Raw genomic sequence first — 54,612 nt, forward strand, 5'->3', positions numbered from 1 at the left:
CGCGGCCGCGGCCTGCAGGGTGACGACGCTCAGCGCGTGGCCGACCGAGTCGTGCAGCTCGCGTGCCAGCCGGTTGCGCTCGGCGAGCGTACGGGCGTGCTCCTCGGCGGCGGCCAGGCGTTCGGCCGGGGTGGGGCCGAGCAGGACGGGAGCCAGCCTGGCCAGCAGTTCGCCCGTGCCCGCCGCCCCCGCGACCAGCGCCGCGAGCAGCGCGAGCCCGCCCGCCACCCACGGCACGGTCGGCCATCCCGGTTCGACCGCGGCCCCGAGGATGGGCGTCGCCCGCCCCGCGAACGGCAGCGCGAGCGTGACCAGCGTGAACGGCACGATCGCCAGCGTGCAGCCGCTGACCAGGCCGCCGATCGCCAGGTGCAGGGTGAACCAGGCGGCGGTGCGGCGGCGCTCCTGCCAGGAGCGGCCCGCCTGCCTGGGCGGGGTCTCGACGTGCGCCCCGAGCAGGCCCTGCGCCGCGTTCACCTCGAGCCCGCGCACGGGCAGGAACAGCCCGGTCACGGCCACCACCGGCAACACCGCCACGAACACCCCGATCTGGGCGGGCAGCAGCAGGTTGGCGTTCTGTCCCTGCCACTGGGCCGAGACCAGGACCCCGACCATCATGTACGGCATCAGCAGCGCGCCGCCCAGGATGAGGCACGCCCACCGGCGGGGCAGGTTCCTTCTCACATCCGCGATTATATGTCGATGGTTATTCGCTCTGGGTGGAATGCGCCCTTAGAGAAATGCGCCCCCAGCGAAATAATCGCAGAATTCGCGGCCGCCGGGTCTAGCGTTTTTCCCAGAAATACCCAGCACAGAAAGGCGACCGGTCATGACGGAGACCCAGCGCGCGACCTGGCCTGACCAGCTCAGCCAGCGCCTGCTAAAGGAGCGCATCGTCGTTCTCGGCCAGGAGGTGGACGACGACATTTGCAACCGGCTCTGCGGGGAGCTCCTATTGCTGGCGGCCGAAGACCCCAGGCGCGACATAACGCTTTACATCAATTCGCCGGGCGGGTCCGTGACCGCCGGGATGGCGCTCTACGACATGATGCAGTTCATTCCGTGTGACGTGGCGACGGTGGCGATGGGGTTCGCCGCGTCCATGGGGCAGGTGCTGCTGACGGCGGGGGCGAAGGGCAAGCGTTACGCCCTGCCCAACGCCCGTATCGTCATGCACCAGCCGCTCGGCGGCATCGGCGGTTCGGCCAGCGACATCCAGATCCAGGCCGACAACATGCTCTACACCAAGCGCCGGATGGCCGAGATCATCGCTCACCACACGGGCCAGCCGCTGGAGCGCATCCAGGCCGACTCCGACCGCGACCGCTGGTTCACCGCCCAGGAGGCGCTCGAGTACGGCTTCGTCGACCACATCGCAGAAGGGATGAACTGATATGAGCGGCCGTTACGTGCTGCCCTCGTTCACGGAGCGCACCTCGTACGGCGTCAAGGAGATGACCCCGTACACCAAGCTCTTCGAGGACCGGGTGGTCTTCATCGGCGCACCCATCGACGACGTCGTGGCCAACGACGTGATGGCCCAGCTGCTCACGCTCGAGTCGCTCGATCCCGACCGGGACATCAGCATCTACATCAACTCACCTGGCGGGTCGTTCACGGCGATGACGGCCATCTACGACACGATGCAGTTCGTCCGGCCGGAGATCCACACGGTCTGCATCGGCGAGGCCGCCTCGGCGGCGGCGGTCCTGCTGGCGGCGGGCGCGCCCGGCAAGCGCGCCGCCCTGCCGCACGCCCGCGTCCTGCTGCACGAGCCCCACGCGGAGGGCGGGCGCGGTCAGGGGAGCGACCTGGAGATCCATGCCAGGGAGATCCTGCGGATGCGCGACCAGCAGGAGGAGGTCCTCTCCCGGCACACGGGCCGGGAGATCCTGGAGATCAGGAAGGACATCGAACGTGACCGGATCTTCACGGCGGAGCAGGCACGCACGTACGGGCTGGTGGACGACGTCTACGCCTCCAGAAAGCGCACCCTGACCGCCGCCCGCTGACCCGCCGCCCGGCCCCTGGTTCCCCGAGCCCTTCCCTGGGCCCTTCCCTGGGCCCTTCACCGGAGCCCTCACCCGGACGCTCACGCCCGGGTGAGGGCTCCTCACGCCTGCCTTACGTCAGCACTAGCCGCCGGCGCTCCTGCAGCCACTCCCGCAGGGTGAGCCGTTTACGCCCGAGCGTGCGTTTGTCGACGTTCAGTCGTGTTTCGGTGATCCATGGGAAGGAGGCGGCGAAAACCAGTCAAACTACACCTTGTACACTCTTGGCGTTTCTTGGGGGAAAACGGGGGAGTGGCGTGCCGCTGGAGCAGGTCCTGGTGTTGCTGGTCGCAGCGGCAGGGGCGGGGTGGGTCGACGCCGTCGTGGGCGGCGGCGGGCTGTTGCAGCTTCCCGCCATCATGATGACCGGAATACCGACCGTCGAGGCGATGGCCACCAACAAGCTGTCCTCGGTCTTCGGGACCGCGTCCGCCGCCGTCGCCTACGCCCGCTCGACCAAGGTCGATCGGCAGGTGGCCTTCCCGGGCGCGGGGCTGGCCGTGGTGAGCGCCGGGTTAGGGGCGTGGGCCGCGGCGGCGATCTCGGCCGAGGTGTTGCGGCCCGTCGTCATGGTGGTGCTCCTGGGCGTGGCGGCGTTCGTGACGTTGCGGCCCGCGCTCGGGGCCGTGCCGATGCCTCATCTGCGTACCGACGCCAGGGTGTTCGCCGCCGTGGCGACGGCGGGGGTCGGGATCGCCTTCTACGACGGCCTCGTGGGACCCGGTACGGGAACGTTCCTGATCATCGCCTTCACCACCATCCTGGGGCTCGACTTCGTCTCGGCCTCCGCCTCCGCCAAGATCATCAACGTCGGGACGAACCTCGGGGCGCTGGTGGTGTTCGGGGTCCAGGGGCACCTGAACTGGGCGCTCGGGCTCGGCATGGCCGTGTGCAACGTGGCCGGGGCTCAGCTCGGCGCGCGGATGGCGCTCAAGCGCGGCACCGCCTTCGTGCGGATCATCCTGCTGTGCGTCGTGGTGGCCCTGGTCGCCCGGCTGGGGTGGCAGCAGTTCGGCGGCTGAAGGAAAAGGGGCGCCTCCGTGGCAAGTGGGCGCCCCGGGCATCGCGGCCTGTGCAGGGTCAGGCGAGCAGGGCGCGGACGTAGTCGCCGATCGGCTGGGTGGGGCGGTCGATGAGCTCGCGCAGCGTGCCGGGCGTGTCGGCGAGCCAGCCGCGGGAGATGTTGACGTCCACGTCGGCCATGACCTCGGCGAACGGGGCCGGGAGGCCGGCGCCGGCCAGGACGCCCGCGTACTCGTCCTTCGGCAGGTTCCGGTAGGCGACCTCCTTGCCGGTGACCTTGGAGATCTCGGCGGCCAGGTCGGCGAGGGTCCAGGTGGTGTCGCCGGACAGCTCGTACACCTGGCCGTCGTGGCCCTCGCCGGTCAGCACGGTGGCCGCGGCGGCGGCGTAGTCGGCGCGGGGGGCGGAGGCGATCCGGCCGTCGCCGGCGGCGCCGTACACGGCGCCGAGCTGGGGCGCCGTGGTGATCGACTGCTCGTAGACCTCGTTGTACCAGTTGTTGCGCAGGATCGTGTACGTCACCCCGGACGCCTTGATGTACTCCTCGGTCGCCCGGTGGTCGGCGGCCAGGGCGGCCTCGGTGGTGTCGGCCTTGGGCGCGCTGGTGTAGACGAGCGCGGCCCCGGCCTGCTTCGCCGCGTCCGTGACGGCCGCGTGCTGCCGTGCCCGCTGGGGCTCGAGGCCGGAGATGAGCAGCACCTTGGCGGCGCCCCGCACGGCGGCCTCGAGCGTCTCGGGCCGGTCGTAGTCGGCCTCGCGGACTTCGACGCCGAGGTCGGCGGCCTTCTCCGGGGTGCGCGCGGCGGCGACGATCTCTGCGGCGGGGACCCGCTTCTTGAGCTCCTCGATCACCAGCCGGCCCAGGTGCCCGCTCGCTCCGGTTACCACGATCATGGTTACTCTCCTCAGTACTTTCTGTTGGTTAGTGCTTTCTATCAGAAAGTACACCCAAAGGCGTAAGCTGTCTTCCATGGAGGAGTTCGATGAGCTGGTGGCAGACGTCTTTTCGCGCAGGTGCACCTCGCGCACGGTGCTGGAGACCCTCACCGGCCGCTGGGCGATCCTGGCGCTGGTGGCCCTGCACGAAGGGCCCTACCGCTTCAACGCGTTGCGCCGCCGCGTCGACGGGGTGAGCGAGAAGATGTTGTCCCAGACGCTGCACGCCCTCGAACGCGACGGCATGGTGCTGCGCGTGGCCGAGACCTCGATCCCGCCCCGGGTCGAATACAGCCTCACCGCGCTGGGCCGCGAGGCGGCCGAGCGCCTGATCCCCCTCCTGGAGTGGGTGGAGGAGCGCATGCCCGAGGTCGTCTCCGCCCGGGAGGAGCACGCCTCGCGCTGAGCGTTCAGCGGGAGGCCGTCTCGGCCGTACGGGTGCGCAGCGCTGTGGCGGTCAGGGCGACGAAGGCGGCCAGCACGGCCGGGATGGCCAGCGCCAGGGGCAGGCCGGTCAGTTCGGCCACGGCCCCGATGAACACCGGCCCGGACAGCATGCCCAGGTATCCGATGGAGGCCACCCGCGCCAGCGCCCGGCCCGCGAAGGCGGGATCGCGGTGGCCGGCGGCCGAGAACACCTGCGGCACGATGCACGACAGCCCGGCCCCGAAGCAGCCGAACCCGATCACCCCCGCCGCCGGATGCCCGCCCAGCAGCGCCAGCCCCAGCCCCGCGGCGGCCAGCAGCCCGCAGCAGCGCACCAGCGGCACCGCGCCGAACCTGGCCGCCAGCCGGTCGCCCGCCAGCCGCCCCGCCGTCATCATGACGGAGAACGCGGCATACCCGGCGGCCGCGAGCCCCGGCGAGGCGGCCAGGTCCTCGCGCAGGTAGACCGAGCTCCAGTCGGCCGAGGCGCCCTCGCCCACCAGGCAGCAGAACGCCAGCACGCCGAGGAACACGATCCCCTTGGGCCGCTCGGCCGAGCCTGAGCCGGCGGCAGAGGCCGGGCCATCGGCGGGGGAGGGGAGCGAGCGCAGGGCCCAGCGGGCGGCCCAGATAGCCAGCAGCGCGACCACCACGCCCACCGACACGAACGTGGCCGCGGCCGACAGGTCGAGGTGCGCGAACAGGCTGCCCGCCGTGGCGCCCGCGAACCCGCCGATGCTGTAGACGGCATGGAACGACGACATGATCGGCCGCCCGTAGGCCCGCTCGACCTCCACGGCGTTGGCGTTCATGGCCACGTCGAGGATGCCGTGCACGATCCCGAACACCAGCAGCGCCCCCGCCAGCGCCCACAGGTGCGGAGCATAGGCGGGCGGCACGAGCACGACGCCCTGCAGGAGGGCGGCCGGGATCATGACGCGGCTGCTGCCGAGCCGGTCGACCAGCCGGCCCACCGCGGTCATCCCGGCCATCGCCCCGCCCGCGATGGCCAGCAGCGCGAGGCTGAACTGGCCGTCTCCCAGCCCGAGGTGCTCCTTGACGGCGGGGATGCGGGCCGTCCAGGTGCCCGTGGCCGTGCCGGCCAGGAAGAAGAGCAGGTAGACCGCCGTACGTTCCCGCAGGAGAGCGCGCCCGCCGCCCTGCCGCTTCCCTGGCGCGGGTCTCACACGGCCTCCCTGACCGTCACCCCGGCCGCCACCAGGGCGTCGCGCTCCTCGCCCGGTATGCCGGAGTCCGTCACCACCACGTCCAGCCGCGAGATCGGGCACACCGCGCCGAACGCCGTACGCGCGAACTTGCCGGAGTCGCACGCCACGATCACCCGCCGCGCCGAGGCTATGGCCGCCTGCTTGACCGCCACCTCCGGCAGGTCGTGCGCGGTCAGCCCGTGCTCGGCAGACAACCCGCAGCAGCCGATCACCGCCGTGTCGAACCGCAGCGCCTTCAACGAGCTCTCGGTCAGCGGGCCCATGAAGTTCAGCTCGCCCTGGCGTACCTCGCCGCCGGGCAGCACCAGCCGTACGCGCGGCGCGGAGGCCAGCAGCGACACCGACTGCAGGGCCAGCGGCAGCACGGTCAGGCGGCGGTCGTGCAGGGCGCGGGCCACCTCCAGCGCGGTCGTGCCGCCGTCCAGCACCACCGCCTCCCCGTCGGCGATCAGGCCCGCCACCTCCGCGCCGATGCGCTCCTTGGCCTCCACCGCCTCCCGCTCTCGCACGCCGAACGGCGGCTCCTCGCCGCGCAGCAGCAGCGACAGCGCCCCGCCCCTGACCCGGCGCACCACTCCCTGCTGGGCCAGCTCGTCCAGGTCGCGCCTGATGGTCATCTCCGAGACGCCGTGCTCGGCGGCCAGCTCGGCGACCGAGACGCTGTCGTTGGTGCGCAAGGCGTTCATGATGGCGCGCAAACGTTCCACATGTTCATACAAACACGACATATGTGCGCAATACAATGGGGTGTATGCGTGCCAGCCGCCTGCTCTCGCTCCTCCTGCTCCTGCAGACGCGCGGCCGCATGACCGCGCCGGAGCTGGCCGCGGAGCTTGAGGTGTCGGTCCGCACGGTCTACCGCGACGTCGAGGCGCTGTCGGCGGCCGGCGTGCCCGTCTACGCCGACCGCGGGCCGGCGGGCGGCTACCAGCTGCTCGACGGCTACCGCACCCGCCTGAACGGGCTGACCACGGAGGAGGCCTCGTCGCTGTTCCTGGCCGGGCTGCCCGGGCCGGCGGCCGAGCTGGGGCTGGCCGAGGTGGCGGCCACCGCCGAGCTGAAGCTGCTGGCCGCGCTGCCGCCCGAGCCGCGCTCGCACGCCTCGCGGATGCGCGAGCGGTTCCTGCTGGATGTGCCGAGCTGGTACCGCTCGGCCGACGACGTGCCGCATCTGAGCGAGGTGGCCGAGGCGGTGTGGGACCAGCGGCCGCTGCACATGACGTACCGGCGCTGGGGGCAGCAGGAGATCGACCGGGTGGTGCACCCGTACGGGCTGGTGCTCAAGGGCGGTTCCTGGTACATGGTGGCCGCGCCGCAGGGCGGCAGCCCCCGCACGTACCGGGTGGCGCGGATCCTGACGCTGGAGACGCTGCCCGGCCGGTTCGCCCGGCCCGAGGGGTTCGACCTGGGCGGGTTCTGGCAGGACTACGCCAAGGAGTTCCGCGAGCGCATGTACACCGCCGAGGCCGTCATCAAGGTGGCCCCCGGGCAGGGCGACATGCTGGCGTACACGATGGGCGTCGACGTCGTGGGCGCCGCGCTGGCCGCCGCGGGGGAGCCCGACCAGGAGGGCTGGCTGACGCTCACGGTGCCCATCGAGTCGATCAAGCACGCGCGCTGGCTGCTGCTGCGGATGGGCGCCGACGTCGAGGTGCTCGGGCCGCCGGAGCTGCGGGCGCTGATGTGCGAGGCGGTCGCGGAACTGCACAAGATGTACGGCTGACGCCCTCGCCGCGCGATGTGCGGATAAATGACGCGATATTCGCAGGCGGCTCTGCGAGCATGCGCGCATGTATCTTCTAGCTTTCGTGGGCGCGTGCGTCCTGATCGCCATGGTGCCGGGGGTCAGCACGGCCATCATCCTGCGCCAGACGCTGCGCGCGGGCCGCGGTTCCGGCCTGGCCGCCACCTTGGGCAACGAGACCGGGATCCTGCTGTGGGGGCTGGCCGCCGCGTTCGGCCTGTCGGCGCTGCTGGTGGCCTCGCAACTGGCCTACGACGTCATGCGGGTCGTGGGCGCCGTGGTCCTGGTGGTGATGGGTGCGCAGGCGCTGTGGCAGGCCCGCAAGGGCGCGCCGGAGCCCGAAGGGGCGGTCCGGCCAGGCTGGCGCGGCCCGTACCTGGCGGGCGTCGGGACGTGCCTGGCCAACCCGAAGGCGGCGGTGTTCGCGATGTCGTTCCTGCCGCAGTTCGTCCCGCCGGGGCAGAACGTGCCGCTGACGCTCGTGACGCTGGCCGTGGTGTGGGTGCTGGTGGACCTGCTCTGGTACGGGCTGCTCATCTGGATGGTCGCCAAGGCCAAGGCGTGGCTGGGCAGGCCCGCGGTGCGCCGGCGGCTGGAGCAGATCTCCGGCGTGGTGCTCATCGGGCTGGGCGTGCGTCTGGTGGTGGAGTCGCGATGACGATCTGGCACGCAGAGCGGGGCACGGGCGAGCCCGTGGTGCTGCTGCATTCGTCGGCGGCCGACTCCGGCATGTGGGACGCGCAGGTGGAGGCCCTGTCCGCCCGATTCCGCGTGATCACGGTGGACTTCCGCTGGTACGGGCGCAGCGCGTGCCATGCGGACGGCCCCTACAGCGATGCGGGCGACGTGACCCGGGTGCTGGCGGAGCTGGAGGTGACCCGCGCGGCGCTGGTGGCCTCGTCGGGCGCGTGCCAGGCCGCGCTGGAGCTGGCCGCGGCCGGGCTCGCCGACCGGCTGGTGCTGCTCAACCCGGTCTCCTCGCTGGAGCCCACGGCGGACGTGCGGTCGTATTGGCAGGAGGAGAGGCGGCTGCTGGAGCTGGGAGACGCTCAGGGGGCGGCCGAGCTGAACGCGCGGACGCTGCTCGGACCCGAGGCGTCTGACGCGGCCTGGGACCGGCTGGTGGAGATGCAGCGGCACGCGTTCGAGATCCAGCTGGCCGCCGATCCGGAGCCCGAGCGGGTCGAGGGGGAGGTCTCGGCGGCGAAGATCGACCTTCCCGCGCTCGTGGTGGCGGGCGCGCACGATCTGCCGTACTTCCTGGCCAGCGCCCGGCACCTGGCCGGCGAGCTGCCCCGGGCGCGGCTGGTGGAGCTGGAGTGGGCGGGGCACCTGCCGGCCATGGAGCGTCCCGAGGAGATCAACCGGCTGCTCCTGGATTACCTTTAGTGCATGACGAACGACCTGGCGACCCTCATGAGGCAGGCGCAGGACGACGATCCGCTGCTGGCGCTGCACGCCACCACCGCGCTGCGCCGTGAGATCGAGCGCCTGGAGGCGGTCCAGGTGCGGCGGGCCAGGGTGGCGGGGCTGGCGTGGGCGCAGATCGCCGACGCGATCGGGGTGAGCAAGCAGGCCGTGCACAAGAAGTACGGCCGCCTCTAACCCTTCCACTGGCCGGCGAACCAGCGCAGCGCGATGTTCCAGGAGTAGCCGCGCCGGATGCGCCCGGCCACCTCCGGGGGCAGCGTGTCCAGGCCGCGGTGCTCCAGCAGCACCTCGGTGCCGCCGTCGACCGGGCTGAAGGCCACCTCGATCTCCATCCGGCCGCTGTCGTTGATCAGGTCGGCCCAGACGAGGCGGTGCGGCGGCTCCCAGGCGATGATCTTGCCGGTGTCGACGTGGCCGCCGTCGGACCACAGCTCGCGCAGGTAGCCGTCCTGGAAGCGGATGCCGATCGCGCGGGCGGGGTCGACCCAGCTGTGGCGGCCGCGTACGTACCAGTGGTCGATCTCGTCGGTGAAGATCCGGAACGCGGTCGCCGGATCGACGGGCACGGTGACGCTGGCCTGGACGGAGTTCACCGGCCGCGCTCCACGTGGTCCTTGAACGAGCCGAGCTGCTCGGCCCAGAACGCCTGCACCTGGTCCAGCCAGGCCTGCAGGGCCGCGAAGGGCTCCTGGCACAGCGTGTAGAGGCGCAGCCGGGCGTCGACGCCGCCCGCTTCCGCGCGTACGAGACCGCCCGCCCGCAGCACGCGCAGGTGCCTGCTGAGGGCGGGCGCGCTCATCTGCACGGCCTGGGCCAGCTCGCCGGCCGGTCGGGGTCCTTCGCGCAGCAGGTCGATGACCTTGCGCCGGGTGGGGTCGGCGAGCGCGGCCAGCGTGGCGTCCAGATCATTAACGTTGCTGTTAATTGTTGCCTGCTTCCGTTATGGTGTTAATCCTTAACGATAGCGGCAATTATTGCGGAGGTGCGTACATGAGTGTCGAGCTGGGGTACTACACGCTGTCCGTGGCGGACCTGGAGCGGGCGGCGGCCTTCTACGGGGCGCTGTTCGGCTGGGAGTTCAAGCGCGAGCACGAGACCTACCTGCACGTCACGAACACGGCCGTGCCGATGGGCTTCGTCTCCGACGGCCCCTCCTCGCAACCGAACCTCTACTACCACGTCACCGACATCGACGCGGCCGTCCAGCAGGTGCGGGAGCTGGGCGGCAGCACCGGCGCGGTGTTCGACAGCAAGTCGGGTCGCGGCTGCACCTGCACCGACGACCAGGGAACGCAGATCAGCATCTGGCAGCCCGCGCCGGGCTTCGGCTGATCTCGCCGGCTGGGGGCGTCAAAGGAGCGCGGGCTGGGGGAGGGGCTAGTCGGGGGCCTTGACGGTGGCGATTCCGAGGGTGCTGGTCATCGGCAGCAGCCCGGCCTCGAAGACCGCGCCGAGGACCGGCGAGGCGAGCTGGGCCAGGCGCCCGGCGCGCTCCTCGCCGAGCAGCCGCCACGGCTCGGCGGCCAGCTCGTCGGTCATCCGCTCCACCTGGTCGCGCAGCGCCCGTCCCTGCTCGGTGGCCTGCCCGTCCGGGCCGAGCAGTCCACGCGCGGCCAGCCGTTCCCGGGCGGCGTCCCACTCCTGCTCGCTCCAGCCGCGCCCGTCGAAGTTGGCCACCGGGGCGGCGCCGATCGCGGCGAACGACACCAGCGCCTCGCACCCGTCCAGTCCGGCGGCCAGCAGCGCCGCCAGGTGGCCGTCGCCGCGGTGCTCGCGCAGCACGGTGGCGGCCTGCCACAGCACCAGGTGCGGCTCGTCGGGCCAGGGCAGGTCCAGGTTGGCCGCGGCGAACGGCCGCCCGGACACCGTCACGCTCTCCGCGGCGCGCCTGGCCAGCTCCGCCGCCTCCGCCACGTCCGGCCCGGCCACTTTGTCGCCCAGCAGGTGGCGGTAGGTCCTGTCGACCGCGGTGAGCCGCGCGTCGAGCGCCTTGTTCGGGGAGGCGACCTCCCAGACGGCCGGCACGTGCTCGCCGATCATGCGCGGGCTGAAGCTGTAGTACGCGGCCGTGGCCAGCCGGCTGCCCGCCCGCCCGAGCGGCGCCGTGCGGTAGGCGAAATAGCTCGGCCAGCGGGACTCCACGTCGTAGCCGAGCGCGGCCGCCTCCTCGAACGCCTGCGGCGAGAAGTACAGCACCGCGTGGATCGGCTCGAGCTGGTGCCACATGCGGCGGGCGAGCCTGGACGATGCGCTCACGTCAATCCCTCACTGTCTAGATAAACTATGCCAGTGACGATAGAGGCTTGGCGCATCACTGGTCAATCGCAAATAGACAGTTATGTCGGCAGATGGGTGGAGCTCGCCGTCCTGCTGGTCAACGAGCTGTCCGTGGCCCGGGCTCACGGCCGTCCCGCCGGCCCGCCCGCCGACCGGCGGGCGGCGCTGGAGGAGGCGCTCACCCGCCAGGGCTGGACCCTCGGCCGCGCGCTGACCGGCGCGGACGCCGACCGGCTCGCCGGCGTGGCCGCCGAACTGCACCCGGCGTTCAGCGGCAACGTCGCCACGCTGAACGAGGCCCTGGTGCGTCACGGGGCCGTGCCCAACCTGCACGGTGACCCGCCCGTCCTGGCCTTCCACGCGCCGGGGGCGGACCTGGTGGACGCCTGTGCCGCCGACGCCGCCACGGCCCTGGCCATGGTGATCGGCGTCGGCCAGGGCCGGCGGCTGCGCAGCTGCGAGGCGGACGGGTGCGAGCTGGTCTTCATGGACGTCACCAGGAACGCCTCGCGCAGGTTCTGCGGGCTGTCCTGCCAGAACCGCGCCAAGGCCAGCGCCTACCGCGCCCGCCGCCGCACCTGAGTCACCCTGCCTGGATCACCCTGTAGGTGGACTGGACGACGCCCGCGTCGAACACCTTGGTCGAGACGTGGCCGAGCGGCACGTCGCCGCCGAACGGCCCGAACAGAGGGAGCCCCGTTCCCAGCAGCACGGGGACCGTGGTGATGGTGATCCGGTCGATCAGGCCGGCGCGCAGGAAGGCGCGGATGACCTGGCCGCCGTCGACGTACACGCTCTTGGTGCCGCGCTCTGCCAGGGCGTGCAGCAGCCGGTCGAGGTCGCGGTAGACGGTGACGCGCGGGTCGGGGCCCTGCTCGAGCGTGGTGCTGAGCACGGCCACGTACCGGCCCTCGTGCGGCCAGGGATCGTAGGAGAGTCCGGGCTCGTACGTGCCGCGGCCCATCACCACCGTGTCGATGCCGTCGATGAACTCCTGGTAGCCCAGGTCGCCGCCGGCGGCCTCGCCCCGGCTGGTGAGCCAGTGCAGGTCGCCGTCCTCGCGCGCGATGAACCCGTCGAGGCTCGTACCGATGAACACCGAGCAGCTGAACGGATAGGTCATGTGTGCCTCTCATTTATAAATGTTCGTTCGTTTACAAATATAGCGAGCATGGGCACGGCTTGGCATGCTTTTGTCGGGGACGTCGGTCAGGATGTGTGCCATGGCTTCATGGCAGGAGTTCGAGGGGCAGGCGCCGGAGCTGGCGGGGGCGGCGCGGCGGGTGATGGACACTTGCAAGCACCGGGTGCTGGCGAGCTTGCGCAAGGACGGCTCGCCCCGGGTCAGCGGGATCGAGACCATGTTCAGGGACGGCGAGCTGTGGACGGGGTCGATGCCCCGGGCGGTCAAGGCTCAGGACCTGCGGCGGGATCCGCGCATGGCGATCCACGTCGCCTCCCCGGAGCCCGATGCGGCCGATCCGTCGACGTGGGCGGGCGACGTGAAGCTGGCGGGGCGCGCCGTGGAGGTCACCGATGAGGCGGTGCTGGCGTCGTTCGGGCTGCCCAGCACGGAGTCGCACCTGTTCCGGATCGAGCTGACGGAGGTCGTGTGGACCCGGATCGACGGCGACGAGATCGTCATGACCGCCTGGCGCGAGGGGGTGGGGGTTCGGGAGATCCGGCGTAAGTAATCTACAAAGTAAAGGCGCCCGGTCGAGTTGGAGCATCAGTAAGCCGCATCACTGCCTCGGAGGTCTCCGCGATGGTTTTCCCGAGGCTGGGGACTGTAAGAACAACGGCGTGCGCCGTGAGGTGCTGTGTTTCGAGTGGAGGTGAAAGACCTTCGCCGCCTGTCCGGTTACGACCTCATCTGGCGAGTCGCGTACGACCTCGTTGCGGCACCCTTGATCTCGCAGCGTTATCACGTACATGGTGTGCGGGTCCTCTTGAGCAGTATCGGCCCACAGCTCACCCCGAGTCTCGAAGTGCGTCGTCCTTCTGGTGACCGATCAGGCCGGGACGAGGCGCCGACATGAGGTCAGGCTGCCCAGCCGCGCAGCGCGGCGGGGATCGCCGAGCGGAGCGTGGTCTCGGCCGTGGCGGTGTCGAGGGCCCCGGCCAGTTCGAGAGTCACCAGACCGTGCAGGGTCACCCAGAGTGAGAGCGCGATGGAGGTCGCGTCACCCGAGAGCGCGGAGGCCGACCGAGCGCGGTCTATCGCCTCGATGAGCGGCCTGACGGGATCTGCGGCACCGATGTCGCCGGACGGGTCGAAGCTCTGCACGCCGCCGAACAACACCGTGTAGAGGTGGCGGTGCTCGCGTCCCCATCGCCGGTACGCGACTGCGAGCGCATAGAGGTCGGCGAGGGGGTCATCGGAGGTCGGCACCGCCGACAGTTCCTGGGACAGCCCGGCGACGGCCCTGTCGCGTACTTCGGCGATCAGCCCGTCCTTACCGTCGAACAGCGAGTAGACCGCGGCGGTCGCGGTCCCGGCGGCGGCGGCCAGGGCTCGGATAGTGATCGACTCCCGTGGACGGGTGGCGAACATCTCGGTCGCGGAGTCGATGAGGCGGTCCTTCACGGTGTCGTCGTTCGTTCTCGGCCTTCCCACGACGACCAGCCTAGCCGAGCTGGTAGCGTATCCAAACATCGTTTTGAAACAGCGTTTGGAAAACCTATGTCTCATCCCGTTCCTCTCCGCCTCATCGGCCGCCTGATTCTGGCCCTGCTCGCCGTCGTGGGGCTGGCCGGGCTGTTCCTCGCCCTGATCGTCTTGACGGACGGCGCGCGCTCCGGGCTCGCCGCCTGGCTGACCACCCTCGGAGCCGGAATCATCGCCGCACTGTGGCGCGGCCGCGGTCATACCTGGCGGGGCCGGCTATGGCCCTTCGCACCGGTGATCGCCGCCGCGGTGCTCACGGCGTCGGTCTGCGTCCCCACCGTCCCCACGACCCGGCAGTATCCGCCCGACCTGCCCTTCGTCGCGACGAGACACTGGAGCCTGAGCACGGGAAGCCGGGTCGCGGTCTACCACTATCCCCCCGCCGCCGGCGCCCCCCGCCGTCCCACACCGCTCGTCTACCTCCACGGCGGGCCCGTCCGCTCCATCTCCGTGCTCGACCACCGATTCCTGCGACTCCTGGCCGGACAGGGCTACGACGTGTACGCCTACGAGCAGCCCGGCGGCGGGCGGAGCGACCTGCTGCCCATGGAGCAGTACACAATCTCCAGGTCCGTACGCGACCTCGCCGCCTTCATCGATCGCCTGGACAAGGGCCCGGTCGACGTCCTCGGATTCTCCGCGGGCGCCATCGTGCTCACCCGGGCCCTGGCCACCCCGAACACCGCCGCCCGCGTGCACCGGGCAATCATCGCCGAGCCCGGCCCCATGGACGGCCCCACCGCACTGATCAGCGGACAACAGGGGCGACCGTCCGCGCGCGGCCTCGCCCCGGCCCCAACCGGAGCGCAGGCGACGCGCGTCCCCCGGTACGCCGTCGCGCTCGGCCTCATCCAACTCGGGCTCCTCCCGCCCGACACCGGCCTGATCACGCAGGCCGAAGGCGTCAACGCCGTCAAGGCCGCCGATCTCGGCAGCGACACCGCCTCCGCCTACTGTGCGCGCGACGCCGGCCGCATCCCTGCCGAGGACACCGCGGAGAACTTCTCCTTCAACGCCGCCGCCAGCCTACAGATCCAGCAGACGATCAAAGACTCGCCCTCCATCGCCCCCGGGCTGAGCCGCTCCCGGACCCCCGCAATGCTGATGATCGCCGAATGCTCCTCACAGACACGCCAATGGCAGACCAGCATCCTCGCCGCCGACCCCGCCATCGAGCGAACCCAATACATGCCCGGCGTCGGACACCGCATGTGGAACGGCCTCGACGACAACAACGAGCGCGCCGCTGCCGTCATCACAGCGTTCCTCCAAAGCGAGCCGTCGCCCCTGCCCAATTACCCAACCCGCACCGGCATCTCCGCCTTCCTCCGCGACCACAGGTAAGGCTCGCAGCGGGCCGATGTCATCTCACCGGAGGTCCGCTCACGCCGCAGTAAGGTCGAGCCGGGTCTTCATGTCCAACCGGAACCGGCCGTAGGGGTTTACATGGGCCCAGAACAGCGGGCTGAGCGCGCGCCGATCTTCCTCCGTCAGCTTGCCGCCCCACTGCGGATCTCGCAGCACGGCCTGAAGGAGCTGGGTATTGATGAACACCAGCGAGGACTGCAGCAGGTGCAAGGTGAGCATGGACACCTCGGCGTGCTCACGATCGGCCCCGGTCAGCACGCCGTCACGCCCGTAGAAGATCTTGTCGTTGGCGCTGTTCCAGTTCTCCACGACCTGCAATCCGCTGTTGATCTCCCGGCGTAGCTGCTCATCAGCGAGATAGTCGCAGGCGAAGATCGTACGCACGACCCGGCCGAGTTCCTCCAGGGCCAGGTAGACCGGATGCTTGGGGCCGTTGCCCTTCATGAAACGGCGGTCGTAGCCGAGCCGGGCCCGGCCCGTGTGCGGGCAGATGTCTTTCGCCGCGGGGCGGCGGGCAGGGACCGGCCGCCTCGGATAGGGAGCAGCGGGCCGTGGGTGCGTGCGCTGCCATCGGGGAGGTGTAGCAACTGGGGTAGTAGGTGGGCGGTCCCGCTGTCCGCGGTGGGTGTTGGCGTTGGTGAAGCGAGGGGTAAACAGGAAGGTGTAGGTGGCCGCCGCTACGGTGACCGGGTTGATCGCTTTGGCCAGTTGGATGAAGGTGGAGCCGACTCCCTGCCGCCTGGATTCTGCTGCCGGTCGGCGCCGCCGCCCGCTACCACGCCGCCTACCAGCCGACCCCGGACGCCGCGACCCAGCGCCGCGCCCGCGGATGGGCGGTGCTTGTCACTACCACCAACGTGTGCACTTAGGCTCTCCGCCCTTCTCCTTGGCGCAGGCGCGGAAGACAAGGTTCGGGTTGTTCGGGTCGGTGTAATGGGCCTTCGACTCCGAAGTGTTCGAGGCGGGGAAGGGGCCGCACTGTATCCATCCGTCGCCGCCAGTGCTTGAGACGTCCATCCAAACTAGGTCAGTCTTCATGTAGCCCGCACGAAGCCCTGCCCAACCAGCCTGCCTGCCGTTCAGCCGGCCCGTGTAGAGCGTGACCTGTTTGTGATATCCGTAGGCGATGGTTCCGTGCGTCTGAGTCGCGCTATTCGGCGGCCAGGGCCACGATTTGCAGTTCAGCGGATCAGCGGAGGCAGCAGGCGCTGACGCGAGTGAGGCAGCCATCAACGCCGCAGTGGTTGCGATGCCGATGGTCGTCCGCGAGCGAATTGACATGGAATCTCCTTGGTTCCTTAGCGAAGGTTGAGCGAGGCCGGCGCGGGGCGCACGCAGGAACGCCCGCCGGCCACCGAAAAGGGGGAGGGCCAGGGGCGTTCCCACACCCACCAGACCAGCCGGCTACCCGCCGCCCTTCGGCCAGTATTCGTCGTCGCCGGCGGCGGGGCCTGCGGCCAGGGCGAGCCCTGCCATCGCTGCCGCCGCGGCGGCAGCGATCCGCCTCACATGTTCGATCATCGGAAGGATGCATTCCCTTGCTCGGCGACCCGTCCCGGACAGTTCACAACGCGCCGCCCTCGCCTGTCACCGTGTTCCAGCCTGGGCCGGAACACCCAGTTCACCGCTCTGCACCCGGCCGCCGTCGACCCAGCATTGATCGCTTTGTGATCCGCGCGAGCCAGCATCAGGGGCATGACCGGGGGAATCTTGAGGATCGTTTTCACCGGGGAGGACCTGGTCCGGCTGCGCATCGCCTCGGGCATCGACGAGCTGTGGGAAATGGCGATGAGCCTGCACGTGCTGCAAAAACCCGGCGGCGGCGCGGACATGACCACCTGGCGACTGCAGGCACGCGCCGACCTGGCCGAGACCGGCCTGCTGCAGCCGGTACGCCGGACCCTGCTGCCGCTGATGCCGATCAAGGCATACTTCCCCGACTTCCTGACCCCGCACCACGCCCAGACCGAACCGCAGAACGGCATCGACGTGCTGGCCGACACCCCGCCCTCCCGCGTCCGCCACGAACTCGACCAACTGCGCCGGCACACCGCCCTGCCCGCCACCCTCGACGACCTGGCCCGCGGCAACCAGCGCGCCATCACCGGCCTGGCCGGCCTGACCTCCCGGTACTGCCAGACCGCCTTCGCCCCACACCGCACCACGATGGAGCACGCGCTGGGACGCGAACGCGCCCGCCTCACCCGCCTGCTCACCGACCACGGTGTGGAGGCCACGCTCGCCGCCCTAGGACCCGCCATGCGCTGGCGGCCCCCCGTCCTGGAGGCCGACTACGCCACCGGCCGCTACGAGATCCCGCTGCGCGGCCGCGGCCTGACCCTCATCCCCTCCTACTTCTGCCGCTACACCCCGGTCGCACTCGCCGACCCCAGGCTGCCACCCGTCCTGATCTACCCCGCCCCTCGCCGCGTCCCAACCCACGGCGCCGACACCGGCACCGGCGACGCGCTGCCCGACCTGCTCGGCGCCACCAGAGCCCGCATCCTGCGCTGCATCGCCGCCACCGCAGGCTGCACCACCAGCGAACTCGCCCGCCGGACCGGCACCTCACTCTCCTCGGCCAGCGCCCACGCCCAAGTCCTCCACCGCACCGGGCTGATCACCAGCACCCGCCACGCCAACATGGTCATCCACCAGCTCACCCCCCTGGGCACCGACCTGATCCGCCACCAGACCCCGTCCTGACCCCACACTCGAAGGGACATCTCACGCGAGCGCCACGGTGTTGAGCAGTTCCATCTCACGGGTGGTGAAGCGGGCGTTGCTCAGCCTCGGGTCAGACCGGGCTGCAGGGATCGTTGGCTGGCCATGTCCGGTGCTCGGAGCTGGCGTGATGACGTGCTCTTGCTCGGTGTCTTGCGCGCGGCCCAGGACGGACTCCCAGTACAGTTTGCGAATCTTGGCGGCGTTGTCCACCGTGAAGTGCTGGATCGTCCGGGCCTGGGCGGCGTGTCTGCCTGTGGGAAACGCGGCCAGGTAGATCGGCTCGTCAGCGTTGGTGAGCCCGAGCGCGCCCGCTGCGCCGGCGGCAGCGAGTCCACCTGCTGTCTTCAGGAAGCCGCGACGGTTCGTCCTTTCTAAGTTCATGGACATGCAGAATTACTCCTTCGGTGCTTCAGGGGTTCTAGGAACCAGTGAGATACGGAACGGTGGCGGGGGTGGTCAGCGACCGTGGACTCGCACCTCCTTGATCTCGGCCGGGGCCTCGGGGAACACGAGTTTCACCGTGTGCAGGGCGCGGCCTCGCAGGTCGAAGGACATCCGGCGGTCGGTGGTGCCGGTGGCCACCTCCTCGGCGGCCTGGCCGTCGGAGACCTCCAGCCGGTACGGCACGGCGTCCGGCTCGCCGAGGAGCACTGTGACGGTGTCGACTCGCCATAGGCCCTCGAGGTCGACGCGGATCCAGGCGCCCGGCTGGTTCGTGGCGCTGATCCAGCCTTCGCCGGTGGAGTAGTCGGTGACCAGGTGCGCCGGGCGGTCGGCGGTCGAGCCGCTGCTGAAGACGGGCCGCTTGGCCGACAGCAGGCGTGGGGCGTCGGAGGAGGGAGGGAACGACATCGAAGGCGGGCCGGGGGACAGGCGGCGAGGCTGGCCACGCCACCGTTCCCCGCCGACGGCTTCGATGGTCAGCTCCGCCGGGGCCAGGCCGTCCGCGCTGGCCCGCAGCGTGTTAGGGCCGGCGAAGTAGGAGCGGAACTCGATCGCGCCGACCCCGTCGAGCAGGCCGCGGTTCCCGGGGGACAGGGTGATCGAGGTTCCGGTGGGGAAGATGCCGCCGCCCTCGACGACCTCGATGCGCACCGGGCGCTCGTCGGCGACGACCTGGCCCGACGCGTCGACCAGCTCCACCATGATGTGAGCGTCGTCGGTGCCGTCGGTGGCGATCGTCATGCGGTCCGCGCTCAGCCGCAGGGCGGTCGCGGTGCCCGGGAGCGGCCACGGGGGCGGTTCGACGCCCCGAAGCTCGCTGCGGTACCAGTACCAGGACCGCAGCGGGAGGCGGAAGTAGTCGATGAAGCCCATGCGGCTCATGTCGGGCACGATGCTGCCGTGGTGCATGCCGCACCAGAGCACGATGCCCGACCGCCAGGCGTGCGGGGTTTCGACGCCGTGGGCGTACCGCGGGCCGTACGTGCCGGGGCGCTCCTCGACGACGCTGCCGTACTCGGAGACCAGGTTGGGCCACGGCGGTTTGTGGTAGAGGGATGCCCCGTCGCCGTTGTAGCCAGCCACGTCGCCGAGCTCGTCGAAGCCGCGGCGCTGCGCGCCGCCCACCGCGGCCGGCCGGGTGGGGTCGAGGTCGTGCACGAGCTCGACCAGGCGCCGGGTCAGGTCCTTGGCCTGCGGGATCACCTCGTCGTCGCTGAAGAACACCTCGTTGCCGGTGCTCCAGGCGATGATGCTGGGGTGATTGCGGTTGACGCGGATCATCTCGGTCATCGCGCGAAGGCAGCTGTCCTCGAACTCCGCGCGGTCGGCCTCGTGCGGCGGGTATGCGCTGGCGGCCCAGAACCCTTCGGCGTTCTCTCCGCCGATGCCCCAGAAGCACAGCTCTGACCAGAACAGCACGCCTTGGCGGTCGCACTCTGCGGCGAACTCCTCGTGGTGGGGGTAGTGCGCGCCGCGGATGAAGTTCATGCCGCTCTCGCGGATCAGGGCGACATCGCGGCGGATGCCGCTGTGGGTCGCCGCGTCGCACCACCCGGCTCGATCTTGGTGCACGTTGGCGCCGTGGATCGGCAGGTGCTCACCGTTGAGGAAGAAGCCCCTGTCGGCGGTGAACTCGACGGTGCGCACCCCGAAGGTGGTGACGGCCTGGTCCAGGCAGCGCTCGTCCTGGACCAGGCGCTGCTCCAGCGTGTAGAGGTGTGGTGTGTCGGGATGCCACAGCCGGGCCTGAGGGAGGGTGAGCTCCTGGCGGCACGTGCTCGTGGTTCCGGCCGGCACCGACACGCTCTGGTTCAACCGCAGGACCGGCTCCCCGGCCAGGCGGATTTCGGCGGTCAGGTCGCCCTCGAAGTCCACGTCGCGGTCGTTGACCAGCTCGGTGGCCACCTCGATGACGGCGTCTCCGTCCTGCAGCCGCCGGGTGGTGACGAACGTGCCGTACCAGGCGATGCGTGTGCGCTCGGCCACGATCAGTGCGACGTCGCGGTAGATGCCCCCGTTGAAGGTGTGCTCTCCGGCGCGGGGCGCCAGCCGCGGATTCCATTCGTTGCTGACCCGTACGGCGAGCTGGTTGGCCCCGGCGCGCACGGCGGTGGAGATGTCGATCACGAAGGCCGTGTAGCCGCCGAGGTGCCGGCCCACCTGCCTGCCGTTGATGTACACCTCGGCGTCCTGGAACACGCCCTGGAACTCCAGCGCGAGATGCTTGCCGAGATCCTCGGGACGTACGTCGAGGACCCGCCGGTAGACGCCGCGGCCGACGTAGAAGCCGGTCTCCATGAAATACGGGATGCCGAAGGAGTGCGGCAGCCCGACGTCGTAGAAGTCTTCTTCGTCGAAGTCCTCGCCGACCGCGCCGGCGGGGTCGCCATAGGCGAACTTCCACGCCCTGTTGATGAGCTCCCTGCGACGGATCATGACGCGTCCGTCCCGGCCTTGATGGCGGTCAGGCGCACCTGTGGGGAGACTCGATGCGGGCGACGAGGTGTGGTGGAGGGCAAGGGCACGATGAGCAACTCTCCGAGGGGAATCACATGGAGCGCCGTGAACGTTCACGAATCTATCGTGAACGTTCACGGCATATCCGTGAAGCCTCACCGTAAAGAGCGGGCGCTCATTGTGTCAATGAATGTGCGTCAAGCGGATTCGCGCCACAGCATGCGTGGGCGCACCGTACGCCGCATGGATGGCACCGCGGCGAAGTCTGCGGCGGCCAGCGCGTCGGCGATGTCCAGCGCGTTGCTCACCAGCGCATGACGATCGATGGACATCGTCGTCAACGTCGGATGCACGGCCTCGCCCAGGGTGAGGCCGTCGATGCCGCAGATCCTCACCTGGCCGGGCACGTCGATGCCGAGCGCGTGCGAGGCCTGCACCGCACCGATCGCCATGAGGTCGTTGAAGACCAGCACCGCGTCCACATCGGGATGAGCGCCGACGAGCTGGGCGAACGCCTGGCCGCCCCCGGCCATCGATTCCTCGCCGATGACGACCATGTCCGCCGATCCGGCCCCGGCGAACTCCTCGAAGTACCCACGCCGCGGGGAAGGCACGTAGGTGGGGGAGGTGCGCAGGGAATAGGCGGAATCGATCATGCCGATGCGCCGCGCGCCCTTGCCGCGCAGGGCCGCGATCGCTTCACGCACGCCTTCGCGGATGTCGACTTCGACGGAGTGCATGCCCGGCAGGCTGCTGCTCCGCTCCAGCATCACGAGCGGGATGCCGCGGCTGGCCTTGACGAGGTCGTCGTCGTCCTGAGTGAAGTGCCCGACGAACAGGTCCACCTGGCCTGACAGCATGTCGAGCGCGCTCGCCTCGTCCTCCGTCTCCGTCGAGGCCATCACCACGTGCCAGCCGCGGTCGGCCGCGGTGTTGAGCAGGTCGCCGGCGATCTCGGTGAAGTACGGGTTACGGAAGGAGGCCACTAAATAACCCATCGCACGGGTCTTCTTCCGCACGACCAGGTTGCGGGCGAACCGGCTCGGCCGGTACCCGAGCCGCTGGCAGGCTTCCAGCACGCGCTGCTTGGTCTGTTCGTTGATCTCTCCCATGTCGTTGATGGCCCGGGTCACGGTCTGCCGGGAGACCCCGGCGGCCTGGGCCACGTCGTTGATCGTCACACGTTTCGCCATCGCCGTCCTAGGTTCGTGCCTGAACCGATGGTACTGAGGGAACGGGCACCCAACTTCGGGGAGAGCAAGCACATCCGGCACGTCGTCCGGCTGCGGCTTCTGTGGCGTGAGCCGCCTGAACCCTGACTATTGACAGGAAAACCACCGATGTTTAGGTTGTGTTTCACGCCAGAGTCGTGAACGTTCACGGTACCTGCTTCGTGAACGTTCACGACGTTGGCGCCGCTCCTGCAACCCGCGCCACGGCATCCAGGCGAGGCTGCGCCCCAGCGCTCTCCCTATCCGAGGAGTCGTTTTACCAGGTTACGGGCGAGCGTGTGAATCCTGTCCATCGTCTTCCCATGGGGCGGTAAAACGTTGTCCTCCAGTGAAGCAGACCGTAACGTCTCATCCTTCGAGCCAGGCGCAGGCCGGCTGAAACACCGTGCCAGCTCGGCCAGCAGCGCCCGCTCCCTTTCCCTCGATGGTGATTGGATGTTTCGCCTGGCTCCCAGCCTTCGGGAAATGAGCGACGGCTTCGAGAACCCTGACTTCGACGATTCCGCCTGGTCGGTGCTGCGAGTGCCAGGTTCTTGGCAGATGGCGGGCCTTCGCGACCACGAGGGCAACCTTCTTGATCACGGGCAGGCGCGGTTCGGAAGGCCCGCGTACACCAATCAGATCTACCCGTTCCCGATCGATCCGCCGCACGTCCCGGACGCCAACGCCACGGGCGAGTACCGCCGGACCTTCAAGATGGACAGGCCCGAAGGCGCGGGCTGGGTGTTGCGGTTCGAAGGCAGAAAGTGGTCATCGACATACCCGGCGACACCCCACCCCTGAACGTCGTCGACGAAAACGGCACCAGGGTGCCTCATATCGAGGCTGGCGGAGCGATTCCCGGACGCCTCCGCCTGTCCTGGAACGGCGCGCCCAAACGTCGTTACACGGCCCGCGCCTGAGCGGATCGACGGCCCGATCGGCGCGCCCATCCCTGAACTCACGTGACGATCCACCCCCGAAGGAGCCTTTCCATGACCGACCCGCAAGACACCGGGCTGAGCCGGCGCACATTACTCCAGGCCGCGGGCGCCACCGCAGCCGCGTACTCGTTGACCGGCACGATCACCGGCACCGCGAGAGCGGATGACCGGCCCGAGGTCGCCGACCGGCTGGTGGTGTCCCCCATCCCGGACGGTGTCCCGACCAACGCGAGCTTCTCCGTCAAGGCCCGCACGCCGAACGGCCAGTGGACGCCGGTACCCGTCTACCGCGCCCAGGTGAAGATCGTCAACGAGAAGACGGGTGGCGGGATCGTCAAGAATTCCTCGGTCGCCACCTTCGACTTCAGCGGCACCGTGGAGGTCGCGGTCACCTCGTCCAAGGGCGCCATCGGCAACGCGCGGATACGTCCTCTGTCGTACGGCACCCAGTACGCGGTGGACGGCGACACGGTGAGCTTCACCCTCACCGACCCGCGCAACCTCTCCATCGAGATCGACGGAGAGATCTTCGACAACCTGCAGTTGCACGCCAACCCGATCGAATCGCAGCGGCCCGAGCCCGACGACCCCGACGTCATCTACTTCGGCCCCGGTCTCCACACGGTCAGCGGCGGCGTGGTGACGGTGCCCAGCGGCAAGACGGTCTACCTGGCCGGTGGCGCCGTGGTGAAGGCCCGGGTGGAGTTCAACGGGGTCGAGAACGCCCGGCTGCTCGGCCGGGGCGTGCTGTGGAACTCGGACTACGCCGGCGCCCTCGTGGCCTTCTCCCACAACATCGAGATCGACGGCATCATGGTGCTCAATCCGCGCGCCGGCTACTCCGTCACGGTCGGCCAGTCCAAGCAGGTCGCCATCCGCAACCTCCACCACTACAGCGCCGGCCAGTGGGGCGACGGCATCGACGTGTTCTGCAGCGAGGACGTGCTGATCGAGGGCGTCTACCTGCGGACGTCCGACGACTGCATCGCCATCTACGGCCACCGCTCCAACTACTACGGCGACGTGCGGAACGTCGTCGTCCGCAACTCCACTCTCTGGGCCGACGTCGCCCACCCGGTGAACATCGCCACGCACGGCAACACCGACAAGCCGGAAATCCTCGAGAACCTGGTCTTCAGCGACATCGACATTCTCGACCACCGCGAGCCACAGATCGGTTACCAGGGCTGCTTCTCGCTCAACCCGGGCGACAGCAACCTGCTCCGCAACGTCCGCATCCAGGACGTGCGGGTGGAGGACTTCCGCTGGGGCCAGCTCATCAACATGAAGGTGATGTACAACGCCAAGTACAACACGTCCGTCGGCCGGGGCATCGACGGAGTGTACGTCCGGAACCTGAAGTACGACGGCACCCGCGCCAATATGTCGATCATCGTCGGCTACGACGCCGACCATGCCGTCAAAAACGTCACCTTCCAGAACCTGGCGATCAACGGCACGGTCATCGCCAACACGATGAGGAAGCCTGGCTGGTACCTGGAATCGGACACGGTCCCGATGTTCGTCAACGAGCACGTGCGCAACCTAAGATTCCTGGACGCCGCCGCGCCCGCGGCCACCGTCGCGCCGCAGATCACCAGCCCGGGCGAGGCCACGGCCACCGCCCGGCAGGTCTTCAACCACCTGATCACCGCGACCGCGCTGCCGACGTCGTTCAACGCCGAGGGCCTGCCGAAAGGCCTCACGGTGGACAAGAACACCGGTCTGGTCTCCGGAACTCCGCAGGTCCCCGGCACCTACACGATCACCGTCTCGGCCACGAACAACGTGGGCACGGCGACCAAGCCCCTCACCGTCACCGTCGGACACCCCGCCTGAGGACCGCGGCGAAGCGTTCGACGCGCATCGGCTGGAGCGCCTGTTCGGGTGCGGCGGCACGGGCGGTGGCTCGGTCGTCCAGAAGCCGGCGTGCGGCGTCAGCGTGAGCGCCCACGCGCTCAGGGTGCGGCGCCCGGATAACTGGTCCAGCTCGTCGGCTACCAGCGGGCAGTCTCCCGACCGCAGATCCACGATTGCGGTGTCCATAAGGTGAGCGCTAGTGGACGGAGAAGCCGCCGTCCACGAAGAGGATCTGGCCGGTGACAAAGGCGGAGGCGTCACTGGCCAGGAACACCGCCGCGCCCGCGAAGTCCTCGGGCACGCCGTTGCGGCCGGCCATGTGGCGGGCGGCGAGCGCTTCGACGCGGCCGGGGATGGCCTGGGCGGGCTCGGTGAGCGGGGTCAGCACGAAGCCGGGGATGATCGTGTTGACGCACACGCCGCCGGTCGACCAGGCCTCCGCCTGAGAGCGGGTCAGGCCGAGGACGGCGGCCTTGGCGGTGCCGTACGCGCCGCTGTCGCCGAAGGCGCTGATGGACTGCTGGGAGCCGAGATTGATGATGCGGCCCCAGCCGCGGGCGGCCATCTCCGGGCCGAAGTGCTGGCCGAGGAGGTAGGGGGCGGTGAGGTTGACGGCGATGGTGAGCTCGTAGTCGTCGACGGTGAGCTCGGCCATGGGCTTGCGGATGTTGTTGCCGGCGTCGTTGACGAGGATGTCGATGTCGCCGGCCGTGGCGCACACGCGCTGGATGTCGTCGCGGTCGGCGAGGTCGGCGCTGATCCACGAGGCGGTGACGCCGTGCTCGCGCAGCCGGGTGACGGCCTTGTCGAGCTCGCTCTCCCTGCGGGCCACCACCACGACCTCGGCCCCGGCTCTGCCGATCGCCTCGGCGATGACGTACCCGATGCCGGAGCTTCCGCCAGTCACCAGGGCGCGCCGGCCGTCGAGGGAGAACAGCTCCCGCAGATAGTCAGACATGGTCGAACAAGCTAGCATTCCCGGCTCTGCGGCTCGCCATCTGGGCCGTTTCCTCAAGAGCCGCAAGACCGTCAGCCAATCCGCGCGGGGCGCATCGTGAGCCCGGACTCGGCAAGTTCCATGAGTGAGACGGCCTGTCTGGACGGCGAGGTCAGTGCGAATGAGCCTTCTCGTGAGCCTCTTCGAGAGAAGATCCCGCCAGGAGCGCCGCGACCCCGCTGGTGAAGGTGGAGCACTCGAAGATGTCCTTGTGCGGGCAGGCCAGGCCATGGGCGATGGCGGTGCGTGCCACCTGGGCCTGGGCAATGCGTTGATCCAGCTCGGTGAGTTTGCGTCGGTAGAGCTCCCGCCAGCCGTCGCCGTCCGGCGAACGAGACGCGATGAATGCTTTGATCTCCCGCAAGGTGAAACCGACATCTCGCAGCAAGACGACCACGCCGACCAGCCCGACCGCCGATGGCGGATAACGCCGCTGGCCTGAGACCCGGGCCGGCGCCGGTAGCAGGCCGAGCTCCTCCCAGTAGCGCAGAGCGGAGGTGGCGACGCCCGTGCGGCTCGCCAGCTCACCGATCGTCAACTGCTCATCCATTTGACTTCAAGCATACTTGAAGCCGTTGACTGGCGATCATGCAGACAGCAGGTACATCTCTCAAGCAGCGCGCGCTCAGATACTTGGTGAGCCAGGCGCACCAACCCCGGGGCTTCGTCGGGTGGGCGAACGGCTGGATGTTCGCTCATCGCCCCTCCAACCGGAAGCGCAACATCTGGGCGGTGTCGTTGCTGGACGTGCAGCCCACCGACCGGGTGCTCGAGATCGGCTTCGGTCCCGGCGTCGCCATCGCCGAGTTCGCCCGCCGCGCCACCCGGGGCCACGTCTTCGGCGTCGACCACTCGCAGGCCATGGTCCGGCGGGCCGCCCGCCGCAACGCCGCCGCCGTCCGCGCCCGCCGCGTGCACCTCACGTGCGCCTCCGTGGAGCAGTTGCCGAGCTTCGGAGATCCGCTCGATGCCATCCTCGCCGTCAACTCCGCGGGGTTCTGGCCCGACCCGGTGGAGCGGCTTCGCGAGCTGCGCAGCCTGCTCCGCCCCGCGGGGCGCATTGCGCTCGTCAGCCAGCCCCGCTGCCCCGGCGCCACCCGGGACACCACGGTCCGAGCCGCCCAAGAGCTCCAAGACCTGCTCACCCAGGCCGGCTTCACCCATCTCCGGGTCGAGACCCTCGAGCTCGACCCGCCCGTCGCCTGTGTGCTTGCCAGCAATCCGACCGGCATGCCGTCATGACCGCGGACGACACACCGGCCGGCTTCCGGCACATCGTGCTGCCTGAGCCTGTCAGGCCGTTTCGGCGCTGAGGGTCTGCGCGACGGGCCGCCGGGCCGCCAGGCGTGCCGGTAGGGCGGTGAGTGCCGCTGTTGCCAGGAGGATCGCTAGTGCGGCGGCGAGCATCCAGGCGAAGGGCGGTGCGGCCGTGTTCCTGACGCTGAAGAACCAGCACAAGGCGATGCCCATGGGGATGCCGGCGATGGCGCCGGGCAGGGCGGGCAGGAGCTGGGCGGCGGACAGTCCCGCGGAGATCTGCCCGGGGGTGGCGCCGAGCGTACGTGCGACGGCCATGTTCGCCCTGGCCTCCATGGCGGTGGTCCAGGTGAACGTGATGGTGTTCACGACGGCGAGTGCGATCAGCAGGATGGTGACGGCGAGCATCAGCCGGCGGTCGTGCTCGCCCCGCAGGTTGGGCAGGGCGGAGGAGCCGTCCAGGCCGTAGCCCCGCTCCGGCTGGACGTAGAGCGTCAGCAGGGCGATGATCGCGACCACTGTGGTGGCGGTGGAGCACGCCTGCAGCACGGCGCGGCCCGGCCGGCGGGCGGTCAGCCGCAGCCCGAGCAGAAGCGGTGTGGGCAGCAGCGCGGACAGCGCGGTGAGCCAGGGCCGGTGTCGGGGCTGGTGCGCGGTGGCGGTCAGCGCCGTGACGGTCGCCGTACGCATGGCCCGCAGCGTGGGACGCAGCGAGGACAGCACCGCCACCGCCACGGCGAGTACGGTCGCCGCGGCGACGATGGCGCCGGTGAGACCGGCCGCGTCGCCGATCCGGCTGGCGGTGGGGCTGGCGATGGCGGGCACGGTCAGGCGGGCGATCACCAGCCCCAGCGCGTCGCCGGCCAGCGCCAGCGCCAGGTACTCGGTGAGCAGGACGGTGGCGATCAGAGCGGGGGCGGCGCCGACGGCCTTGAGCAGCCCGGCCCGGCGCGTCTGCTCGACGGCGCGTCCGGCGGCCAGCGCCGCCACTCCGGTGATGGCCAGGAAGCTGAGCAGCCAGCTGCCGACGACCAGGATCGGCTGGCTGTTCCTGAGGATGACCATGTCCTGTTTGGCGGTGAACTGCCAGGAGTGGAAGTTGATCCTGATGGGGGAGACGCGGTGGGCCTCGCGGAAGGCCTCGGTGGCGGCGGGGTCGCGCAGCTTGAGGTCCACGGCCGAGGTAACCGGGAGATCTTGGGACGACGCCAGTGTCCGGGCATCTGATCGGGTCATCCAGGCCAGGCCGGTGTAGTCGCTGGGGCCGCCGCCGGGGCCGATCTGCGCCGCCCAGGGGTAGATGGAGGTGGCCGCGGTCACGGCGATCCCGACGACGGGGTACGGCAGGCCGGCGATGGTGACGTGGTCGCCGACGCTGATGCCGAGCGCGGTGGCGAAGCCGCGTTCGAGGACCGTGCCGCCAGGCCGGACCCAATGACCAGAGGTCACGAGCGGCCGGTTGACCGTGCCGGGCTTGTCGGCGAAGCCGTGCACCACCACGGGGGACGAGGTGGAGTCGCGCGTGGTGAGGTCGGCGTAGACGACGCGATAGGGGCCATGGTGGGCGATCACTTCGGGGTCGTCCGCCAGCGAGGCCAGGGCCGCGGTCACGGCGGGGCCCGTGTCGCCGGACAGTGCCACCACGTCCGGCCCGGCGGTGGCCGCGCGGGTCTGCTCGTACAGCGCGTCGCTCACGCCGCGCAGGGACAGGCCCAATGCCATCGTGGCGGTGGCCACGGCGACCGCGAGCAGGAGCATCGCGGCTTGGACCTGGTGGCGGCGCACGTCAGCCAGCACCAGGCGCACGACGAGCACGATGGAGCCCATGACGTTCAGCCCTCCAGCCCGATCAGCCCGCCGAGCCCGCGCGGGTGGGAGCCGGCCAGCCGGGTGTCGTCGACGAACATCCCGTCGCGCATCGAGATCAGCCGGTCCGCGGTGGCCGCGACCCGCTCGTCGTGGGTGACGATCACGAGCGTCTGTCCCGCCGTACGCAGCTCTTCGAAGATCCTCAGCACGTCGAGGGTCGCCGCGGTGTCGAGGTTGCCGGTCGGCTCGTCGGCCATGACGACCAGCGGGTCGTTGACCAGCGCGCGGGCGACGGCGACCCGCTGTCGCTGCCCTCCCGACAGTTGCGACGGCAGGTGCCGGGCGCGCTCGGCGAGCCCGACCCGTTCCAGCAGCAGCCTCGCGCGCCGCCTGGCCTGGCGGGGCGAGCGCCCGGCCAGCAGCGCGGGCAGCTCCACGTTCTCGGCCGCCGACAACTCCTCCACCAGGTGGAAGGCCTGGAAGATGAATCCCACCGACCGGCGCCGCATGCGCGCCAGAGCTCGCTCGCTCAGCGTGTCGATGCGCCGCCCGGCCACCCACACCTGTCCATCGGTAGGCCGCTCCAGGCCGCCCAGCAGGTGCAGCAGAGTGGATTTCCCGCAGCCGCTTGGCCCCATCACCGCCAGCATCTGTCCCTGGGGCACCTCCAGGTCGACCTCGTCCACCGCGCGGACCCGGCTCTGCCCCTGGCCATGCGTCTTCATCAGGCCGCAGGCCCGGACCACGGCACTTGACACGTTCATCCACCCTCGGCTTCGTGATCGCCCTTGGACCAGGCCCGTTCACAGGCAGCCAGCCAGCGCAGGTCCGCCTGCAACCGCAGCATGACCCCTTCCAGCAGCAGGCCGGCGCCCGATCCCGCCGGCTCGGCCAGCGCCGCCTGCTGCGCCTCACGCAGGCGGCGCAGCAGCTCACGGCGCTGGGCCGCCACGAGTTCGACCGGGTCGGCCAGCCGGGTCGCGTCCGCCGCGACGAGCTTGAGATGGAACTCCGCCAGGTCCGGTTTCGGCCAGCCCACCTCGGCCAGCCAGGCGGTCACCCGTTGCTGCCCGGCCGGTGTCAGCGCGTAGACCTTGCGCTCCGGCCGCTCGGGCAGGCCGGCCGCCGGCTCGCAGACCACGAGGCCGGCTTTTTCCAGCCGGGCCAATGTCACATAGATCTGACCGGGGTTCATCGACTCGCCGAGTGGGCCGAGGCTCTCCTGCAGGCGGGCGCGTAGGTCGTACCCGTGTGAGGGTTCTTTGGCGAGCATCGCCAGCACTGCGTCTTGCACTCCACCTCCCTAACGGTTAGCCAATAGATAGCGGTTAGCCGTAAAAGGTGTCAAACGCTGTACGCCTGGCTCTCGAAGAGCGGGGTGAAGGTGTGCCCGCGACGCCTGCAGACCTGTATGGGACGGTGCGAAGAGGGCGGCTCAATCTCGGGGCAGCATTCGAAGACGCCGATGAGCTGAATCGTTTGCGCGCGGTCTCGCGCGGGGTTAAGCTCGAATGCTCCATTTTAGAAACGAGAGCTCCACACCCCTTCCGGTTAGGAGTATACCAGCCAATGGCTAATCGTCAAGATGGTCTCGCGGAAGCCCTTGACAGGGAACAGAGCACTGTGTCGTGGCTGTACGGCAGGCTCGACGTCGCCAGGGAGCGGGCGCAGGCGGCGCTGCGCGAGGCGTACGCCAGGGCAGGCGGCACCCGTCAGGCGATGGTGGAGCGCGAGGCGATGGCCGCGGCGCAGGCCAGGAGGCTGGCCCAGCTGAACGCGGTCGAGCGCGGCCTGTGCTTCGGCCGCATCGACGACGCATCGGGCGCCGGCACGTACGTCGGCAGGATCGGGCTGCGCGACGAGCAGCACGAGTCGGTCCTGATCGACTGGCGGGCCCCTGCCGCGCGGCCGTTCTACGTGGCCACGGCCACCGATCCGGGCGGGCTGGTGCGCCGCAGGCACCTGCATCTCAAGGACCGCACGGTGGTCGGCATCGACGACGAGGTGTTCGACCTGGAGCGGATGAGCGACGGCGACCGGCGCACGCTCGTGGGCGAGGCGGCGCTGCTGGCGGCGCTGCGGCGGGGCAGGACGGGCCGGATGGGTGACGTGGTGGCCACCATCCAGACCGAGCAGGACCGGGTCATCCGCTCCGCGCTGCAGGGGGCGCTGGTGGTGCAGGGCGGGCCGGGCACCGGCAAGACGGTGGCGGCGCTGCACCGGGCGGCGTACCTGCTCTACACCCACCGTGACACGCTCGAGCGGCGCGGCGTGCTGGTGGTGGGCCCCAACCCGATGTTCCTGCGCTACATCAGCCAGGTGCTGCCGGCGCTGGGGGAGACGCAGGTCGTCATGACCACGGTGGGGGAGATGTTCCCCGGGGTACGGGTGAGCGCGGCCGACACTCCGGCGGCGGCGGTGGTCAAGGGCGACGTCCGGATGGCCGAGGTGGTCGCCCGCGCGCTGGCGCTGCGCCAGGGGGTGCCGCAGGGCGACCTGGTGGTCGAGCTGGACGGGCTGAACCTGCGGGTCCCGCGGGAGACGTGCATGCGGCTGCGTGACCGGGCGCGGGCGGTGCGGCTGCCGCACAACATGTCCCGCAAGCTGTACGTCACCGAGATGCTCAAGGAGCTGGCCAGGGCCGAGGCGCGGGCGCTGGAGGAGTCGCTGCACATCGAGGAGCTGGTCATCGAGGGCGAGCCGGAGCTGTCGCAGCCGCTCGACCTGGAGGGCGACCTGGACGAGCTGGATGTGGAGCTGGCCTCGCAACGGCTGTGGGGCGAGCCGGCGGTGCGGCGGGCGCTGGATGAGTTGTGGCCGGAGCTGACGCCGCAGCGGCTGATCTCGGAGCTGCTGTCGTCGTTCGACACGCTGTGGGCGGTGGCGCCGTCGGGGATGGAGTGGCAGGAGCTGCTGCGCCCTGCGGCGGCCGGGTGGACGGTCGGGGACGTGCCGCTGCTGGACGAGGCGGCCGAACTGCTGGGCGAGGACGACTCCGCCCGCCGGGTGGCGGCGAGAAACGCCGCGCAGGAGCAGGCTTCGCAGGAGCTGTACGCGAAGGAGGTGCTGCAGGTGACAGGGGTGCTTGAGGCAGGCATCTTCGACCGGGCCGACGTGCTGGCCGAGTGGCACGCCGACGACGGGCCGGGCCTGACGACGGCCGACCGGGCGGCGGCGGAGCGGACGTGGGCGTACGGGCATGTGATCGTGGACGAGGCGCAGGAGCTGTCGCCGATGGCCTGGCGGATGATCATGCGGCGGGTGCCGGCGAAGTCGCTGACCGTGGTGGGCGACCTGGCGCAGACGGGGTCGGCGGCGGGCGCGCGCTCGTGGGGTGAGGTGCTTGACCCGCACCTGGCGGGGCGCTGGCGCGAGGAGCGGCTGCTGGTCAACTACCGCACGCCGGTGGAGATCATGGCGGTGGCCGCGGACGTGTTGCGGAGCTTCGCGCCGGACCAGGAGCCGCCGGAGTCGGTACGCGAGGGCGGCACCCGGCCGCGCGCGGTCCGCCTGCCGTTGTCCGGTCTTCCTGACCTGGTGGCGGCGGAACTGGCCGCGATCGGCGAGGGCCGGGTGGGCGTGGTCTCCTCCGACGCCCGCCACGCGGAGGTGTCCGCGCTGCTGCCTGGCGGGGATCTGGACGCGCCGGTGGTGGCGCTGACGGTGGGGCAGGCCAAGGGGCTGGAGTTCGACGCGGTCGTGGTGGTGGATCCGGCGGGCATCCTGGCGCAGTCGCCGATGGGCGGCCAGGACCTGTACGTGGCGGTGACGCGGGCGACGCGGCGGCTGACGGTGATGCACGAGGGGGACCTGCCGGAGGTGCTGTCCCGGCTGGCTACGGAATCTACAATGTAAAGGCGCCGGGGCTGTTCGGCGCCACTTTCTTACTCGTTATAGAGCTTGTCAGCGACAGCGCGCATGGTGCGGCTGATGTGGTCGAGGGAGCGCAGGGTCTCGGTGTCGAGGTGGTCGAGGATGCGGCGGAAGTGCTCGAAGCCGGCGCTCTGCAGCTCCTCGACCAGGGCGGTGCCGGCCGGGGAGAGCTCGATGCGGCGGACGCGGCGGTCGTGGGGGTCCTCGTGGCGGGTGGCCAGGCCGTGCGCGATGAGGCGGTCGACGAGGCCGGTGACGGTGCCGAGGCCGACGCCGAGGTGGTGGGCGAGCTCCTGTCCTGAGGCGGAGCCGTTGAGGGACAGGAGCATGACGACGTGGAGCTGTCGCATGGTGAGGTTGGAGGAGAACAGGGGGGATTGGTGCTGGGCGAACAGTCGTCCCAGGCCACGCTGTGTTTCGCTGATCCGGCGGATCAGGTCTTCGCGTTCGTCGCTCACACTCACCTCTCGCTTCCTGAGAAGGTTATCAGGAAAGCTCAATCTGTCTAAATATTCGTACAAGGCGAAGTGTTAGTCTGGGGCGAACTCTTGGAGGGGACGCCTATGACCGCATTCGCCCGGTTGAGCCTGGTCAACCGCAGCCTTGTGATTTTGGTCGCGGTCGTGCTCAGCGCGTTCGGCGCGTTCACGATTCCGCAGTTGAAACAGCAGTTGCTGCCGTCTTTGAGCTTTCCCGGCGCGTTCGTGGTCGCGTCGTTCCCGGGCGCCTCGCCGGAGATCGTCGAGGACCAGGTCACCAAGCCGATCGAGGACTCCTTCCAGGGGCTGGCCGGGATGGAGCAGATGACCTCGACGTCGAAGGAGGGCCTGGCACAGATCCAGGTGGCCTTCGAGTACGGCACCGACGTCGAGTCGTCGCTGAACAAGATGCAGCAGGCCATCAGCCGGGTCACCCTTCCGGATGGGGTGGATCCGCAGGTGGTGGCGGGCAACACCGACGACATCCCGGTGGTGGTGCTGGCGGTGGGTGACGGCGGTGACGAGCGGGCGATGGCCGACAAGCTGCGCCGGATCGTGGTGCCGGAGCTGCAGGGCGTGGAGGGCGTACGGGAGGCGCAGGTCACGGGCACTCGTGACGAGGTTGTGACGATCGAGCCGGACGCGAAGAAGATGGCGGCGGCGGGGGTGTCGGCGTCGCAGATCCCCGATGTGCTGAAGGCGAACGGCACGCCGATCCCGGCGGGCACGCTGACCTCTGACGGCAAGTCTTTGACGGTGCAGGTGGGTGCGCGGGTCGACTCGGTGGCCAAGCTGAAGGACCTGTATCTGACTCCGGCGCAGCCGGCGGGTGCCACCCAGCAGCCGGGCCAGTCGCAGGCGCGGCCCCCGACCGGGCAGACCGGGCAGACGGCGCGGCCCGCCCAGGGGCAGCCGGGGCAGGCGGCGCTCGCGCAGCAGCAGGTCCAGCCGAAGCCGCTCAAGCCGGTCAAGCTGGGCGACGTCGCGGAGATCAAGCAGGGGCTGGCGGACGCGACGACGATCACCCGTACGGATGGCCGGTCGAGTCTGGGTGTGTCGGTGACGATGGTGCCGGACGGCAACGCGGTGTCGATCTCGCATGAAATCCGCGCGAAGTTGCCGGACCTGACCAAGGCGCTGGGCGACGGCTCGGACACGGCGGTGTCGGTGGTGTTCGACCAGGCGCCGTATGTGGAGGAGTCGATCCGGAGCCTGACGACCGAGGGCCTGCTGGGGCTGGCGTTCGCGGTGCTGGTCATCTTGGTGTTCCTGCTGTCGGTGCGTTCGACGCTGGTGACGGCGGTGTCGATCCCGTTGTCGGTGGTGATCGCGTTGATCGCGTTGTGGGCGGGTGACTATTCGCTGAACATGCTGACGCTGGGCGCGCTGACGATCGCGGTGGGCCGGGTGGTGGACGACTCGATCGTGGTGCTGGAGAACATCAAGCGGCATCTCGGCTATGGCGAGGCCAGGTTGCAGGCGATCCTGGCGGCGGTGCGTGAGGTGTCGGGTGCGGTGACGGCCTCGACGTTGACGACGGTGGCGGTGTTCGCGCCGATCGCGATCGTGGGCGGCATGGTGGGTGAGCTGTTCGGCCCGTTCTCGGTGACGGTGGCGGTGGCTTTGCTGGCTTCGCTGGTGGTGTCGCTGACGGTGGTGCCGGTGTTGGCGTACTGGTTCTTGAAGACGCCGGAGCTGACGCCGGAGCAGGCGCGCAAGCAGCGTGAGGAGGCCGAGGCCAAGGAGTTGCGCTCGCCGTTGCAGCGGGCCTATCTGCCGGTGCTGCGGTTCGCGACGCGGTTCAAGCTGACGACGGTGCTGATCGGGGTGGCGGTGTTCGTGGCCACGCTGGGGCTGGCGGGCAGCTTGCAGACGAACTTCCTGGATTCCTCGGGTCAGAACACGATCTCCTTGTCGCAGAAGATGCCGGTCGGCGCGGATCTGGCGACGACCGACAAGGCCGCCCAGAAGGTGGAGGGCGTGCTGAAGGGCGCCGATGGCGTGGAGACGTACCAGGTGAACGTGGGTGGCGGCAACGCCATGCAGGGTGGTGCGGTCGGTGGTGGCGCGGATCGGGCGTCGTACTCGGTGACGATCAAGGAGGGGGCCGATGCGGACAAGGTGCAGCAGGAGCTGACCCGGCGGATCGATGAGTTGTCGGGTGTCGGCGAGGTCACGGTGGGCGGCGCCGGTGGGGGCGGGTTCTCCTCCGACACGATTGACGTGGTCGTGCAGGCGCCCGACGCTGAGACGCTGCGCGCGGCGGCTGACACGGTCAAGGCCGCGATGGGTGAGGTGTCGGGGCTGCGTGATGTGTCGTCCAACCTGGAGGCCAGCGCGCCGCGGGTCGAGGTTGTGGTGGATCGGGAGGAGGCGGCCGAGCAGGGGCTGAGTGAGGCGCAGGTGGGGCAGGCGGTGGCGCAGGCGTTCCGCGGTGCGCCGCTGGGCCAGATCACCTTGGACGGCCGTGTCAGCGATCTGGTGTTGCGTGGCGCGGACGCGCCGGACGACATCAAGGCGGTCGAGGATCTGAAGCTGGCGACGGCGGGTGGTCTGGTGAAGCTGTCGTCGGTGGCGGACGTGCGGGAGGTGGCTGGGCCGACGCAGGTGACGCGGATCGATGGTGAGCGTTCGGCGACGGTGTCGGGCAAGGTGGCCGACGCGGGGAACCTGGGTAGTGTGACGCAGTCGCTGACGGCGAAGCTGGACGGGGTGGCGCTGGCTTCGGGCGCCACCTATGAGATCGGTGGCGCGTCGGCGGACCAGGCGGATGCGTTCTCCGATCTGGGGATGGCGATGCTGGCGGCGATCGCGATCGTCTTCCTGATCATGGTGGCGACGTTCCGCAGTTTCGTGCAGCCGCTGATCTTGCTGGTGTCGATTCCGTTCGCGGCGACGGGTGCGATCGGGCTGCTGGTGGCGACCGACACGGCGATGGGTGTGCCGGCGCTGATCGGCATGCTGATGCTGATCGGGATCGTGGTGACGAACGCGATCGTGCTGATCGACTTGATCAACCAGTATCGCGAGCAGGGCATGGGTGTGGTGGAGGCGGTCATCGAGGGTGGCCGGCGCAGGTTGCGGCCGATCTTGATGACGGCGGTGGCCACGATCTGCGCGCTGACGCCGATGGCGCTGGGGGTGACCGGTTCGGGCGGGTTCATTTCGCAGCCGCTGGCGATCGTGGTGATCGGTGGTCTGATCAGCTCGACTCTGCTCACGCTGGTGCTTGTGCCGACGCTGTACACGATGGTGGAGCGGGCCAAGGAGCGGATGCGGCGCAAGCCGGCCGAGCCGAAGCACGAGGCGAAGGTCCTCACTCCGGCGTCCTGAGCGGGTTGCCGGAGAATCCGGCGTGGCCGTAGCGTCCGTGTTGCCCGGCGGGGTTATTACCTCCCGCCGGGCAAGCGGCTGGTTGGCTGAGGGGACCGGCTTCACGGCTGGCAATATGCGTCACTTGGGACGGCTCAACTGCGCGACGGGCATGTGCGCTGCCAGTGGTTCTCGCGGGCAGAGTTGGAATGCATGATCGGCGACGGGGTGGTCACGGACGGTTTCACGCTGGCTGTCGGGGAGGGCCGTTCGAGGTGGAGCAGGCCGAGTGTGATCGAATCGGTCCTGTGACGATTGAGTACATCCCTGTCTCCGGTGGCGGCCGTCTGTGGGCCGAGAGGGCCGGCAACGGAGCACCCGTGGTCCTGCTTCACGGCTCTGTGCATGACAGCCGCCTGTGGGACGGTGTTTTCCCTGAACTTGCGCTCCACCGCACCGCGATCCGGTACGACGCGCGAGGTCTGGGCCGTTCGACGCTGCCGACCGCGCCGTTCCGCTACGAGGATGACCTGCTCGCGGTCCTCGACCACTTTGGCATTGAGCGCGCGGCACTGGTTGGGTTGAGCATGGGCGGCGAGGTCGCGCTCGATTTCGCCTTGGAGCATCCGGGACGGGTGCGATCGTTGATCCTCGTCGCGGCGTCGGCCAGTGGCCACGACTGGCCGCAGTCACCCGAGTTGGACGCCTACACGGCGGCGGACCGCGGGAACGATGCCGACCGCCTGGCGGAGATGGAGCTCGCGGTGTGGGCCTCGCTGGGTGACCGGGCGCCGGGATACGCGGCAATCGTGGGGATGGTGACTCAGAACGCCAAGGTTCGGGCGGCCGCCGAGAAGGGCCACGTCCGCTTCTCGGAGGTAGGCGCCGTTGAGCTCCTTGAGCGGGTCACGGTGCCCACGACGGTCGTCGTCGGCGATCACGATCACTCGGAGATCGGCGTGATCGCTCGCCGTCTCGCCGGGGGCATTCCCGGTGCGGACCTGGAGCTCGTGGCTGCGGCTGATCATTATCTGCCGCTGCGTACGCCGGAACGGCTCATGGAAATCATCGTCCGCCGCTGATTTACCCGGCCGGCCCTGGCTCCGCTGCCGAGGAGGCGATCGCGTAGCGGCCAAGCAGTGAGCATGGCCCGGCGGGGAACTGGAATCGATCGGGTCCAGCACGCTGAGTGTGTGCATCGTCTGCGGCCGTACTTGGCGAACGCCTGTCCCAGCGTGGGCGGGCCGGTCAGGTGTAGGCGATCAGTCGCCCGCAGGCGACGACCCCTGCCCACGTGAGGAGTGAGATGGCGCCCGCGGCCCTGGCTGCCGCCGGTGGGCGGCGGTGGGCGTCCCATGCGCCCACGCGGCGATAGACGCCGAGGTGGAACACCGCGACGTTGAGCCCGGCCACCACGAGCAGGATCAATTTGACCGGCGCGGCGCCGGTGTCCGCGATCTCCCTGGCGCCCGACGTGAACATCGCCGTCCCGGACACTGCTGCGGCGGCGAACCCGGCGCGGGCCACCGGCAGCAGGCGCCGCGCCGCCGTCGGCACCGACATCGCGTCCCGTCCTGCGCCGAGCAGCCGCAGGTCGAACAGCGCGGCAGGGCCGACCAACAGTGCCAGCCCCAGCAGGTGCATGATCTCCAAGGAGGAGTAGATCCACGGGGTCACCCTGACGAACTCCGCGACCCAGGTTGCCTCCAGCCACATGAGCACGTTCGTCTCGCTGAGGGGGAGCGGTCTCATATCCTGTTGCCGCCCTTTCTCCTGATGCGCGCTACCGCCACCGCGGTACCGGCGGCCACGAGGACGCCTGCGACGAGCCAGGGCAATGGTCCGGCACCGCTGCCGATGTCGGAGCCGGTTGGCAGGGCGCCGCTGCCGTGGTCGCCGGCCGTGGGTCCGGTCTCGGAGCCGGGAGAGGCTGGGGGAGAGCCTTCCGGCAGAGGCACCGAGCGCTGCCTGATCGCCCGCCCGTCCTGCCTGATCAGGAGCTCCGGGCGGAACTCCTCCGCATGCTCGCGATGGGTGTACCCCACTGCCTCGAGCCGCTCGCCCTGGTTCACCCGGTCCGGCATGCCCCAGGCCGTCAGCCGTTCCACTGGGGCGAGGATCAGCACCACCTCGTCGTCCTGGCCGTCGTACGCCTGGGTGCGCCGCAGCACGTCCCGTCCTTCGAGCTCCTCCAGCTCGGCGGGAATGGCACGCTCGGCCAACCCGGGCGGCAGCCGCACGGGGGCCGTCACCCGCAGGTGGATCTCCGGGTGCGGGTTGCCCCACTGGACCTCTGTCACCGTCCCCGACACGTACAGAGGCCGCTCTGTCGTGAAGTCCTCCCAGCCATGGTGGAGCGCACCAAGGAGAGCAAGCCCGGCAATCGTCGACTTCATCATGAGGCCACCCTCGCCGCCCGAGCCGATTACGGGGCATACAGAGCGATTTGAGGGTCGATTAATATCGATGGCATATGAATCTGCAGCAGCTGCGCTACGCGGTCGCGCTCGCCGAAGAGCTGAACTTCGGCCGGGCAGCGCTCCGGGAGGGCGTGCGGCAGCCGCCGTTCAGCCAGCAGATCGGCAAGCTGGAGGAGGAGCTGGGGGTGCGCCTGTTCGAGCGCACGACCAGGCAGGTACGCCTCACGCCCGCGGGAGAGGCATTCGTCGCCGAGGCCCGCATGAGCCTGGCCCATGCCGCCCTCGCCGCTGAATCGGCCCGCCGGGTGGGCAGAGGAGAGGCGGGGCGGCTGGTGATCGGGTTCGTCGGGTCGGCCACGAACATCACGCTGCCGAGAGTGCTGCGCCGCTTCCGCGCCCGCTATCCGGGCGTCCAGGTCGAGCTACGCGAGCTGCCCACCGCGCAACAGGCTGAGGAGTTGCGGCAAGGTCTGCTCGACGTGGGTCTCCTGCACGCTCCGCTCGCCGGCCCCGTCGCCGAGGTGCTGACCACGCGCACCGTGGCCCGCGAACTGCTGCTCGCCGCTATGCCGGCCGGCCACCCGCTTGCCGCGGGTGGGACGCTCCCGGCCGCCGCGCTGGCCAGGGAGCCGTTCGTCATGTTCCCGAGGCGGTATGGACCCGCTCTGTACGACCGGATCACCTCCATCGCGCTGGCGGCCGGGTTCGAGCCGATGATCGTGCAGGAGGCGGTGCAGATGCAGACCATCGTGGGGCTGGTGGCGGCGGGGATCGGTGTGTCCATCGTGCCCGAGTCGGTGGCCCGGCTGCGGCGCGGGGACGTGGTCTTCCGCCCGCTTTCACCACCGGCCCGGGTCGTCACGCTGGATGTGGCCTGGCGTACAGGGGACACGAACCTGCTGGTCCACAACTTCCGCGCCTTGTTCCCGGCGCCACGTCAGCCGCGGCAGGCCCGGGCGTAGCGGAACTCGGCGACCGCGTCCGACCTGTTGTTCGTCGAGATGTGCCCGGCTCGGCACCGGGACCGGGCGTGCGGTCGGCCGGATCGTGTTCTGTCGCTGATCTTGGGACGTGGCGCGATGGGCTCATGCTCCCAGGGCGCGGCGATGCTCCACGCCTCGTTCAAGTCTGGCCATGCTCTGGCGCTCATGTTGCTGCAGCAGCGCTCGGGTGAGGGCGTCCAGACGTGCTGCGGCTTGCTTGTCGAAGGATGGGTGCATGAGGCTGATGCGCCTGCCCTCCACGAAGGCGCTCAGGGAGTCGGCCGGCGGTGTGAAGTAGCGCGCGCACAGCACGAGCGCGTCCACTTGCGCGAACCGTGTTCCGATCTCTTCAATGACGCGTTGGTTCTCGCTGACCAGGCTCAGGTCTGGACAGAGGAAGAAGACCCGGTCACCGGCGTCCTTCGTCTGCGCGGTGGTGAGAAGCTTCGTCCCCTTCGCTGGATCGGAGCCGATGACGACCACCTGATCGCCCCGGTCGAGGTGGGCGTGTGCGAGCCCCTCCCGGATGCCTGATGTGCCTCCTGACACGACGATCGTTCGCACCGCAATCCTCCTCAAACTGACTGGGAATCGGGGTGGGACGATGTCGCTGCCGGACGCATCCTGAAGGCGGCAAACACGGCAAGGACGACGATCACGGCCATGGCCAGAAAGGCATCGGAATAGGCAGCACCGTCTTGCCCGGCATGGAGGGGGTTGAAGGCATCGGCGCCGGTTTGCTGCCGCGCGGTCACCAGCACGCCGAGGAGCGCGGGACCGGTGCCGGCGCCGAGGAACTGGGCTCCTTGCAGGATTCCGAGCCCGGCCCCGGCCTGGTCGGGCGGAAGCGCACGCGCAGCCGCGCTGATGATCGGGGTCAACACGAAGAAGAAACCGACACTGAGCCCGAGGATCCCGAGCCCCGCGGGGATCGCCGAACTGCCGCCCGCGAAGGTTGAGAGGAACAGGGAGAACAGTCCCATGGCCACCAGCCCAGGCAGCACGAGCAGCCGGGTGGCGATGCGGTCGGCGAGGCGACCGATCAACGGCGACAGAACGGCGACCGCAACTCCGGCCGGGACCATCACCAGGGCACCCGCGCCCGGCTCGAGACCGTTGACGTCGACCACGAGCAGCGGTACGAACACCATGCCACCCAGATTGACGACCATGGCCAGGAACGCGACGACGACCGCGGCCCGGTAGACCGGGCCGGCGAACAGCGTGGGCGGGACGAACGGATCCGCGAGGCGTACCGTGCGCCACCCGAACAGCACGAACGCCACCACGGCCACCACGAGGCTGACCCAGGACGACGGGGTCGCGACACCGGCGACCTGTGCCTGGGTGATCCCGAACAAGATCAGCCCGGCGCCGAGCCCGAGCAGGATGCCACCCGGAAGATCAAAGCGGCCCGCGCCGGCCGGGCGCTCGCCTGGGAGCACGCGCCACGCCGCAGGAACCAGCGCCAGCGAGACCACGAGCATCATCCAGAACAGCGCGGGCCAGCCGAGGAACTGGCCGATCCCCCCACCGATGGCCGGTCCTGCGGCGGTACCGATCCCTGTGGCCGCGGACACGACGCCGATCCCCATGCCCCGCTTGTCCTCAGGCATCAGCCTGGTGACGGCGATGATCGACAGCACGGGCAACCCAGCCGCGCCCACCCCCATCACGATCCGTCCGAGCACGAGCACCGGGAGCCCCGGCGCAAGCGCGGAGATCAGGCTCCCCGCGGCGTAAGTCACCAAAGCGAAGCAGAACAGGCGCCGCAGGCTGACCCGGTCAGAGATGCGGCCGTAGAACGGGATGCCGACCGAGAACATCAGCAGGAAACCGGTGACAACCCAGGCGAGCTCGGCCTCTGAAGCCCCGAACTCCTCGCCGATCGAGGGGAGCATCAGATTGACCATGTCGCTGGCGATGACCGTGGCGAGCATCGCCGGCATCAACACAGCCAGCAGTGCCAGCGCAGAACCGGTCCGTCCTGTTCTGATTGATGTGGTGGTCATTCAGTGTCCCTCCGCGTGACAGTTACTGCCACCAGATTGGTTACAGTTAAGGCCAAGAGAAACGGCGGAGACGTCGTCTCCGCCGTTATCCGGCTAGCGGTGCCGTGTCGCCGGTTCGCGCTCTTTGGTCAGCACCTGATGGACCAGGTGGGCGATGGTCGTCCGGCCCAGTCGCTCCTGCATGGCCTGTTCGGCGTCCCGGAACTCCGCCTCAAGGAGGGCCTGCATGTGGCGACCGACCTCGCACGCGTCGCTGGGTGGATGGGCGTGCCGCGACAGGATCGGCCCTGCCTCTACGGCGACATACGCGTCGTAGAGCGTGATCTCGCGAGCGGGACGAGCGAGCGACCATCCGCCCCCGCGACCTTCCGTCGACCACACCAGACCCGCGTCCCGCAGGCTGCCGAGGATGCGTCGCACGAGCACTGGATTGCTCGCCAGACTCTCGGCGATCTCGGTCGAGGTCAGGGAGTGATCCCAGCGGCCCAACATCGTGAGCGCATGAATCGCGACCGCACTCCTGCTGCTGAGGCTCACTGCTCTCACCCTTCGGTCAACCTCCGCCATCTGCAACCAACGTAGTTACAGTCTCGCTATCCGTCAATCTCAGGTCGTAAGAAGGAGAACATCCCGCTGGCTTGGCCGACGACGACTGACGCAGCATGTGGGCGAGTTTGACAGCGCCCAGAGCGCGCTTCCCCTTGACTCCCGGCTGTCCGAACCCGCCGGATGCGACCTCCCTGGGCCTCGCGCTCAGCCGGCACCCCAGAAGGGGCTGGCCCGGCGCCCGCCGCGGATCACGGTGTGGTGGTGAGGACTGGCATCCAGTTGGGACGGCTGCGGGCGCCGGTCCAGCCGGTGAGCGGGGTGACCTCCTGCTTGCCCGCAACGTCGACCAGCACCAGGCGGTAGCGGGACTTGTTGCTGTCCGCGGTCGCGCGGTCCTGGGCCCAGGCGATCAGATGCGTGTCGTCGGCCCAGGCCAGCGACCGCAGGATGACATGATCACCCGGTGGCTTCAGCAGGGTGGTGTCGCCGGAACCGACGTCCACGACGAAGGGGGCCGAGCCGCTCCTTCCGCCCATGGCCAGGCGGCGGCCGTCGGGGGACAGCCCTGCGGGCTGGTCGCTCTCGGACTCCTGGGCGGGGCCGGGGCGAGGGCGTCCGGTGAGGTCGTAGTACTCGCGGGGTTTCTGCCGGGCGCCGGTGTCCTCCCAGATCAGCGAGCCGTCGCGGCTCCAGGAGAGATCATCGCGCAGGCCGGTGGAGCCCGGGTCGCCGGGCAGGTCGTGGAAGGTGGCCTTGCCGCTCTCCACGTCCACGATGGCGAAGCCGGTCCTGACCTGTCGTGCGTCCGGTTCTCCGGCGGGATCGGCGAGCAGGCCGGGGACGTGGTCGTACGTGGTGACGAGGAGTTGCTTCCCGTCCGGCGACCAGGCGACGCTCCCCGCCACCGCACGGCCGAGGTCGATCCAGCGCCGCAAGCTGGCGGCGGAGGTGTCCACCAGGCCGATCCGGCGGGCGGGCAGCGTCTCTTCCAGCACCGCGGCCGTCCGGCCCGAGGGCGCCACGTCGACCCATCCCCAGCGCGCCCCCGTGTAGCCGCCCGTGCCCGCGTGGGTGAGGAGATACCAGGAGCAACTCGGCTCGCAAACGGCGTACGCGGTGAGCGTGACGCGCCCGGCGGCGACTCGTTCCACCGGCGTGGAGCGGCCGGGATCGGCCGCGATGTCGCCTTCGATCTGGCCGGTGGCGACCTGGGGGTCGTCGCGAGGGACGAGGGAGGGCACCGTGATCACGCCGACGGTGACGGCGGCGGCCAGCGCGGCCGCGGTGGCGGTCACCCGCCTGATCCGCATGCGCGTGCGCTGCCGCCACGCGGCCTGCGCCACGCCGGCCGGCAGCCTGGCATCGTCGGCCACCGCGGCGAGGACGTCTTTCACCAGCTCGTCGGTGCTCATCTCAACGGTCCTTCCGGGAGGTGAACGCGGAATCGGTGTACAGGTCGTGGAGCTCGGGGCACAGCTGCAGGAGCCGGGCCAGGGCCCGGTGGGCGGTGCTGCGTACCGTGCCGATGCTGCAGCCGAGGGTCGCGGCCACGGTGGACTCCGACTGGTCCTCGAAGTAGCGGAGCACGAGTACGGCGCGTTGTTTGGCGGTGAGCTTGCCGAGCGCTTTCTGGACCACGATCTTGAGCTCGACGTCGTACGTGGCGTCAGCGCCCGCCTGCTCGGGGAGCTCGGCGACGGCGTATTCCCTCCTGCGCCGCCACCAGGAGATCTGCTGGCGATACATCACCTGCCGGAGATAGGCCTCCGGGTCGTCGATCTTGTGCCATCTGAGCGCCGTCTTGGCCAGACTGGTCTGCAGCAGGTCCTCGGCGGCGTGCTGGTCGCCGGCCGTGAGCAGATAGGCCAGGCGGATGAGCGCGGGCGAGCGCGCCGCCACGAATTCGTCGAACGCGGGCCGGTCCGCGCAATCCCCGATCACCTGGCGACCTCACCACGCAACTGGGTGACCGTCACGAAGTGGTAGCCGCGGGTGGACAGCGTGCGCAGCACCCTCGGGATGGCCGCCACCGTCGTGGAGTGGATGTCGTGGAACAGGATGATCGCGGCAGGCTTGGCCCCCGACACGGCCGCACGGGCCACCCTGGCGGCGTCGCGGTACTTCCAGTCCAGGGTGTCCACGGTCCACATCACGAGGGGATGCGGCGTCTGCGTGCGTACGACGTCGTTGACAGCCCCGTACGGGGGGCGGACGGTGCCCGGCGTCACGCCCGCCGCCCTGCTGATGGCCTGATCGGTGCGGTGGAGATCATCGCGCACCTGGGCCGCCGTCAGCCTCGTCAGGTCGCGGTGGGACCAGCTGTGGTTGCCGAGCTCGTGCCCGGCCTCGGCGGTCTGGCGCACCACGTCCGGGCTCATCGCGACGTTCTGCCCGACGACGTAGAACGTGGCGCGGGCGTGGAACCTGGCCAGGTGGGCCAGCAGCGTCTGGGTGTGGGGCCCGGGTCCGTCGTCGAACGTCAGGGCCACGCACTTGACGCGGTGGCAGTCGGTGGATTCCTCCGACGCCGGCGGAAGGGTGGGAGTGGGGGCGACGGGCCCGTCCAGGTCGAGTCGCCGCTCGGGCTCCACGACCTGTCGTTGCACCCTGCGCCCGAAGCCGGACAGCAGCGGCCTCACGGTCGCCGCCGGCAGCACGGCTCGCAATTGCCCGGCGGGCGCCACCCCCGTCACGCCCTCGTCGAAGGTCACCACCAGGTCCCCGCGCGTGGTGAACGCCAGATCGTCCAGGTAGCTGGCCCGGGAGGCGCCGTCGGCCAGAACGTCGCGCAACGCTCGTGGGTCAAAGCCCTCCTTCCTCGACAGGGCCTTGCCGAGCTCAGCGGTGAGCCTCTCGATCGAGCCCGGCTCCACGAGCGCGGTGGCGGGCAGCACTGTGCCGGTCTTGGCGTCGTACCAGCGGGTGGTGGTGGACAGGCCGTCGCCGGCGCCGCCGAGCCACCACTCGGTGTAGCGCACCCCGATGACGTCCCCCGAGGCGACCAGGAATGCGAAGTCCAGGTTGAGCTCCGGGGCGGCCTGGTGGCACGCCTGGGTGCGGAAATCGGCGCGCCTGGCCTCCACCATGCGGCGCAGCGCCGCAGTGAACGCTTCGGCGCCCGGCACCTGCGGATAGGTGATCGACCAGGGGCAGGACACGTCGTTGCCGCTGGGGCGGACCACCCGCAGGCCGTCGATCCACGTCGGCGAGACGGTCGCGATCTCATCGGCGTGGTGTGACGCCGCGCGGACCGCGGAGGTAGGCGGGCTCTCCTTCGTCGGTGTCGAACCGGTGGCCGCGCAGCCCATCGTTACCAGCCCGGTGACGATGAGCAGCATGATGATCATATTTGGAGGTTTCACGGCCGCCAGAACTCCGCTCTTCTTGACAAAGGATGACAAAGCACGCACTCGGTCGGCTATCAGATAGATGCACGTTCCTCGCGATTTGTTGCCGTAAGGACGCGCCAGGGTGGGGCTATCTATGCGACCTGGCGCAGAAGTTTCCGCACGATCACCCCGATCGGCCGATCGGCCTCGACTGCGTGAGCCGCCGGACAAGGTGGGAGGTCCAGGCAACGTTCGGGCGGTCCTCATGTTCCGCAGATCGCCGTGCGGGCGGCGTCGTGGGGGGCGGCGTGCGGTTGGCCGGCCGATCAGCAGCAGAGCCCGCAAGCGAGGTGCCCCGCGAGCTCATGTCTGCACGCGCGCCCGTTGCCGCTGCTCGCCCCGATGGCGGCGATGGCCTCGATCTCGATGCGGGCCTCCGGGCTCGGCAGGGCGGACGACACCCCGACGACCGCTCGCGCCGGTCGGCTCTCCGTGCTGTGCTGCGATGCCTCCTCGGGGACCGCTACATGGGCGAAGACCGCACCAAGGAGTACGCCGCCCGCAACGGCGGACCCGGCAACCTCCTCGTCCATGGCCACATCGACAAGGTCATCGCGTTCATCCGAGGTGACGCCCGTCCCGGCGGTTCACCGTGTTCGCAGTGCCGCCTTGCGCTCATGCCAGCGGCGCATCATCGCGCGGGTCTCGTCCCTGAGGAACTGGATGAGCTCGAGCGTCTCGTTCAGCCGGTCGGCCGCCGGTGAGTCACCCAGGATGGCGATGCCTTCTCGCAGGTCGGCCTCGCCTCTTTCGAGGAACGGGTTCGCGAGGAACGTGGACTCGTACCACGAGCCGTCCACGACGTAGGCGTGGCGGCGCGTTCCCGGGTCCCGTTCCGTACGGATGAGGCGGAGCTGGGTCAGGTAGCGGACGGCACCCGAGACCCCGCCGGTGCTGGCGTGCAGCCCTTCCGCGAGCTCGGCTGCGGTCATCCGCCCGCTCTCGCTGGCCAGGAGCGTCGCGAAGACGCGGGCGGCGAGGCGTGGGAAGCCGGCATCAGCGAGGGTGGAGGCGAAGCGCTCGACGAATTTGCCGAGCTCGTCCATCTCGTCTTCGCGCACAGCGCTCCCTCCAGTCATCTCGTCGCAAGGGTACCGCAGTAGCACGAACTTTCAGTAATTATTGAAAGCTGGTGTTACTGTGTGCCGGACGGCGCACAAGGCGGGTGACGGGAGACGCGCATGGCCAGGCACGTGTTGTGGTGCAGAGGAGAGAGATGAACCAACGAGCCAAGGATCGGACGCTCGGGCAACGGCTCGCCGACCTGCTGTGGACGAAGTACGCTCGGCTGCCCGCTTCGACGAGCGACTACAGCGTGACCCGCAACGTGCGGATCCCGATGAGAGACGGCGTCGAGCTGCTCGCGAATCTCTTGGAGCCGAAGGGACCGGTGTCGGGAACGATTCTCGTCAGCTCCCCGTACGGCTACAACGTGATGGGCGCGGCGATGACGGGCGGAGTGTTCGCCTGCCGTGGCTATCGGGTCGTGCTGGTCCGGTGGCGGGGCACGTTTGGATCGGGGGGAACCTTCGAACCGCACATGCGGGAAGCCGACGATGCGGCCGACATCGTCGGTTGGATGCGCGAGCAGCCGTGGTTCGACGGGCGCTTCGCCACGCACGGCTTTTCCTCTGTCGGCTTCGCCGCGTGGGCGTTGCTGAGGGATCCGCCTCCAGAGCTGGCCACCGCGGTCATCGCGTGCGCGCCGCACAACTTCGGTGCATTCGTCTACACCGGCGGAGCGTTTTTGCTCAGCACGGTGTTCGAATGGTCGTTCGCCACGACCAAGCAGGAGGAGCCGATCCTGCCTCGCATCCTTGCGGTTCTCTCTTCCCGGGGCCGTATCAAGAAGGCCCTGGCAGCGCTTCCACTGGCCGGCGCCGCCGAAAAGCTGATGGACGGGAAGGCGCCCTGGTATCGCGAGTGGGTCAGCCGGCGGGATCTGGGCGACCCATGGTGGAAGCGCGCCGACCTGACGGAAGCGCTGGATCGGGTGCACGTCCCCGTGTTGATTCAGGGCGGCTGGCAGGACGGCTTTCTTCGCCAGACGCTGGCGGGGTACGCGCGGCTGGCCGAGCGGGGCGTCGATGTCGGACTCACCATGGGTCCGTGGACGCATGCTCAGGGGGGCGCCGAGGGCGCCCGCGTGCTGCTCCCCGAGGCCCTCGCCTGGTTCGACGAGCATCTGGCCGGATCCGGTGTCCGGCGCCGCGCCATGCCGGTCAAGGTGTTCGTCAGCGGTCGGAACGAGGGCTGGCGCGACCTTCCAGCCTGGCCACCGGCGACGGTCGAGCAGATCCTGTATCCCCGCTCCGGCGAACTCCTGGCCGCTCAACCTGCCGACGCCGGAGAAGTGAGCGAGTTCACCTACGACCCAACCCAGCCGACCCCCACGTACGGTGGCGCGTTCGTCACGCAAGTCTCCCCGGGAGTGACCGCGGGCTACACGGACGACAGCGCGCTCGCCTCGCGTTCCGATGTGCTGGTGTTCACGTCAGACCCGTTGACCACGGAGCTCGAAGTCGTCGGCAGCCCGGTTGTAGAACTGGGCCACAGCTCCGACAACCCCTTCGCCGACTTGTTCGTTCGCGTGTCGGAAGTGGATGCCCAAGGGCGCTCACGCAACGTCAGCGACGGGTTCGTCCGACTCGACCCTTCGACGGCCCAGGGCCTGATTCGTATGGAACTCGACGCCGTAGCGCACCGGTTCGCGCGGAACAGCCGGATTCGGCTGGTCGTTGCGGGCGGGTCACATCCGCGCTGGGAGCGGAATCTGGGAACAGGCGACGACCCGGCCACCTCAACGAGGATGCTGCCGTCACACCGGACGATCGACCTGTCGATCTCGCGGGTCGTGCTTTCGGTCACCCAATCGCCCGGGGCATGAAGGCACCTCCGCCAAAGCCTTCAACCCCGCCACTTTTGCCCCGCCTCGATACCTGCCAGACTGCCGGGCTGCGGTCCGGCTCTGGTTCTGTCAAACACGGCTTCGTCGTGCTTCGGCTTCGAGGAGACCCGCATCCACCAGGTGACCGCCCGCATTGAGGTCACCGAGGAGATCGCCGGCACCCGCACAAGGTGCGCCGGTTCCGCCGCGAGAACGACGACTGGTACGACGCACTCGACGTGGACGAATAAGACCGCCTGCCGACAAAACGACCAGCAGCCAACGCCCGCGAGGGTGTCACCGGCCGGAGTTGCCAGAGGACGGTCCTCCCATGGCTTGAGCGTACGCGGCTCCGCACTCGAACGCGGGAAGCTCCACATCCTCGACGCGGCGCCCGCTCATGCCGTGGACCTCCCTACCGCGAGCGTACGAGCGGCCCGGCACGTCGAAGCCACGAGCCCCAGCAAGCATCCGGGGGCTACACTGCCGTCGCGCTCGCTGAGCGATATCGTTCAACGAGTCTCACGTTGAGCAAAGTAGGCAATTTTTTTTGAACGGCGGCCTCGGGGCCCAACGCTGCTGCTCCTGCGCACACCACGGCTACCAAACCGAACAACATCTGATGCCACTCGGGTGGCTCGCCGAAGTTGGAGGCAACGCTGAAAAGCATGGATGCCCCGCTTAAGGCGGCAAGCGCACGATTACCGCGACGCGAAGTCCCGTCGCGTCTGCGCTGTCCCCGCCCTCCCATGTGTCGAGCGTACGTCGCCTCTACCCGGGCCGCGCGACGTTTAGGCCTCCACCCGGAATCCTCCGCGGCGACCTACCACCCACCCGCTCACGGGGGAGCGATGCAGAAAATCCAGGCCCGCCACTACCACAACGGCCGCCTGCGCCTGGTCCGGCTGAGCGTCACGCACTCCATAGAGGCCCCGGAGAAGCCCGCCACCGCCGAGAACGTCGCCCGCTGGTCCGCCACCAGCTCGCCGAACACGTCCGCCCACGTGCGCGTGGACAACAACAACTCAGTGCGGTGCATTGGACGACAACGACACCGCGTGAGCCGCGCCGAACGGCAACGCAGACGGCCTGCACGTCGAGCTCACCGGTTACGCCCGCCAGTCCCGCGCCGACTCGCTCGACGCATTCTCGCCGGCCCCCTGAAGAACGCGGCCAAGGTCGCCGTGGGCACGCGGTCCCGTACGTCGAGGCGGATCTCGGCTCCCTCGCGAGTATCACCCCCGTTCGTGAACCTTGGAGGCATGACTCACCATGGTTGTCGTGACCGAGGAGCCTCTCACTGGCGGAAACAACGCCCTGCACGTGGTGCGGACCGGCGATACGGTGCGCCGCGCGCGCGACGCCGGTTCCGCGTTCGCTGCCCGACCACCGACCACCCCACCCAGCGAGCACACGGCACCTACTTCGAGAACCCGCGACAGTTGAATACGCGACCTCACCAGTATTGACTCCGAGGCCGCCCCGCGGCCCAGGCCGGTGGGGCTGGGTTGCGGAGCCTGCGGACGGTGTGCCGGGCCCTTCCCCGTGCTGCTTTAGTCGCCCAAAGCCAGACCAAGGTCGGATGCCCGGCAGGCGCACCGTCCCTAACTTCAGGCTTATGACACAAGTGCGCACGCCGCCCGCCAGCCGGGTCCACGAGATCGACGTGGTGCGCGGATTCGCGCTCGCGGGCATCCTGGTGGCCAACATCGGCTTCTTCGCCGACCCCGGCTACGCGGTCGACGGGACCATGCCCATCCCCGACGGGCCCGTGGCCACGGTCATCACCGCCCTCGTGCTGACCAAGTTCTACATCATCTTCTCGTTCCTGTTCGGCTACTCGTTCACGCTGCAGATGCGCTCGGCGGAGCGGGCGGGCGCGAGCGTGCGGACCAGGACGCTGCGCAGATGCCTGGGCCTGTTCCTGATCGGCTTGGCACACGGGATTCTGCTGTGGGTCGGCGACATCCTCACCCTGTACGCCGCGCTCGGCCTCCTCCTGCTCGCGCTGCGCAACATCAGGCCGAAGACCGCCGTCGTGACCGGATCGGTCATCGTCGGCGTGCTGACCCTGCTGTGGGCCGGGCTGGCGTGGCTGTCCACCCTCGACCCGACGGCCGGTCACGCTCCGGCGGCCGAAACCGCGGCGGCGGCCCGCACCCTGGCCCTGGCCACCGGCAGCCCGCTCGACGTGCTGACCCTGCAACTGGAGCTGTACCCGCCGCTCGTCGCGATGGTATGGATCTTCCAGGGGCCGATGGCGCTGGCCATGTTCCTGTTCGGGCTGGCGGCGGGCAGGTCCAGGCTGCTGGAGGAGACCGAGCGGTGGTGGCATCTCGCGCCGCGCATCCAGTGGATCGGCTTCGGCCTCGGCCTGCCCGGCGGGATCCTGCTCGCGCTGACGGCCGGCGCGTCCGGCATGTGGGAGCTGGTCGGCGCGGCCGTAAGCACAGTGACCTCGATCCTGCTGGCCGCCGCGTACGTGGTGACCCTGCTGCGGGTGATCCGGCGTTTCCCCGCCGCCGGACGCGCGCTGTCGCCCGCGGGGCGGGTGGCGGCCTCCAACTACGTCGGGCAGTCGGTGCTGTGCTGCCTGGTCTTCACCGGGTACGGACTGGCGCTGGCGGGCAAACTGTCGCCGCTCGCCGTGATGGGCGTGGCCCTGGCGATCTACACGGTCCTGCTCTGGCTGAGCGCGCGCTGGCTGCGTACCCACCGCTACGGACCGGTCGAGTACGTCCTGCGCCGCGTCACCAACTGGGCCTAAATGCCGTTCCAAAATGGTGATCTGATGTCGCAGGGCAAGGATCTCGACATCCTTGTCTCGATCTCCCAGCGGCAGCAGCCGCAGGGGCGGCAAAGGCGTTCGTGACAGTCAGGTAGGCCAGACGGAAGAGCACGAATGATCATTGCTCTGCACCGTCGGTGAGCAACTGCGAGCCAACGGCATGACTGACGCTTGGAGCACGCGCCGAGAAGCCGGACAAAGTATCGAAGAAATTTGACCGTAGGCATGGTCGTCCTCCATGACCGGCCTGGGAAGTGATAGCGGTGAGCAGGCAAGACCACCTTTCACAGAGCCCATGGACAGGACAACTTCCGGCGGTGCGGAGCACTGGCGCTTCTCAGTGACCGTCAGGCCTACATGCCGGACACACACCGGCGGCGAGAAAGGCGCGGCAACAACGAGAGCTGAACGTGTCTGGCGTCTCTTGCGAGGCAAGCAGGACCAGAAAGGTAAAAAGTGTCGCTTCCCAGCCGCCTTTCTGTCCAGGCCATACTGACGTTGGCAACGGGACTGTTGTCGCTGATAGCTCTCAGCGTGATCGGAATCGCCGCGGATCTGATGATCCGCGTAGAAGTCGAGCAGCGGATCTTCGAAAACACCGAGCGCGCGGCCGTTGACTGGATCGGAGCAATGAACCAGGCCCGGCCGCCACCCCCCGTGACCACCTCCGACGTCAGCCTGATCCAGCTCATCAACTCATCCGGACAGGTCGTGTCGGCCAACAGAGCCGCTGCGGGACTTCCGAGATTGAGCGAGTACTGGCCCCCATCCGACGATCGCATCGAGCACCGCACGGAATGCACCGCCGCGCAGTGTGTGATGCTCACCGCCGTCAGGCCCTCGCCGCAAGAGGAGCAGTTGCTGTGGGGCGGCGAGTCCCACATCGTCTACGCCGGTCGCCGTCAACCCACGATCCTGGCCACGCACGCCCTGGAGCTCGTCCTCGGCGGCGGCGCCCTGATCGGCAGCCTAATTTTTGCTGGGGCGACCTGGATACTGGTCCGGCAGGCGTTGCGCCCGGTCGAGGCGATACGGAGGCGGATCGCGCAGGTCACCGTGACCGACTTGAGCTTGCGCGTCCCGCAACCGCCCGGGCGGGACGCGATCGCGCGGCTGGCCCGCACCGCCAATGAAACTCTGTCGCGGTTGCAGGAAGCGGTCGACCATCAGCGCCATTTTGCCTCGATGGTGTCACACGAGCTGCGCACCCCGCTGACGGGGCTACGTACCCAATTGGAAGAGGCGTTGCTGTATTCCGATGTGGACCCGCGCGTCGCGGTCGAAGATTCTCTGTCCACACTGGAGCGCTGCCAGTCGATCATCGATGAGATGCTGGCGCTGACCCGCGTGCGCACCTCCCCGCACAAGCACGAACAGGTAGATCTCACTGCTCTGGTACGGCAGGAAGTCGCACGCCGGGACACAAGGGTCCCGGTCCGAATCCACGCCGAGGAGGACGTGGAGGTGTACGGCAACCCCGTCCAACTCACCGAGGTGCTGATGAACCTTCTCCTCAACGCCCAGCGTCACGCCCGGACGTGCGTGGAGGTCCGTGTGGCGCGCCTGGGCGGACAGGCGATGGTCAGTGTGGTTGATGACGGCGCCGGCATCCCCCCAGCGGACCGCGAGCAGGTCTTTGCGCCCTTCGTCCGCTTGGCCGAAGGGCGCCGGCGTGATCCGCAAGGAAGTGGCCTCGGCCTTGCCATTTCGCAGGCCATCGCCCAAGTGCACCAAGGAACCCTGACCATAGAGGACTCACCGCAAGGCGCCAAGTTCGTCCTGAGCCTCCCACTGGCGCCTGGCTGAAACTACTCCCGGCGTCGTAGCCCGGTCAGTCGCCGATCCCCATGGGGTATCGCAGAGGACTTTCCCTGAGGGATGCCCTCGCCAGTGGCTGGACGACAACGCCATTGCGTTTGACTGAGCAGCCTCTCGTCAAGCCCTCATGACCACGGCGCCGTCGCGCCGGAGCGTGCCGAGCACGGTGCGCAGGTCGTTCAGCGACTGGTGCGCGTTCTCCCGGATTGCCAACGCGGCCTCGCGCATCTCCTCGGCGGTGAAGTCCTTCCGGTATGCCAAGCCGCCGGGCGAGCATGGACAGCAGGGGCGCGCCAGGACGTCGTTCATCTCATGGGCGACCTTGAGCCGTTCCGCCAGCTCACCTCGGAGGTCCGAATGGGCAACGTCGGCGATGGTTTCCGGTCGATCTACAGCTCTCTGAGCTGGACCTACACGGTGAAGACGGTGCCCACCAAGGCATACGACGCCCTGGTGTACGTGCCGCAGGCCAGCCCGGTCACCCCACTGTGACGGCAGTTGGGTGTCAACCGCGTCGGTGGGACGTTGGGCGGTGAGGTTCGGCTGAGATAAGACGTACAGGCGAAGCCCGTGCCTGGTAAAGGTCTTTGCGGAGCGGACGGCATAGCCGTCCGCTCCGTCCCCCAGGAAATCCACGTTGTAAAGGCAGCCTGTTGAAATCGATCAATCAATCATCACGTGACTCTCCTCACGTGGTTTAAAAGGCACGGGCTTCGTCCGTACGTCTTCCAAGAAGGTGCTGCCTTCCTGCCTCCACTTCCATGAGCCTCGCCCCTTCTGGGCATAGCCAACGCGGGGGGGTGGGCTATCCCCATGGTGGCCACCCTCGGGCCTACTCCCGCATGCCGAGACCGCGCTGACCCCCTCAAGGACTACGCCGCGGCGTGCGCCGTTATCGGAGATTATCTGGGGTTCTTGACATCTTCTCGCAGGTCAAAGCGATATGATCTTGTAAGGTACGTTGATTGGCCTCAAAGGCGTGCTGCAGCCACAGCGCGTCCCGGCACTCGGCCAACGCCGCGAAGGCGGCGGGAGGCCACCTCCCCAATGACGGATTGCGCCAGCATCGGCTCACCGTCGAACCATGAGATCTGCAAATGCGCCAGTTCATCGCGGCGCCGGTCGATGAAGTCCTTCACACCCTCGAGTGGTGATCAGGAGCATTGACGTGTCCGCGCCGGAGATGCTCGGGCTGCCCGATCGTCGGGTGGGTCATGACATGGACGATGGCCGAGGGGCGGGT

General features: G+C 69.3%; 56 protein-coding genes (1 of these 56 running past the window's edge). 24 read left to right on the forward strand and 32 right to left on the reverse strand.

The window, feature by feature from the left end; genetic code table 11:
* Window positions 1-684, reverse strand: the 5' portion of a protein-coding gene (locus ACIBVN_RS41955) for a histidine kinase (protein WP_397145870.1). 870 nt of this gene lie to the left of the window's left edge; the window shows 684 of its 1,554 coding nt (coding positions 1-684); its start codon is at window positions 682-684; its stop codon lies beyond the left edge, outside the window.
* Between the two features lie 145 nt (window positions 685-829).
* Here ACIBVN_RS41955 and ACIBVN_RS41960 point away from each other — a divergent pair, with 145 nt between their 5' ends.
* The 3 genes from ACIBVN_RS41960 to ACIBVN_RS41970 all read left to right on the forward strand — a co-directional run bounded on the left by ACIBVN_RS41960 (window position 830) and on the right by ACIBVN_RS41970 (window position 3,073).
* Complete coding sequence (locus ACIBVN_RS41960; protein WP_397145871.1) at window positions 830-1,393, forward strand: ClpP family protease; 564 nt, start codon at window positions 830-832, stop codon at window positions 1,391-1,393.
* 1 nt (window position 1,394) lies between these two features.
* Entirely contained in the window at window positions 1,395-2,012 is a 618-nt protein-coding gene (locus ACIBVN_RS41965; protein ID WP_397145872.1) for an ATP-dependent Clp protease proteolytic subunit, read from the forward strand.
* Between the two features lie 296 nt (window positions 2,013-2,308).
* Window positions 2,309-3,073, forward strand: a complete 765-nt coding sequence (locus ACIBVN_RS41970; protein WP_397145873.1) for a TSUP family transporter — start codon at window positions 2,309-2,311, stop codon at window positions 3,071-3,073.
* A 58-nt stretch (window positions 3,074-3,131) separates the two neighbouring features.
* On the opposite strand, the gene ACIBVN_RS41975 is transcribed toward ACIBVN_RS41970, so the two are convergent.
* Complete coding sequence (locus ACIBVN_RS41975; protein ID WP_397145874.1) at window positions 3,132-3,968, reverse strand: SDR family oxidoreductase; 837 nt, start codon at window positions 3,966-3,968, stop codon at window positions 3,132-3,134.
* Between the two features lie 76 nt (window positions 3,969-4,044).
* Between ACIBVN_RS41975 and ACIBVN_RS41980 the strand changes: the two genes are divergently transcribed.
* Window positions 4,045-4,416 (forward strand): helix-turn-helix domain-containing protein, encoded by a 372-nt coding sequence (locus tag ACIBVN_RS41980; protein ID WP_345002858.1) that lies wholly within the window; start codon window positions 4,045-4,047, stop codon window positions 4,414-4,416.
* Window positions 4,417-4,420: 4 nt separating this feature from the next.
* Here ACIBVN_RS41980 and ACIBVN_RS41985 read toward each other — a convergent pair whose 3' ends face one another.
* Both ACIBVN_RS41985 and ACIBVN_RS41990 read right to left on the reverse strand, forming a co-directional pair.
* A complete protein-coding gene (locus ACIBVN_RS41985) occupies window positions 4,421-5,623 on the reverse strand; it encodes an MFS transporter (RefSeq protein ID WP_397145875.1) in 1,203 nt (400 codons plus the stop codon).
* Window positions 5,620-6,393, reverse strand: a complete 774-nt coding sequence (locus ACIBVN_RS41990) for a DeoR/GlpR family DNA-binding transcription regulator (protein ID WP_397145876.1) — start codon at window positions 6,391-6,393, stop codon at window positions 5,620-5,622. Before ACIBVN_RS41990 ends, ACIBVN_RS41985 begins: the two co-directional genes overlap by 4 nt.
* 23 nt (window positions 6,394-6,416) lie before the next feature.
* Here ACIBVN_RS41990 and ACIBVN_RS41995 point away from each other — a divergent pair, with 23 nt between their 5' ends.
* The 4 genes from ACIBVN_RS41995 to ACIBVN_RS42010 all read left to right on the forward strand — a co-directional run bounded on the left by ACIBVN_RS41995 (window position 6,417) and on the right by ACIBVN_RS42010 (window position 9,014).
* On the forward strand, window positions 6,417-7,388 hold the full coding sequence (locus ACIBVN_RS41995) for a helix-turn-helix transcriptional regulator (protein WP_397145877.1): 972 nt from the start codon (window positions 6,417-6,419) through the stop codon (window positions 7,386-7,388).
* A 67-nt stretch (window positions 7,389-7,455) separates the two neighbouring features.
* Window positions 7,456-8,067 carry a LysE family translocator gene (locus ACIBVN_RS42000; protein ID WP_397145878.1) on the forward strand — a complete coding sequence of 204 codons (612 nt, stop codon included), beginning with the start codon at window positions 7,456-7,458 and terminating at the stop codon, window positions 8,065-8,067.
* Window positions 8,064-8,798, forward strand: a complete 735-nt coding sequence (locus ACIBVN_RS42005; RefSeq protein ID WP_397145879.1) for an alpha/beta fold hydrolase — start codon at window positions 8,064-8,066, stop codon at window positions 8,796-8,798. Before ACIBVN_RS42000 ends, ACIBVN_RS42005 begins: the two co-directional genes overlap by 4 nt.
* 3 nt (window positions 8,799-8,801) lie before the next feature.
* Window positions 8,802-9,014 (forward strand): hypothetical protein, encoded by a 213-nt coding sequence (locus tag ACIBVN_RS42010; protein ID WP_397145880.1) that lies wholly within the window; start codon window positions 8,802-8,804, stop codon window positions 9,012-9,014.
* Here the strand turns inward: ACIBVN_RS42010 and ACIBVN_RS42015 are convergent.
* Complete coding sequence (locus ACIBVN_RS42015) at window positions 9,011-9,433, reverse strand: SRPBCC domain-containing protein (protein WP_397145881.1); 423 nt, start codon at window positions 9,431-9,433, stop codon at window positions 9,011-9,013. The two genes, ACIBVN_RS42010 and ACIBVN_RS42015, sit on opposite strands and share 4 nt — an antisense overlap.
* Window positions 9,430-9,765 carry an ArsR/SmtB family transcription factor gene (locus ACIBVN_RS42020; RefSeq protein WP_397145928.1) on the reverse strand — a complete coding sequence of 112 codons (336 nt, stop codon included), beginning with the start codon at window positions 9,763-9,765 and terminating at the stop codon, window positions 9,430-9,432. The genes ACIBVN_RS42015 and ACIBVN_RS42020 overlap by 4 nt, the downstream gene beginning before the upstream one ends.
* A 65-nt stretch (window positions 9,766-9,830) precedes the next feature.
* On the opposite strand from ACIBVN_RS42020, the gene ACIBVN_RS42025 reads away from it, so the two are divergent.
* Window positions 9,831-10,172, forward strand: coding sequence for a VOC family protein (locus tag ACIBVN_RS42025; protein WP_397145882.1), 342 nt, complete (start codon window positions 9,831-9,833; stop codon window positions 10,170-10,172).
* A 45-nt stretch (window positions 10,173-10,217) separates the two neighbouring features.
* Here the strand turns inward: ACIBVN_RS42025 and ACIBVN_RS42030 are convergent, their stop codons facing one another.
* A complete protein-coding gene (locus tag ACIBVN_RS42030; protein ID WP_397145883.1) occupies window positions 10,218-11,096 on the reverse strand; it encodes a hypothetical protein in 879 nt (292 codons plus the stop codon).
* 33 nt (window positions 11,097-11,129) lie between these two features.
* Here ACIBVN_RS42030 and ACIBVN_RS42035 point away from each other — a divergent pair, with 33 nt between their 5' ends.
* Window positions 11,130-11,699, forward strand: coding sequence for a CGNR zinc finger domain-containing protein (locus ACIBVN_RS42035; RefSeq protein WP_397145884.1), 570 nt, complete (start codon window positions 11,130-11,132; stop codon window positions 11,697-11,699).
* Between the two features lies 1 nt (window position 11,700).
* Here ACIBVN_RS42035 and ACIBVN_RS42040 read toward each other — a convergent pair whose 3' ends face one another.
* Complete coding sequence (locus ACIBVN_RS42040; RefSeq protein ID WP_397145885.1) at window positions 11,701-12,240, reverse strand: dihydrofolate reductase family protein; 540 nt, start codon at window positions 12,238-12,240, stop codon at window positions 11,701-11,703.
* 100 nt (window positions 12,241-12,340) lie between these two features.
* Here ACIBVN_RS42040 and ACIBVN_RS42045 point away from each other — a divergent pair, with 100 nt between their 5' ends.
* On the forward strand, window positions 12,341-12,811 hold the full coding sequence (locus tag ACIBVN_RS42045) for a pyridoxamine 5'-phosphate oxidase family protein (RefSeq protein WP_397145886.1): 471 nt from the start codon (window positions 12,341-12,343) through the stop codon (window positions 12,809-12,811).
* Window positions 12,812-13,158: 347 nt separating this feature from the next.
* On the opposite strand, the gene ACIBVN_RS42050 is transcribed toward ACIBVN_RS42045, so the two are convergent.
* Window positions 13,159-13,734: a TetR-like C-terminal domain-containing protein gene (locus ACIBVN_RS42050; RefSeq protein WP_397145887.1), complete on the reverse strand. Its 576-nt coding sequence runs from the start codon at window positions 13,732-13,734 to the stop codon at window positions 13,159-13,161.
* Between the two features lie 66 nt (window positions 13,735-13,800).
* On the opposite strand from ACIBVN_RS42050, the gene ACIBVN_RS42055 reads away from it, so the two are divergent.
* The gene (locus tag ACIBVN_RS42055) at window positions 13,801-15,129 is read left to right on the forward strand and encodes an alpha/beta hydrolase (RefSeq protein WP_397145888.1); all 1,329 of its coding nucleotides are present in this window, start codon (window positions 13,801-13,803) and stop codon (window positions 15,127-15,129) included.
* Between the two features lie 39 nt (window positions 15,130-15,168).
* On the opposite strand, the gene ACIBVN_RS42060 is transcribed toward ACIBVN_RS42055, so the two are convergent.
* The gene (locus tag ACIBVN_RS42060) at window positions 15,169-15,597 is read right to left on the reverse strand and encodes a Tn3 family transposase (protein ID WP_397145889.1); all 429 of its coding nucleotides are present in this window, start codon (window positions 15,595-15,597) and stop codon (window positions 15,169-15,171) included.
* 1,251 nt (window positions 15,598-16,848) lie between these two features.
* On the opposite strand from ACIBVN_RS42060, the gene ACIBVN_RS42065 reads away from it, so the two are divergent.
* A complete protein-coding gene (locus ACIBVN_RS42065) occupies window positions 16,849-17,859 on the forward strand; it encodes a winged helix-turn-helix transcriptional regulator (protein ID WP_397145890.1) in 1,011 nt (336 codons plus the stop codon).
* 21 nt (window positions 17,860-17,880) lie between these two features.
* Here the strand turns inward: ACIBVN_RS42065 and ACIBVN_RS42070 are convergent, their stop codons facing one another.
* The 3 genes from ACIBVN_RS42070 to ACIBVN_RS42080 all read right to left on the reverse strand — a co-directional run bounded on the left by ACIBVN_RS42070 (window position 17,881) and on the right by ACIBVN_RS42080 (window position 21,974).
* Window positions 17,881-18,267 carry a twin-arginine translocation signal domain-containing protein gene (locus ACIBVN_RS42070; protein WP_397145891.1) on the reverse strand — a complete coding sequence of 129 codons (387 nt, stop codon included), beginning with the start codon at window positions 18,265-18,267 and terminating at the stop codon, window positions 17,881-17,883.
* A 69-nt stretch (window positions 18,268-18,336) separates the two neighbouring features.
* The gene (locus ACIBVN_RS42075; RefSeq protein ID WP_397145892.1) at window positions 18,337-20,760 is read right to left on the reverse strand and encodes a glycoside hydrolase family 2 TIM barrel-domain containing protein; all 2,424 of its coding nucleotides are present in this window, start codon (window positions 20,758-20,760) and stop codon (window positions 18,337-18,339) included.
* Window positions 20,761-20,978: 218 nt separating this feature from the next.
* A complete protein-coding gene (locus ACIBVN_RS42080) occupies window positions 20,979-21,974 on the reverse strand; it encodes a LacI family DNA-binding transcriptional regulator (protein ID WP_397145893.1) in 996 nt (331 codons plus the stop codon).
* A gap of 357 nt (window positions 21,975-22,331) precedes the next feature.
* Here ACIBVN_RS42080 and ACIBVN_RS42085 point away from each other — a divergent pair, with 357 nt between their 5' ends.
* A complete protein-coding gene (locus ACIBVN_RS42085; protein WP_397145894.1) occupies window positions 22,332-22,796 on the forward strand; it encodes a sugar-binding domain-containing protein in 465 nt (154 codons plus the stop codon).
* Window positions 22,797-22,987: 191 nt separating this feature from the next.
* Complete coding sequence (locus ACIBVN_RS42090) at window positions 22,988-24,775, forward strand: putative Ig domain-containing protein (protein WP_397145895.1); 1,788 nt, start codon at window positions 22,988-22,990, stop codon at window positions 24,773-24,775.
* 217 nt (window positions 24,776-24,992) lie between these two features.
* Here the strand turns inward: ACIBVN_RS42090 and ACIBVN_RS42095 are convergent, their stop codons facing one another.
* Together ACIBVN_RS42095 and ACIBVN_RS42100 are read right to left on the reverse strand one after the other, a co-directional pair.
* A complete protein-coding gene (locus tag ACIBVN_RS42095; RefSeq protein WP_397145896.1) occupies window positions 24,993-25,754 on the reverse strand; it encodes an SDR family NAD(P)-dependent oxidoreductase in 762 nt (253 codons plus the stop codon).
* Window positions 25,755-25,905: 151 nt separating this feature from the next.
* A complete protein-coding gene (locus ACIBVN_RS42100) occupies window positions 25,906-26,331 on the reverse strand; it encodes a MerR family transcriptional regulator (protein WP_397145897.1) in 426 nt (141 codons plus the stop codon).
* A 50-nt stretch (window positions 26,332-26,381) separates the two neighbouring features.
* Here ACIBVN_RS42100 and ACIBVN_RS42105 point away from each other — a divergent pair, with 50 nt between their 5' ends.
* Window positions 26,382-27,035 carry a class I SAM-dependent methyltransferase gene (locus ACIBVN_RS42105; protein ID WP_397145898.1) on the forward strand — a complete coding sequence of 218 codons (654 nt, stop codon included), beginning with the start codon at window positions 26,382-26,384 and terminating at the stop codon, window positions 27,033-27,035.
* A gap of 51 nt (window positions 27,036-27,086) precedes the next feature.
* On the opposite strand, the gene ACIBVN_RS42110 is transcribed toward ACIBVN_RS42105, so the two are convergent.
* From ACIBVN_RS42110 to ACIBVN_RS42120, 3 genes are read right to left on the reverse strand one after another with little or no spacing between them, the layout of a single operon-like run.
* Window positions 27,087-28,877, reverse strand: a complete 1,791-nt coding sequence (locus ACIBVN_RS42110) for an FtsX-like permease family protein (RefSeq protein ID WP_397145899.1) — start codon at window positions 28,875-28,877, stop codon at window positions 27,087-27,089.
* 5 nt (window positions 28,878-28,882) lie between these two features.
* Window positions 28,883-29,623 carry an ABC transporter ATP-binding protein gene (locus ACIBVN_RS42115; protein ID WP_397145900.1) on the reverse strand — a complete coding sequence of 247 codons (741 nt, stop codon included), beginning with the start codon at window positions 29,621-29,623 and terminating at the stop codon, window positions 28,883-28,885.
* The gene (locus ACIBVN_RS42120; RefSeq protein WP_397145901.1) at window positions 29,620-30,153 is read right to left on the reverse strand and encodes a PadR family transcriptional regulator; all 534 of its coding nucleotides are present in this window, start codon (window positions 30,151-30,153) and stop codon (window positions 29,620-29,622) included. The genes ACIBVN_RS42115 and ACIBVN_RS42120 overlap by 4 nt, the downstream gene beginning before the upstream one ends.
* 275 nt (window positions 30,154-30,428) lie before the next feature.
* On the opposite strand from ACIBVN_RS42120, the gene ACIBVN_RS42125 reads away from it, so the two are divergent.
* Window positions 30,429-32,714 (forward strand): HelD family protein, encoded by a 2,286-nt coding sequence (locus ACIBVN_RS42125; RefSeq protein WP_397145902.1) that lies wholly within the window; start codon window positions 30,429-30,431, stop codon window positions 32,712-32,714.
* Window positions 32,715-32,743: 29 nt separating this feature from the next.
* Here the strand turns inward: ACIBVN_RS42125 and ACIBVN_RS42130 are convergent, their stop codons facing one another.
* A complete protein-coding gene (locus ACIBVN_RS42130; protein WP_397145903.1) occupies window positions 32,744-33,190 on the reverse strand; it encodes a MarR family winged helix-turn-helix transcriptional regulator in 447 nt (148 codons plus the stop codon).
* 105 nt (window positions 33,191-33,295) lie between these two features.
* On the opposite strand from ACIBVN_RS42130, the gene ACIBVN_RS42135 reads away from it, so the two are divergent.
* Window positions 33,296-36,544 (forward strand): efflux RND transporter permease subunit, encoded by a 3,249-nt coding sequence (locus tag ACIBVN_RS42135; RefSeq protein ID WP_397145904.1) that lies wholly within the window; start codon window positions 33,296-33,298, stop codon window positions 36,542-36,544.
* 287 nt (window positions 36,545-36,831) lie between these two features.
* Entirely contained in the window at window positions 36,832-37,605 is a 774-nt protein-coding gene (locus ACIBVN_RS42140) for an alpha/beta fold hydrolase (RefSeq protein WP_397145905.1), read from the forward strand.
* Window positions 37,606-37,771: 166 nt separating this feature from the next.
* On the opposite strand, the gene ACIBVN_RS42145 is transcribed toward ACIBVN_RS42140, so the two are convergent.
* Window positions 37,772-38,275: a hypothetical protein gene (locus tag ACIBVN_RS42145; protein WP_397145906.1), complete on the reverse strand. Its 504-nt coding sequence runs from the start codon at window positions 38,273-38,275 to the stop codon at window positions 37,772-37,774.
* Window positions 38,272-38,922 carry a DUF6152 family protein gene (locus ACIBVN_RS42150; protein ID WP_397145907.1) on the reverse strand — a complete coding sequence of 217 codons (651 nt, stop codon included), beginning with the start codon at window positions 38,920-38,922 and terminating at the stop codon, window positions 38,272-38,274. The genes ACIBVN_RS42145 and ACIBVN_RS42150 overlap by 4 nt, the downstream gene beginning before the upstream one ends.
* 74 nt (window positions 38,923-38,996) lie before the next feature.
* On the opposite strand from ACIBVN_RS42150, the gene ACIBVN_RS42155 reads away from it, so the two are divergent.
* Window positions 38,997-39,905: a LysR family transcriptional regulator gene (locus ACIBVN_RS42155; protein WP_397145908.1), complete on the forward strand. Its 909-nt coding sequence runs from the start codon at window positions 38,997-38,999 to the stop codon at window positions 39,903-39,905.
* A 123-nt stretch (window positions 39,906-40,028) separates the two neighbouring features.
* On the opposite strand, the gene ACIBVN_RS42160 is transcribed toward ACIBVN_RS42155, so the two are convergent.
* The 8 genes from ACIBVN_RS42160 to ACIBVN_RS42195 form a co-directional block, all read right to left on the reverse strand.
* Window positions 40,029-40,490 carry an SDR family NAD(P)-dependent oxidoreductase gene (locus ACIBVN_RS42160; protein WP_397145909.1) on the reverse strand — a complete coding sequence of 154 codons (462 nt, stop codon included), beginning with the start codon at window positions 40,488-40,490 and terminating at the stop codon, window positions 40,029-40,031.
* An 11-nt stretch (window positions 40,491-40,501) separates the two neighbouring features.
* Entirely contained in the window at window positions 40,502-41,938 is a 1,437-nt protein-coding gene (locus ACIBVN_RS42165; RefSeq protein ID WP_397145910.1) for an MFS transporter, read from the reverse strand.
* A 93-nt stretch (window positions 41,939-42,031) separates the two neighbouring features.
* Entirely contained in the window at window positions 42,032-42,475 is a 444-nt protein-coding gene (locus ACIBVN_RS42170) for an Rrf2 family transcriptional regulator (protein ID WP_397145911.1), read from the reverse strand.
* A gap of 260 nt (window positions 42,476-42,735) precedes the next feature.
* A complete protein-coding gene (locus tag ACIBVN_RS42175; RefSeq protein ID WP_397145912.1) occupies window positions 42,736-43,899 on the reverse strand; it encodes a hypothetical protein in 1,164 nt (387 codons plus the stop codon).
* A 1-nt stretch (window position 43,900) separates the two neighbouring features.
* Window positions 43,901-44,428 (reverse strand): SigE family RNA polymerase sigma factor, encoded by a 528-nt coding sequence (locus ACIBVN_RS42180; protein ID WP_397145913.1) that lies wholly within the window; start codon window positions 44,426-44,428, stop codon window positions 43,901-43,903.
* Window positions 44,425-45,834 (reverse strand): polysaccharide deacetylase family protein, encoded by a 1,410-nt coding sequence (locus ACIBVN_RS42185; RefSeq protein WP_397145914.1) that lies wholly within the window; start codon window positions 45,832-45,834, stop codon window positions 44,425-44,427. The genes ACIBVN_RS42180 and ACIBVN_RS42185 overlap by 4 nt, the downstream gene beginning before the upstream one ends.
* Before the next feature lie 308 nt (window positions 45,835-46,142).
* Window positions 46,143-46,409, reverse strand: coding sequence for a hypothetical protein (locus tag ACIBVN_RS42190; protein ID WP_397145915.1), 267 nt, complete (start codon window positions 46,407-46,409; stop codon window positions 46,143-46,145).
* A gap of 54 nt (window positions 46,410-46,463) precedes the next feature.
* Window positions 46,464-46,937 carry a GbsR/MarR family transcriptional regulator gene (locus ACIBVN_RS42195; protein WP_397145916.1) on the reverse strand — a complete coding sequence of 158 codons (474 nt, stop codon included), beginning with the start codon at window positions 46,935-46,937 and terminating at the stop codon, window positions 46,464-46,466.
* Between the two features lie 155 nt (window positions 46,938-47,092).
* Here ACIBVN_RS42195 and ACIBVN_RS42200 point away from each other — a divergent pair, with 155 nt between their 5' ends.
* Entirely contained in the window at window positions 47,093-48,763 is a 1,671-nt protein-coding gene (locus ACIBVN_RS42200) for a CocE/NonD family hydrolase (RefSeq protein WP_397145917.1), read from the forward strand.
* Window positions 48,764-49,637: 874 nt separating this feature from the next.
* On the opposite strand, the gene ACIBVN_RS42205 is transcribed toward ACIBVN_RS42200, so the two are convergent.
* Window positions 49,638-49,802 carry a hypothetical protein gene (locus ACIBVN_RS42205; protein ID WP_397145918.1) on the reverse strand — a complete coding sequence of 55 codons (165 nt, stop codon included), beginning with the start codon at window positions 49,800-49,802 and terminating at the stop codon, window positions 49,638-49,640.
* Between the two features lie 579 nt (window positions 49,803-50,381).
* Between ACIBVN_RS42205 and ACIBVN_RS42210 the strand changes: the two genes are divergently transcribed.
* On the forward strand, window positions 50,382-51,530 hold the full coding sequence (locus ACIBVN_RS42210) for a DUF418 domain-containing protein (RefSeq protein WP_397145919.1): 1,149 nt from the start codon (window positions 50,382-50,384) through the stop codon (window positions 51,528-51,530).
* Window positions 51,531-52,085: 555 nt separating this feature from the next.
* Window positions 52,086-53,357, forward strand: coding sequence for a sensor histidine kinase (locus ACIBVN_RS42215; protein ID WP_397145920.1), 1,272 nt, complete (start codon window positions 52,086-52,088; stop codon window positions 53,355-53,357).
* 129 nt (window positions 53,358-53,486) lie between these two features.
* Here ACIBVN_RS42215 and ACIBVN_RS42220 read toward each other — a convergent pair whose 3' ends face one another.
* Entirely contained in the window at window positions 53,487-53,678 is a 192-nt protein-coding gene (locus ACIBVN_RS42220; RefSeq protein ID WP_397145921.1) for a hypothetical protein, read from the reverse strand.
* A gap of 3 nt (window positions 53,679-53,681) precedes the next feature.
* On the opposite strand from ACIBVN_RS42220, the gene ACIBVN_RS42225 reads away from it, so the two are divergent.
* Window positions 53,682-53,861 carry a hypothetical protein gene (locus ACIBVN_RS42225; RefSeq protein WP_397145922.1) on the forward strand — a complete coding sequence of 60 codons (180 nt, stop codon included), beginning with the start codon at window positions 53,682-53,684 and terminating at the stop codon, window positions 53,859-53,861.
* Between the two features lie 479 nt (window positions 53,862-54,340).
* Here the strand turns inward: ACIBVN_RS42225 and ACIBVN_RS42230 are convergent, their stop codons facing one another.
* The gene (locus ACIBVN_RS42230) at window positions 54,341-54,508 is read right to left on the reverse strand and encodes a hypothetical protein (RefSeq protein ID WP_397145923.1); all 168 of its coding nucleotides are present in this window, start codon (window positions 54,506-54,508) and stop codon (window positions 54,341-54,343) included.
* Between the last annotated feature and the right edge of the window lie 104 nt (window positions 54,509-54,612).

It is taken from the genome of Nonomuraea sp. NPDC049400 (genome assembly GCF_044466425.1).
In the GTDB taxonomy this organism is placed as follows: Bacteria; Actinomycetota; Actinomycetes; order Streptosporangiales; family Streptosporangiaceae; genus Nonomuraea.

What these genes read in the sequence shown, in the direction of transcription:
- ACIBVN_RS42010 (WP_397145880.1), top strand. Translation starts at nt 8,802, where the DNA reads ATGACGAACGACCTGGCGACCCTCATGAGGCAGGCGCAGGACGACGAT.
- ACIBVN_RS42090 (WP_397145895.1), top strand. Translation starts at nt 22,988, where the DNA reads ATGACCGACCCGCAAGACACCGGGCTGAGCCGGCGCACATTACTCCAG.
- ACIBVN_RS42095 (WP_397145896.1), bottom strand. Translation starts at nt 25,754, where the DNA reads ATGTCTGACTATCTGCGGGAGCTGTTCTCCCTCGACGGCCGGCGCGCC.
- ACIBVN_RS42070 (WP_397145891.1), bottom strand. Translation starts at nt 18,267, where the DNA reads ATGTCCATGAACTTAGAAAGGACGAACCGTCGCGGCTTCCTGAAGACA.
- ACIBVN_RS42065 (WP_397145890.1), top strand. Translation starts at nt 16,849, where the DNA reads ATGACCGGGGGAATCTTGAGGATCGTTTTCACCGGGGAGGACCTGGTC.
- ACIBVN_RS42000 (WP_397145878.1), top strand. Translation starts at nt 7,456, where the DNA reads ATGTATCTTCTAGCTTTCGTGGGCGCGTGCGTCCTGATCGCCATGGTG.
- ACIBVN_RS42045 (WP_397145886.1), top strand. Translation starts at nt 12,341, where the DNA reads ATGGCTTCATGGCAGGAGTTCGAGGGGCAGGCGCCGGAGCTGGCGGGG.
- ACIBVN_RS42225 (WP_397145922.1), top strand. Translation starts at nt 53,682, where the DNA reads ATGGGCGACCTTGAGCCGTTCCGCCAGCTCACCTCGGAGGTCCGAATG.
- ACIBVN_RS41960 (WP_397145871.1), top strand. Translation starts at nt 830, where the DNA reads ATGACGGAGACCCAGCGCGCGACCTGGCCTGACCAGCTCAGCCAGCGC.
- ACIBVN_RS42145 (WP_397145906.1), bottom strand. Translation starts at nt 38,275, where the DNA reads ATGAGACCGCTCCCCCTCAGCGAGACGAACGTGCTCATGTGGCTGGAG.
- ACIBVN_RS41990 (WP_397145876.1), bottom strand. Translation starts at nt 6,393, where the DNA reads ATGTCGTGTTTGTATGAACATGTGGAACGTTTGCGCGCCATCATGAAC.
- ACIBVN_RS41975 (WP_397145874.1), bottom strand. Translation starts at nt 3,968, where the DNA reads ATGATCGTGGTAACCGGAGCGAGCGGGCACCTGGGCCGGCTGGTGATC.
- ACIBVN_RS42190 (WP_397145915.1), bottom strand. Translation starts at nt 46,409, where the DNA reads ATGGACGAGGAGGTTGCCGGGTCCGCCGTTGCGGGCGGCGTACTCCTT.
- ACIBVN_RS42025 (WP_397145882.1), top strand. Translation starts at nt 9,831, where the DNA reads ATGAGTGTCGAGCTGGGGTACTACACGCTGTCCGTGGCGGACCTGGAG.
- ACIBVN_RS42075 (WP_397145892.1), bottom strand. Translation starts at nt 20,760, where the DNA reads ATGATCCGTCGCAGGGAGCTCATCAACAGGGCGTGGAAGTTCGCCTAT.
- ACIBVN_RS42175 (WP_397145912.1), bottom strand. Translation starts at nt 43,899, where the DNA reads ATGAGCACCGACGAGCTGGTGAAAGACGTCCTCGCCGCGGTGGCCGAC.
- ACIBVN_RS42110 (WP_397145899.1), bottom strand. Translation starts at nt 28,877, where the DNA reads ATGGGCTCCATCGTGCTCGTCGTGCGCCTGGTGCTGGCTGACGTGCGC.
- ACIBVN_RS42105 (WP_397145898.1), top strand. Translation starts at nt 26,382, where the DNA reads ATGCAGACAGCAGGTACATCTCTCAAGCAGCGCGCGCTCAGATACTTG.
- ACIBVN_RS41965 (WP_397145872.1), top strand. Translation starts at nt 1,395, where the DNA reads ATGAGCGGCCGTTACGTGCTGCCCTCGTTCACGGAGCGCACCTCGTAC.
- ACIBVN_RS42220 (WP_397145921.1), bottom strand. Translation starts at nt 53,678, where the DNA reads ATGAACGACGTCCTGGCGCGCCCCTGCTGTCCATGCTCGCCCGGCGGC.
- ACIBVN_RS42210 (WP_397145919.1), top strand. Translation starts at nt 50,382, where the DNA reads ATGACACAAGTGCGCACGCCGCCCGCCAGCCGGGTCCACGAGATCGAC.
- ACIBVN_RS42200 (WP_397145917.1), top strand. Translation starts at nt 47,093, where the DNA reads ATGAACCAACGAGCCAAGGATCGGACGCTCGGGCAACGGCTCGCCGAC.
- ACIBVN_RS42060 (WP_397145889.1), bottom strand. Translation starts at nt 15,597, where the DNA reads ATGAAGGGCAACGGCCCCAAGCATCCGGTCTACCTGGCCCTGGAGGAA.
- ACIBVN_RS42150 (WP_397145907.1), bottom strand. Translation starts at nt 38,922, where the DNA reads ATGATGAAGTCGACGATTGCCGGGCTTGCTCTCCTTGGTGCGCTCCAC.
- ACIBVN_RS42165 (WP_397145910.1), bottom strand. Translation starts at nt 41,938, where the DNA reads ATGACCACCACATCAATCAGAACAGGACGGACCGGTTCTGCGCTGGCA.
- ACIBVN_RS42135 (WP_397145904.1), top strand. Translation starts at nt 33,296, where the DNA reads ATGACCGCATTCGCCCGGTTGAGCCTGGTCAACCGCAGCCTTGTGATT.
- ACIBVN_RS42125 (WP_397145902.1), top strand. Translation starts at nt 30,429, where the DNA reads ATGGCTAATCGTCAAGATGGTCTCGCGGAAGCCCTTGACAGGGAACAG.
- ACIBVN_RS42155 (WP_397145908.1), top strand. Translation starts at nt 38,997, where the DNA reads ATGAATCTGCAGCAGCTGCGCTACGCGGTCGCGCTCGCCGAAGAGCTG.
- ACIBVN_RS42005 (WP_397145879.1), top strand. Translation starts at nt 8,064, where the DNA reads ATGACGATCTGGCACGCAGAGCGGGGCACGGGCGAGCCCGTGGTGCTG.
- ACIBVN_RS42205 (WP_397145918.1), bottom strand. Translation starts at nt 49,802, where the DNA reads ATGCACCGCACTGAGTTGTTGTTGTCCACGCGCACGTGGGCGGACGTG.
- ACIBVN_RS42040 (WP_397145885.1), bottom strand. Translation starts at nt 12,240, where the DNA reads ATGACCTATCCGTTCAGCTGCTCGGTGTTCATCGGTACGAGCCTCGAC.
- ACIBVN_RS42115 (WP_397145900.1), bottom strand. Translation starts at nt 29,623, where the DNA reads ATGAACGTGTCAAGTGCCGTGGTCCGGGCCTGCGGCCTGATGAAGACG.
- ACIBVN_RS42080 (WP_397145893.1), bottom strand. Translation starts at nt 21,974, where the DNA reads ATGGCGAAACGTGTGACGATCAACGACGTGGCCCAGGCCGCCGGGGTC.
- ACIBVN_RS41995 (WP_397145877.1), top strand. Translation starts at nt 6,417, where the DNA reads ATGCGTGCCAGCCGCCTGCTCTCGCTCCTCCTGCTCCTGCAGACGCGC.
- ACIBVN_RS41980 (WP_345002858.1), top strand. Translation starts at nt 4,045, where the DNA reads ATGGAGGAGTTCGATGAGCTGGTGGCAGACGTCTTTTCGCGCAGGTGC.
- ACIBVN_RS42055 (WP_397145888.1), top strand. Translation starts at nt 13,801, where the DNA reads ATGTCTCATCCCGTTCCTCTCCGCCTCATCGGCCGCCTGATTCTGGCC.
- ACIBVN_RS42185 (WP_397145914.1), bottom strand. Translation starts at nt 45,834, where the DNA reads ATGATCATCATGCTGCTCATCGTCACCGGGCTGGTAACGATGGGCTGC.